This window comes from Collinsella sp. LCP19S3_B7, from assembly GCF_052121795.1.
Taxonomy (GTDB): domain Bacteria; phylum Actinomycetota; class Coriobacteriia; order Coriobacteriales; family Coriobacteriaceae; genus Collinsella.
Map to the genome: position 1 here is coordinate 57,672 of NZ_JBQKDO010000005.1, position 56,853 is coordinate 114,524.

At 59.2% G+C, this 56,853-nt stretch carries 51 protein-coding genes and 1 riboswitch (2 of these 52 running past the window's edge); of the genes, 27 read left to right on the forward strand and 24 right to left on the reverse strand.

Translation table 11 applies throughout. The features are described from left to right. From ACTQW0_RS03435 to ACTQW0_RS03445, 3 genes are all read right to left on the reverse strand, one after another. Positions 1–1,095, reverse strand: partial view of a 5-methyltetrahydropteroyltriglutamate--homocysteine S-methyltransferase gene (locus ACTQW0_RS03435; RefSeq protein WP_441566953.1) — the 5' portion only. It extends 39 nt beyond the left edge of the window; the window shows 1,095 of its 1,134 coding nt (coding positions 1–1,095); it begins with the start codon at positions 1,093–1,095; its stop codon lies off the left edge, out of view. 148 nt (positions 1,096–1,243) lie between these two features. Further along, positions 1,244–2,140, reverse strand: a complete 897-nt coding sequence (locus ACTQW0_RS03440) for a LysR family transcriptional regulator (protein ID WP_427796141.1) — start codon at positions 2,138–2,140, stop codon at positions 1,244–1,246. Between the two features lie 10 nt (positions 2,141–2,150). Continuing rightward, positions 2,151–3,059, reverse strand: coding sequence for an HAD-IIB family hydrolase (locus ACTQW0_RS03445; protein ID WP_441566955.1), 909 nt, complete (start codon positions 3,057–3,059; stop codon positions 2,151–2,153). A 160-nt stretch (positions 3,060–3,219) separates the two neighbouring features. Continuing rightward, a riboswitch (TPP riboswitch) is annotated at positions 3,220–3,330 on the forward strand. Between the two features lie 51 nt (positions 3,331–3,381). Between ACTQW0_RS03445 and thiM the strand changes: the two genes are divergently transcribed. From thiM to ACTQW0_RS03460, 3 genes are read left to right on the forward strand one after another with little or no spacing between them, the layout of a single operon-like run. Further along, positions 3,382–4,221: a hydroxyethylthiazole kinase gene (gene thiM / locus ACTQW0_RS03450; protein WP_441566957.1), complete on the forward strand. Its 840-nt coding sequence runs from the start codon at positions 3,382–3,384 to the stop codon at positions 4,219–4,221. A gap of 3 nt (positions 4,222–4,224) precedes the next feature. Then, entirely contained in the window at positions 4,225–4,566 is a 342-nt protein-coding gene (locus tag ACTQW0_RS03455) for a thiamine-binding protein (RefSeq protein WP_441566959.1), read from the forward strand. Next, positions 4,563–5,258 carry a thiamine phosphate synthase gene (locus ACTQW0_RS03460; protein WP_441566961.1) on the forward strand — a complete coding sequence of 232 codons (696 nt, stop codon included), beginning with the start codon at positions 4,563–4,565 and terminating at the stop codon, positions 5,256–5,258. Before ACTQW0_RS03455 ends, ACTQW0_RS03460 begins: the two co-directional genes overlap by 4 nt. A gap of 174 nt (positions 5,259–5,432) precedes the next feature. On the opposite strand, the gene ACTQW0_RS03465 is transcribed toward ACTQW0_RS03460, so the two are convergent. Next, on the reverse strand, positions 5,433–6,302 hold the full coding sequence (locus ACTQW0_RS03465; RefSeq protein WP_441566963.1) for a patatin-like phospholipase family protein: 870 nt from the start codon (positions 6,300–6,302) through the stop codon (positions 5,433–5,435). Positions 6,303–6,560: 258 nt separating this feature from the next. On the opposite strand from ACTQW0_RS03465, the gene ACTQW0_RS03470 reads away from it, so the two are divergent. The 5 genes from ACTQW0_RS03470 (at position 6,561) to ACTQW0_RS03490 (ending at position 10,166) form a co-directional block, all read left to right on the forward strand. Then, a complete protein-coding gene (locus ACTQW0_RS03470; protein ID WP_427728306.1) occupies positions 6,561–7,184 on the forward strand; it encodes a flavodoxin family protein in 624 nt (207 codons plus the stop codon). 184 nt (positions 7,185–7,368) lie between these two features. Then, positions 7,369–7,710: an arsenate reductase family protein gene (locus ACTQW0_RS03475; protein WP_055252194.1), complete on the forward strand. Its 342-nt coding sequence runs from the start codon at positions 7,369–7,371 to the stop codon at positions 7,708–7,710. Between the two features lie 86 nt (positions 7,711–7,796). Beyond that, positions 7,797–8,927 carry a GTP-binding protein gene (locus ACTQW0_RS03480; protein ID WP_427747510.1) on the forward strand — a complete coding sequence of 377 codons (1,131 nt, stop codon included), beginning with the start codon at positions 7,797–7,799 and terminating at the stop codon, positions 8,925–8,927. 93 nt (positions 8,928–9,020) lie between these two features. Beyond that, complete coding sequence (locus tag ACTQW0_RS03485; protein ID WP_441068575.1) at positions 9,021–9,620, forward strand: tRNA (cytidine(34)-2'-O)-methyltransferase; 600 nt, start codon at positions 9,021–9,023, stop codon at positions 9,618–9,620. Positions 9,621–9,809: 189 nt separating this feature from the next. Beyond that, on the forward strand, positions 9,810–10,166 hold the full coding sequence (locus ACTQW0_RS03490) for a winged helix-turn-helix transcriptional regulator (RefSeq protein WP_441566965.1): 357 nt from the start codon (positions 9,810–9,812) through the stop codon (positions 10,164–10,166). A gap of 40 nt (positions 10,167–10,206) precedes the next feature. On the opposite strand, the gene ACTQW0_RS03495 is transcribed toward ACTQW0_RS03490, so the two are convergent. The 3 genes from ACTQW0_RS03495 to ACTQW0_RS03505 all read right to left on the reverse strand — a co-directional run bounded on the left by ACTQW0_RS03495 (position 10,207) and on the right by ACTQW0_RS03505 (position 15,927). Next, on the reverse strand, positions 10,207–12,720 hold the full coding sequence (locus tag ACTQW0_RS03495) for an excinuclease ABC subunit UvrA (RefSeq protein ID WP_441566967.1): 2,514 nt from the start codon (positions 12,718–12,720) through the stop codon (positions 10,207–10,209). A 93-nt stretch (positions 12,721–12,813) separates the two neighbouring features. Then, complete coding sequence (locus tag ACTQW0_RS03500) at positions 12,814–13,830, reverse strand: AAA family ATPase (RefSeq protein ID WP_441016544.1); 1,017 nt, start codon at positions 13,828–13,830, stop codon at positions 12,814–12,816. 93 nt (positions 13,831–13,923) lie between these two features. Next, positions 13,924–15,927 carry a GTP-binding protein gene (locus ACTQW0_RS03505; protein WP_441566969.1) on the reverse strand — a complete coding sequence of 668 codons (2,004 nt, stop codon included), beginning with the start codon at positions 15,925–15,927 and terminating at the stop codon, positions 13,924–13,926. Positions 15,928–16,172: 245 nt separating this feature from the next. Here ACTQW0_RS03505 and mscL point away from each other — a divergent pair, with 245 nt between their 5' ends. Beyond that, complete coding sequence (mscL, locus tag ACTQW0_RS03510) at positions 16,173–16,598, forward strand: large conductance mechanosensitive channel protein MscL (RefSeq protein ID WP_154517006.1); 426 nt, start codon at positions 16,173–16,175, stop codon at positions 16,596–16,598. Between the two features lie 118 nt (positions 16,599–16,716). Here the strand turns inward: mscL and ACTQW0_RS03515 are convergent, their stop codons facing one another. After that, positions 16,717–17,205 (reverse strand): N-acetyltransferase, encoded by a 489-nt coding sequence (locus ACTQW0_RS03515; protein WP_154517003.1) that lies wholly within the window; start codon positions 17,203–17,205, stop codon positions 16,717–16,719. A gap of 77 nt (positions 17,206–17,282) precedes the next feature. Between ACTQW0_RS03515 and ACTQW0_RS03520 the strand changes: the two genes are divergently transcribed. Continuing rightward, a complete protein-coding gene (locus ACTQW0_RS03520) occupies positions 17,283–17,579 on the forward strand; it encodes a hypothetical protein (RefSeq protein WP_427794960.1) in 297 nt (98 codons plus the stop codon). Positions 17,580–17,627: 48 nt separating this feature from the next. Here ACTQW0_RS03520 and ACTQW0_RS03525 read toward each other — a convergent pair whose 3' ends face one another. After that, positions 17,628–18,332: a class I SAM-dependent methyltransferase gene (locus ACTQW0_RS03525; protein ID WP_441541040.1), complete on the reverse strand. Its 705-nt coding sequence runs from the start codon at positions 18,330–18,332 to the stop codon at positions 17,628–17,630. Positions 18,333–18,772: 440 nt separating this feature from the next. Between ACTQW0_RS03525 and ACTQW0_RS03530 the strand changes: the two genes are divergently transcribed. Continuing rightward, a complete protein-coding gene (locus tag ACTQW0_RS03530) occupies positions 18,773–19,174 on the forward strand; it encodes a hypothetical protein (RefSeq protein ID WP_154516995.1) in 402 nt (133 codons plus the stop codon). A 129-nt stretch (positions 19,175–19,303) separates the two neighbouring features. Here ACTQW0_RS03530 and ACTQW0_RS03535 read toward each other — a convergent pair whose 3' ends face one another. Further along, on the reverse strand, positions 19,304–20,119 hold the full coding sequence (locus tag ACTQW0_RS03535) for a putative RNA methyltransferase (RefSeq protein ID WP_154516992.1): 816 nt from the start codon (positions 20,117–20,119) through the stop codon (positions 19,304–19,306). 178 nt (positions 20,120–20,297) lie between these two features. On the opposite strand from ACTQW0_RS03535, the gene ACTQW0_RS03540 reads away from it, so the two are divergent. Then, positions 20,298–21,680 (forward strand): MATE family efflux transporter, encoded by a 1,383-nt coding sequence (locus tag ACTQW0_RS03540; RefSeq protein ID WP_427794264.1) that lies wholly within the window; start codon positions 20,298–20,300, stop codon positions 21,678–21,680. Between the two features lie 27 nt (positions 21,681–21,707). Here the strand turns inward: ACTQW0_RS03540 and ACTQW0_RS03545 are convergent, their stop codons facing one another. After that, entirely contained in the window at positions 21,708–22,574 is an 867-nt protein-coding gene (locus tag ACTQW0_RS03545; protein WP_441566971.1) for a LysR family transcriptional regulator, read from the reverse strand. A gap of 158 nt (positions 22,575–22,732) precedes the next feature. Between ACTQW0_RS03545 and ACTQW0_RS03550 the strand changes: the two genes are divergently transcribed. Then, positions 22,733–23,635 carry a DMT family transporter gene (locus ACTQW0_RS03550; RefSeq protein ID WP_441566973.1) on the forward strand — a complete coding sequence of 301 codons (903 nt, stop codon included), beginning with the start codon at positions 22,733–22,735 and terminating at the stop codon, positions 23,633–23,635. Between the two features lie 88 nt (positions 23,636–23,723). Continuing rightward, positions 23,724–24,449 carry a uracil-DNA glycosylase gene (locus tag ACTQW0_RS03555; RefSeq protein ID WP_441566975.1) on the forward strand — a complete coding sequence of 242 codons (726 nt, stop codon included), beginning with the start codon at positions 23,724–23,726 and terminating at the stop codon, positions 24,447–24,449. Positions 24,450–24,499: 50 nt separating this feature from the next. Here ACTQW0_RS03555 and ACTQW0_RS03560 read toward each other — a convergent pair whose 3' ends face one another. The 3 genes from ACTQW0_RS03560 to ACTQW0_RS03570 all read right to left on the reverse strand — a co-directional run bounded on the left by ACTQW0_RS03560 (position 24,500) and on the right by ACTQW0_RS03570 (position 27,682). Further along, positions 24,500–25,180 carry an SDR family NAD(P)-dependent oxidoreductase gene (locus tag ACTQW0_RS03560; RefSeq protein ID WP_441547113.1) on the reverse strand — a complete coding sequence of 227 codons (681 nt, stop codon included), beginning with the start codon at positions 25,178–25,180 and terminating at the stop codon, positions 24,500–24,502. Between the two features lie 9 nt (positions 25,181–25,189). Continuing rightward, a complete protein-coding gene (locus tag ACTQW0_RS03565; protein WP_427794268.1) occupies positions 25,190–25,912 on the reverse strand; it encodes a VUT family protein in 723 nt (240 codons plus the stop codon). Positions 25,913–26,068: 156 nt separating this feature from the next. Next, positions 26,069–27,682, reverse strand: coding sequence for a peptide chain release factor 3 (locus ACTQW0_RS03570; protein ID WP_441565403.1), 1,614 nt, complete (start codon positions 27,680–27,682; stop codon positions 26,069–26,071). A gap of 470 nt (positions 27,683–28,152) precedes the next feature. Between ACTQW0_RS03570 and ACTQW0_RS03575 the strand changes: the two genes are divergently transcribed. The 5 genes from ACTQW0_RS03575 (at position 28,153) to ACTQW0_RS03595 (ending at position 32,042) form a co-directional block, all read left to right on the forward strand. Then, entirely contained in the window at positions 28,153–28,533 is a 381-nt protein-coding gene (locus ACTQW0_RS03575; protein WP_441566977.1) for a GntR family transcriptional regulator, read from the forward strand. Positions 28,534–28,556: 23 nt separating this feature from the next. Continuing rightward, positions 28,557–29,438, forward strand: coding sequence for an ABC transporter ATP-binding protein (locus ACTQW0_RS03580; RefSeq protein WP_441547914.1), 882 nt, complete (start codon positions 28,557–28,559; stop codon positions 29,436–29,438). Then, positions 29,435–30,133: an ABC-2 transporter permease gene (locus tag ACTQW0_RS03585; protein WP_441538533.1), complete on the forward strand. Its 699-nt coding sequence runs from the start codon at positions 29,435–29,437 to the stop codon at positions 30,131–30,133. Before ACTQW0_RS03580 ends, ACTQW0_RS03585 begins: the two co-directional genes overlap by 4 nt. Positions 30,134–30,543: 410 nt before the next feature. Continuing rightward, positions 30,544–31,047 carry an EamA family transporter gene (locus tag ACTQW0_RS03590; RefSeq protein WP_441566979.1) on the forward strand — a complete coding sequence of 168 codons (504 nt, stop codon included), beginning with the start codon at positions 30,544–30,546 and terminating at the stop codon, positions 31,045–31,047. 329 nt (positions 31,048–31,376) lie between these two features. Beyond that, a complete protein-coding gene (locus ACTQW0_RS03595; protein WP_441562718.1) occupies positions 31,377–32,042 on the forward strand; it encodes an SAM-dependent methyltransferase in 666 nt (221 codons plus the stop codon). 83 nt (positions 32,043–32,125) lie between these two features. Here the strand turns inward: ACTQW0_RS03595 and ACTQW0_RS03600 are convergent, their stop codons facing one another. The 3 genes from ACTQW0_RS03600 to ACTQW0_RS03610 form a co-directional block, all read right to left on the reverse strand. Beyond that, on the reverse strand, positions 32,126–33,430 hold the full coding sequence (locus tag ACTQW0_RS03600) for a chloride channel protein (RefSeq protein WP_441032546.1): 1,305 nt from the start codon (positions 33,428–33,430) through the stop codon (positions 32,126–32,128). A 125-nt stretch (positions 33,431–33,555) separates the two neighbouring features. Further along, positions 33,556–34,089, reverse strand: a complete 534-nt coding sequence (locus tag ACTQW0_RS03605) for a TIGR00730 family Rossman fold protein (RefSeq protein ID WP_427719368.1) — start codon at positions 34,087–34,089, stop codon at positions 33,556–33,558. A gap of 36 nt (positions 34,090–34,125) precedes the next feature. Continuing rightward, positions 34,126–34,551 carry a potassium channel family protein gene (locus tag ACTQW0_RS03610; protein WP_441566981.1) on the reverse strand — a complete coding sequence of 142 codons (426 nt, stop codon included), beginning with the start codon at positions 34,549–34,551 and terminating at the stop codon, positions 34,126–34,128. Between the two features lie 257 nt (positions 34,552–34,808). Here ACTQW0_RS03610 and ACTQW0_RS03615 point away from each other — a divergent pair, with 257 nt between their 5' ends. Continuing rightward, complete coding sequence (locus ACTQW0_RS03615; protein WP_154516961.1) at positions 34,809–35,288, forward strand: pyridoxamine 5'-phosphate oxidase family protein; 480 nt, start codon at positions 34,809–34,811, stop codon at positions 35,286–35,288. Between the two features lie 96 nt (positions 35,289–35,384). Here the strand turns inward: ACTQW0_RS03615 and ACTQW0_RS03620 are convergent, their stop codons facing one another. Next, on the reverse strand, positions 35,385–36,596 hold the full coding sequence (locus tag ACTQW0_RS03620; protein ID WP_154516958.1) for a MalY/PatB family protein: 1,212 nt from the start codon (positions 36,594–36,596) through the stop codon (positions 35,385–35,387). Between the two features lie 112 nt (positions 36,597–36,708). Continuing rightward, positions 36,709–37,446 carry a tRNA (N6-threonylcarbamoyladenosine(37)-N6)-methyltransferase TrmO gene (gene tsaA, locus ACTQW0_RS03625; RefSeq protein ID WP_441566983.1) on the reverse strand — a complete coding sequence of 246 codons (738 nt, stop codon included), beginning with the start codon at positions 37,444–37,446 and terminating at the stop codon, positions 36,709–36,711. 141 nt (positions 37,447–37,587) lie between these two features. Here tsaA and ACTQW0_RS03630 point away from each other — a divergent pair, with 141 nt between their 5' ends. After that, positions 37,588–38,415: a TipAS antibiotic-recognition domain-containing protein gene (locus ACTQW0_RS03630; protein ID WP_427794277.1), complete on the forward strand. Its 828-nt coding sequence runs from the start codon at positions 37,588–37,590 to the stop codon at positions 38,413–38,415. A gap of 51 nt (positions 38,416–38,466) precedes the next feature. Then, positions 38,467–38,712, forward strand: coding sequence for a glutaredoxin family protein (locus ACTQW0_RS03635; protein ID WP_427794969.1), 246 nt, complete (start codon positions 38,467–38,469; stop codon positions 38,710–38,712). Between the two features lie 258 nt (positions 38,713–38,970). On the opposite strand, the gene ACTQW0_RS03640 is transcribed toward ACTQW0_RS03635, so the two are convergent. Further along, the gene (locus tag ACTQW0_RS03640) at positions 38,971–40,965 is read right to left on the reverse strand and encodes an InlB B-repeat-containing protein (RefSeq protein WP_441566985.1); all 1,995 of its coding nucleotides are present in this window, start codon (positions 40,963–40,965) and stop codon (positions 38,971–38,973) included. Positions 40,966–41,229: 264 nt separating this feature from the next. Next, a complete protein-coding gene (locus tag ACTQW0_RS03645) occupies positions 41,230–42,183 on the reverse strand; it encodes a tRNA dihydrouridine synthase (RefSeq protein WP_441566988.1) in 954 nt (317 codons plus the stop codon). A gap of 673 nt (positions 42,184–42,856) precedes the next feature. Here ACTQW0_RS03645 and ACTQW0_RS03650 point away from each other — a divergent pair. Together ACTQW0_RS03650 and ACTQW0_RS03655 are read left to right on the forward strand one after the other, a co-directional pair. Then, complete coding sequence (locus ACTQW0_RS03650) at positions 42,857–43,138, forward strand: hypothetical protein (RefSeq protein WP_441566990.1); 282 nt, start codon at positions 42,857–42,859, stop codon at positions 43,136–43,138. After that, positions 43,114–43,356 (forward strand): hypothetical protein, encoded by a 243-nt coding sequence (locus ACTQW0_RS03655; protein WP_441566992.1) that lies wholly within the window; start codon positions 43,114–43,116, stop codon positions 43,354–43,356. The genes ACTQW0_RS03650 and ACTQW0_RS03655 overlap by 25 nt, the downstream gene beginning before the upstream one ends. A gap of 273 nt (positions 43,357–43,629) precedes the next feature. On the opposite strand, the gene ACTQW0_RS03660 is transcribed toward ACTQW0_RS03655, so the two are convergent. From ACTQW0_RS03660 to guaA, 3 genes are all read right to left on the reverse strand, one after another. Next, the gene (locus tag ACTQW0_RS03660) at positions 43,630–46,884 is read right to left on the reverse strand and encodes an ABC transporter ATP-binding protein/permease (protein ID WP_441566994.1); all 3,255 of its coding nucleotides are present in this window, start codon (positions 46,882–46,884) and stop codon (positions 43,630–43,632) included. A gap of 242 nt (positions 46,885–47,126) precedes the next feature. Beyond that, positions 47,127–47,711 carry a DUF5714 domain-containing protein gene (locus ACTQW0_RS03665; protein ID WP_441566996.1) on the reverse strand — a complete coding sequence of 195 codons (585 nt, stop codon included), beginning with the start codon at positions 47,709–47,711 and terminating at the stop codon, positions 47,127–47,129. A gap of 279 nt (positions 47,712–47,990) precedes the next feature. Next, positions 47,991–48,971: a glutamine-hydrolyzing GMP synthase gene (guaA, locus tag ACTQW0_RS03670; RefSeq protein ID WP_441566998.1), complete on the reverse strand. Its 981-nt coding sequence runs from the start codon at positions 48,969–48,971 to the stop codon at positions 47,991–47,993. 297 nt (positions 48,972–49,268) lie between these two features. On the opposite strand from guaA, the gene ACTQW0_RS03675 reads away from it, so the two are divergent. The 3 genes from ACTQW0_RS03675 to ACTQW0_RS03685 all read left to right on the forward strand — a co-directional run. Next, complete coding sequence (locus tag ACTQW0_RS03675; protein WP_154516919.1) at positions 49,269–50,273, forward strand: helix-turn-helix transcriptional regulator; 1,005 nt, start codon at positions 49,269–49,271, stop codon at positions 50,271–50,273. A 155-nt stretch (positions 50,274–50,428) separates the two neighbouring features. Then, a complete protein-coding gene (locus ACTQW0_RS03680) occupies positions 50,429–54,796 on the forward strand; it encodes a hypothetical protein (protein ID WP_441567000.1) in 4,368 nt (1,455 codons plus the stop codon). A gap of 254 nt (positions 54,797–55,050) precedes the next feature. Continuing rightward, positions 55,051–56,853: the 5' portion of a DNA gyrase/topoisomerase IV subunit B gene (locus tag ACTQW0_RS03685; protein ID WP_441567002.1), read on the forward strand. The gene runs 195 nt beyond the window's last position; 1,803 of the gene's 1,998 nt are visible here — the first part of the coding sequence; its start codon is at positions 55,051–55,053; its stop codon lies beyond the right edge, outside the window.

The window sequence follows — 56,853 nt, forward strand, 5'->3', positions numbered from 1 at the left end:
GATCTTTGCCCACTGCTCGCCTTCGGTCAGCTTGTTGCCAATCTCGCAGCTGGCAAAGCCACACTGCGGAGACAGATACAGATTCTCAAGCGGCACGCACTTTGCCGCCTCATGAATACGCTCGACGGTCGCGTCCTCGTCCTCGAGCTCGGCTGCCTTGGTGGTCACCAGGCCCAACACGACCTTCTTACCGGGCGCAATGTACTTGAGCGGCTCAAAACCACCGGCGCGCGGAGTGTCGAACTCCAGATAGAACGCGTCAACGTCCTCATGCGCAAACAGGTACGGGGCGATGGGATCATAGCCGCCCTCAAAGGCATAAGTAGAGTGGTAGTTGCCACGGCATACATGCGTATTGATCACCAAGTCGTCAGGCTTGCCCGCGATGGCAGCATTGTTGAGCGCCACGCCCAGCTCGCTCACCTTTTGCAGGTCAACCGGGCTCATGCCGGTCTTGGACACAAAGTCAGTATCGCAATAGATGCCCCAGGTGCAGTCATCAAATTGGATGTTGCGGCAACCCGCGGCATACAGATCGGCAATCACGGTGCGGTATGCTGCGGTGATGGCATCGGCGAGCTCTTCGTCGGTCTTGTAGACGGCGCGCAGGCTCTCCTGCTGGCCATCGCAGCGGTCGAGCGTGACTTCGGAGAACGTCTGGATCGGCGCCGGAATGGTTTGCCGCGCAACCTGGCCCTCGCCCTCAAGCGCCTTGACAAACTTGAAGTGCTCGACGAACGGATGGTTCTCGCCGCTAATAGGCCCGGTCACCACGGCGGTGTCGGCGGTAGTCTCCTCATCGTGGAACATATAGCCCGTACGCGAGGTGCGGCGCTCGATACCGTTGAGACCCCACATAAAATCGAGGTGCCAGTAGCTGCGGCGAAACTCGCCGTCGGTGATGACCTGCAGGCCGGCGGCCTTTTGCTTTGCCACCAAATCGCGAATGGCCTCGTCCTCGACTGCCTTAAGTCCCTCGGCATCAAGCGCGCCTGCCGCATAGGCGGCGCGGGCGTCCTTTACGGCCTGCGGACGAAGAAAACTGCCGACGATATCGGCGCGAAACGGCGCTTTGAGCTGGGTGGAATTGCTCATAGGAATCTCCTTTTGCATGGACTGCTTTGGCGAGAAAGAGTATGAGCGCACTCCTGGTTATCGTAAAATATGCGTTTATATATGTTTGCCATATAGTTTTCCTATAGCCATTTCGACAGCCCAAGACAGCAACATCAAACGCTACCGGTTAGATATGCCTCCGGATGGCCTCGACATAAGCCTGTCCATAGCGCGTGAGCGTCGTATTCTTGCGCGTGATAATGCCGATCTCCATGTATTCATCCACATCGAGCGGAATCGAGATAATACCGGGGCCATTAAGCTCGTGGCTAATCACGCCCGAACACACCGTGTAGCCGTTGAGACCCATGGCTAGGTTGAACAAGGTCGCACGGTCGCGCACGCGGATATTCTTGCGGCGCTCAAACGTCGAGGTCAGTTCCTCGGAATAGTAAAACGAGTTGTAGCTGCCCTGTTCATAGGATAGGAACGGATAGTCTTCCAAGTCCTCGAGCGTCACGCTGGCGTGGTCCGCCAGTGGATGGTCGGCGCATACAAAGACGTGCGGCGTGGCGCAGAAGAGCCCTTCGAATACGAGCTCGTTGGCCGCCAGCATGCGCTCGATAACCTCGCGGTTATGTTCGGATAAGTACAGAATGCCCAGTTCACTCTTCATGTGCGCGACATCTTCGATGATCTCGTGAGTCTGTTCCTCGCGCAGGGTAAAGTCGTAGCGTGCGGCATCGAACTCACGGATCACGTCGACAAACGCATTAACGGCAAAGGAATAATGCTGACAGCTCACACTAAAGTGTGGCACTTGCTCGGATGCGCCCTTGTACTTGCCCTCGAGCAGGTCGGCCTGATCGAGTACCTGGCGCGCGTAGCCCAAGAATGTCTCGCCTTCCTCGGACACAATGACGCCCTTGTTGGTGCGCTCAAAAATGTGCACACCCATCTCGTTTTCGAGATCGCGAATCGACGCGGTAATCGAAGGCTGCGACACAAAGAGCCGGCGCGAGGCCTCGGTAATGCTGCCGCATTCGGCAACCTTAACAACATACCTGAGCTGCTGAAGCTTCATGACTTTCTCCCTAGACGTTCGTGACGCCAAGACCCGTCGCGTCCATCTGGCGCATAAACGACGGCATCTCCCCCGTCGCGGCGCAGGCGGCAATCTGATGCAGAGCCCCGGCAACCGCATCGTCTGCCGCAGCGCCGATATGCCAACGCGCGGCAGCCGTGACGGCCTCATTGGCATTGGCGACTGCAACGGAGTTGGGAACGGCATTAATCATGGGCAGATCGTTATCGGAATCGCCGAACACCGCCACCTCGTCGGGCGTCAGACCCAAAGCGCGCGCCAGCTCCAGCGTGGCACAGCCCTTGTCCCAACCAGCCGGCAAGATATCGAAAAGGCGCACGCGGCTGTTGGGAAACACGAGCGAGAGTTCCGGCACCTCGGCGGCAACGCGCTCGCGTAGCTCCGCGAGCCCCTCACGCGAACGGGCACTCCAGATATTCGCCTTGAACACCGGCGCGTCACCGACAACGGGACGGCACGGGGCCTCTTCGCCTTTGAGCCACGCGTTGCCGCCCGACTCCATAGCGCGACGCACGCGCTCGGGGTCGCTCGTCACGCAATAGGCGTCATTGTCCCAAAAGTCATCACCCAAGCTGTAGACCTTCAGATAGGTATCATCGGTCTCTTGCTCCAAGTAGTCAGCCAAGCGAATAAGGGCGGCGTTATCGGTCGCATGCGAGGCTACCACCTCGCCGTCGACAAACATGACCTGGCCGTTGCAGAACGCACCGGTCGAGAAGCACTCGGAACGATTACGAAACATCCAGCCCATCGCGGAAGGCTGACGGCCCGAAACCGGGCCAAAGTGCAGGCCCGCCGCCTGCATGGCATGAATGCCCTCGATGGCGTATTCGCTGGCGCCGTCATGCCCGGCTGGAATCAACGTATCGTCCATATCGGTCAGCACAAGTTTAATCATAAGGCCCCCAGTCATTTTCACCGTATCCATTGTAGCGACCTGCCAATAAGGGACAGGTTTATTTTGGCAGGTTTTATCTGGGAAAATGCAACGCCCCAGTTGCCACCTACCAAAATAAACCTGTCCCTTTTTGGCAGGTGCGCTAGTATAGGGAACAACAGATTCGATGCGGGAGTGCCGGCGGTGCAAACCACAAGGCTGAGAGGGCATGGGGCCCAATCCTTTGAACCTGTCAGTTAATGCTGGCGTAGGGAGCATGCCGCCTTTACAGGGGCGCTGTCTATGCACAGCGCCCCTTTTCTATGCCAAGGAGGCATGTGCAGTGATTGATTCGAAACAGCTTAAACAAAATGTGGTCAAGGCCGTGGAGGAGATTCGCGCCACCAACCCGATGGCCGGCTCCATCACCAACACGGTGACGATCGACTTTGTCGCCAACGCGCAGCTCGCCGTAGGCGGTTCGGCCGCCATGGTCTATCTGCCCGACGAGGGCGAGGCGCTCGTTGCCGGCGGCGGCGCCATCTATCTCAACATGGGCACGCTCTTCCCCATCTACGAGCAGACGATTCCCCGTGCGGCCAAAGCGGCGCACGACGCCGGCAAACCCTGGGTGCTCGATCCGGTGGGCCTGGGCATCGGTAGCCTGCGCACCCAGCTGGTAAACGAGCTCAAGCAGTACAAGCCCGCCATCGTGCGCGGCAACGCCTCCGAGATCATCGCGCTCGCCGGCCTGTGGGGTCTTGAAGGCGAGGCGGCTGACCTGAGCCGCGTGCGCGGTGTCGATGCCACCGATACGGTCGACGCCGCCCGCGGCGCTGCCGTGGCGCTCGCCCGCTACACCGGCGGCGCCGTAGTGGTCTCGGGCGAAGTCGACCTGATTACCGACGGCACGACCGTGGCCAAGTCCCACGGCGGCAGCCCGCTCATGTCCAAGATTACCGGCTGTGGCTGCTCGCAGGGCGGCGTCCTGGCCGTGTACGCTTGCGCCGCCGATCCGTTTACGGCAGCCATCTGCGGTACCGCTGTCTACAACGTTGCCGGCACGCGTGCCGCCGCTGTCGCTGATGCCCCGGCAAGCTTTAAGGTCGCCTTTATCGACGAACTCTACCGCGCGACCGCTCAGGATATTGCGAATAACCACCTCGAGCTCGAGGAGGCATAAGCCATGTCCGAACCCGCAACCGCTGCCGACATGAACACGCTCGTCGCCGTAGCCATCGCCCCGTGCGGCACAGGCGACGAGCTGTCCGCCGAGGTCGCCGAGGTCGTGCGCGTCATTCGCGAGAGCGGCCTTCCCAACCGCACCACCTCGATGTTCACCGAGATCGAGGGCGACTGGGACGAGGTCATGCAGGTCGTACGCGACGCAACCTTTGTGTTGGCAAGCAAGGGCATCCGCACCGAAGTCGTGCTCAAAGCCGATATTCGACCCGGTTTTACCGACACCATGACCGGAAAACTCGAGCGCTTGGAAGCGCAAATCAAAAAGCAGGAGGAAGCACGATGAGCATCCGCGACAACCTTGATATCTCGGCCTATCTGGTACTCGGCCCCGAAAACACGCTGGGACGTCCCGTGGGCGATGTGGTAGCGCAGGCGCTCGATGCCGGCTTTACCTGCATCCAGGTGCGCTCCAAGGTGGCAAGTGCCCGCGAGATCATCGCGCTGACGGGCGACGCCGCGCAGGCTATCGCTCGCGCCGGCAAGACCGGCAAGGTCGCCCTGCTTATCGACGACCGTCTGGACTGCGTACTCGCCGCACGCGAACAGGGTATCTCCGTCGACGGCGTGCATGTGGGCCAGAGCGATATTCCCGTCGAGGTCTGTCGCAAGCTTCTGGGCCCCGATGCCATCGTGGGCCTTTCGGCCCGTTGCGAGGAAATGCTCGAGTACGTCAAGACCGCCGACATGAGCCTAGTCGACTACCTGGGCATCGGCCCGCTCCACGAGACCGAGACCAAGCGCGACTGTGGACGCGCGGCAGATGGCTCCATCATCACCAAGAGCTTTGAGGACCTGGCCGCGCTCCATGCGGCAAGCCCCGTTCCCATCGTGGTCGGCGGCGGCGTCAAAAAAGCCGATCTGCCGAAGCTCAAGGCCACCGGCGTCGAGGGCTTCTTTGTGGTGAGCGCCGTCTGCAGCGCTGACGACCCCCACGCCGCAGCCAAGGAGCTTGTCGACACCTGGCAGCAGGCATAGGCATAGGCCGAGCAGCTGATTCGCAGCCTCATATCTTCAATAGCGGAAAGCGCATCCCAGTTTGGACCTCCATTCTGGGATGCGTTTTCCGCATGCGACTCCATTGGGAAACTGCATCCCATTCCAGACGCAAATTCTGGGACGCAGTTTCCGCCGAGGGCTCTGCAGTTTGCCCTACTCTGCCAGATATGCTTCCAACGCCGACAAGGTCGCGGCCGCATCACGACGACCGACCTGGTAGATGCGCTCGAGCTCCTCTGGCTCGCGACACAGCGATGGCACCTTCACCGATTCGCTCGGACGCACCACGAAAACCTCGCCGCTGGCCTCGCGACGCGCCAGGTCGTCGAGTGCAGCGTTATATACCTCGTGCCGGCGTTCAAGCGCCTCGACAAACTTCGGATAGTGGCGGAACACACGTCGCAGCATGGGCATCAAACCGTTCGGCTGCTTTACAAAGCCTGCCGGCTGCGTCAGCACCACGATGTTGCGGTCATACCCCTGTTCGAATAACCACGCACTGGGAATGGAATCGGCCACGCCGCCATCCAGATATCGATGTCCGTCAATCCGAACGGGTTTGGTCGCCACGGGAATCGCCGACGATGCCCGAATCCACTCGATATCGCGCTCATCGCCATACGGCAGGTCGTGATAGACGGCCTCACCCGTCTCGATATCGGTGCACACACACGTAAACCGCATAGGACAGGCACGATACGCCTCTAAGTCGATAGGATCGCGCTCAAGCGGCACCTCATGATAGGCAAAATCGGCATTGAACATGTCACCGGTTCGCAACCAGCTTGTCACGCTCGCATAGCGCTTGTCGGCGCAATAGGCCTTGTTATACCGAATGGCGCGACCGATCTGGCGTGACTTAAAATTGTACCCAAACGCCGCACCCGCCGAGACACCCACCATATGGTCACAAGTTAAGCCGTGCTCCATCCAGACATCGAGTACGCCCGCCGTATACATACCGCGGTAGCCGCCTCCCTCGAGCGCAAGCCCCACTGTGTGTGATGTCTCCGGCTGTGCCATACAACCATCTCCGTTCCCATGCTTTTGAACTCAACAAGTATATCTTTCAACGTATGCCGTCAAAAACGTGTTTATAAGCATTTATCGAACGTTTCCCAATGCATTCCCCATGCCGTACCGCAATGCCCCTAGATGGCCTTAGGCATGAACGCCCTTAAGAACGTTGCGGGATAAACATCGCCCGCACCATGCCAACGTCATCGCACGCAACGTGAGATAATTCTCAGCAGAAGTCACCGACAGCAGAGGGAGTTTGTGATGAAGGTTCTTTTGGTCAATGGCAGTCCCAAGGCAAACGGCAACACCGCCCGCGCACTCGCCGAAGTCGCCGAGCAGCTCAATGCCGAAGGCATTGATACCGAGGTGTTTCAGCTGGGCGCCAAGCCCATTCGCGATTGTATCGGTTGCGGCCAGTGCGGCAAGCTTGGCGGTCGCTGCACCTTTGACGACGACGTGGTGAACGAGCTCATCGCTGCCGCTGAGCAGGCAGACGGCTTTGTCTTTGGCTCACCCGTCTACTATGCGCACCCCAGCGGACGCATCCTTTCGGCCCTCGATCGCGCCTTCTATGCGGGCGGGCACGCCTTTGCGCACAAACCCGGCGCCGCGGTCGCTGTCGCCCGTCGCGGTGGCACGTCGACCACCTTCGATGTGCTCAACAAGTACTTCACCATTAACCAGATGCCCGTGGTCGCCTCCACGTACTGGAACAACGTCTTTGGTCGCGTGCCCGGCGACGCCGATGGGGATGCCGAGGGCCTTGCCACCATGCGCAACATCGGCAAGAACATGGCCTGGCTCCTGCAATGTATCGAAGCAGGACAGGCCGCCGGCATCAGCGCGCCCGAAGCCGATCGCGAGCGCACCAACTTCATTCGATAAGTCCAGCGGTGGTCACCTCGATGTTCTATCAATGTCAGCGAAAAGCCAGCTGATGAGGCAAGGTGCCTTGAAAGAGGAGGGCGCTGGGCTGTTGCCCGCGCCCGACGATTGAAAGGCAGATTGCCCATCAGATGGCTTTGCAGCGTCGAGGTGACCGCCGTTCGTTAGAACGGCGGAACATGCTATGAACGTGCAAATCTTCGGCACCAAAAAGTCCTTCGATACCAAGAAGGCCCAGCGCTATTTTAAGGAGCGCCGCATTAAGGTGCAGTTTATTGACCTTAAGGAAAAGGAGATGAGCAAAGGCGAGCTCACGAGCGTGATGCAGGCGGTCGGCGGCATCGACAAGCTGCTCAACCCCAAAGCCAAGGACGAGGAGACACTCGCACTTATCCAGCACCTCACTCCCAGCCAGCGCTTTGATAAGCTGCTCGAGAATCAGCAGGTACTGGCCGAGCCCATCGTGCGCAACGGCAAAAAGGCCACCGTCGGTTATTGCCCCGATGTATGGGGAGCCTGGGAGTAGCCTGTGTTATTTGCCGGCGCGTGGGTATAAGAGCAGGCGTTTGGCATAAGATTCAGCTGTAAGCCATATCTAACAAAGGAGGGCACATGCCCAACAAGCCCGTGAAGATCATCATGCTTACCGGATACCTCGGTGCCGGCAAGACCACGCTGCTCAACCATATCCTCGCCAACGACGGCGGCATCCGCGCCGCCGTGATCGTCAACGATATCGGCGAGATCAACGTCGACGCCAGCCTTATCGCCGACGGTGGCCTTTCCGAGACCGACGACCTCATCCCGCTCACCAACGGCTGCATCTGCTGCACGCTTTCGGACGACCTGGCCAACCAGCTGCAGGGCATTGCCGATTCGGGCAATTTCGACTACATCATCATCGAGGCCTCCGGTATTTGCGAGCCTATCCCCATCGCCTACACCATCTCGAGCTTCTGCGACGAGGCCAAAGTAGGCGGCGAACCCAAGCTCGCGCTCGACAACATCGTTGCCGTGGTCGACTGCGCCCGCATGTACGACGAGTTCAACGGCGGTCGCGACCTGCTGGCCGAGGATATCGACGAGGACGACATCGAGAGCCTGCTCATCCAGCAGATCGAGTTTTGCTCCACGCTGATCCTCAACAAGACCGATACCGTGAGCCCTGAGCAGATCGCCGAGCTCAAGGCCATCGTGCGCAGTCTGCAGAAGGACGCCGTGATTGTCGAGGCTCAAAACGGCGAGGTCCCCATGGAGGAGCTGCTCGATACCGATCGCTTCGACTTTATGCGCGCCTACAACTCCGCCGCCTGGATCGAGGCCATGGAGCATCCCGAGGAGCACGACGACCCCGAGGTGCTCGAGTACGACATCGAGACCTTTGTGTACTCGCGCCGTAAGCCGTTTGACCTGCAGAAGTTCACCGATTTTGTTGAGCAGGAGTGGCCCGACGAGGTCATTCGCGTCAAGGGTCCGCTGTGGCAGACCGGCGATCCGGACATGTGCTACATGTTCGAGCAGGCCGGCCGCCAGATGCGCCTGATGGAGAACGGCCTGTTTGTCGACTCGGCGCCCGAGGGCGAAAAGCAGAAGATCATCGACGAGAACCCCGAGATCATGCAGATTTGGGACGACGAGACGGGCGACCGCATGACGAGCCTGTGCATCATCGGCCGTCACATGGACAAGGATGCGCTCATCGCCGCCCTTGATGCCTGCCTGACCGACTGGCACCGCGCTTAGGTTATCCAAGTGGGCGTTTTCCGCCCACGTAACCATCAAACCACCACGAAGGTACCCTTCGTGGTGGTTTTTCGTTCTATGCCAAGGAGATTCATGTTCAATATCGTGCTGTATGCGCCCGAGATTCCGGCCAATACGGGTAATATCGGCCGTACCTGCGTGGTCACCGGCGCCCGCCTGCATCTGGTGGAGCCACTGGGCTTTTCGCTCGACGATAAAACGGTGCGTCGCGCCGGCCTGGGCTACTGGCAAAACTTGGACGTGACGACCTATGCCAGCTGGGAGGATTTCCTTGCGCGCAATGACCTTTCCCCCGCCGACGACCGCTTGCATCTGCTGACCAAAAAGGCACGCCGAACCTATGCGCAAAGCACTTACCGTGACGGCGACTATTTGGTCTTTGGCAGCGAAAGCTCGGGGATTCCCGAAGGGCTGCTCGCCGCAGCGCCCGAGCGCTGCGAGCGCATCCCCATGCTGCGCGATTGTGACTCACTCGACAACGCCGAGGCCTGGGAAGCCCACGAGGAATCGCTCGGACATACCGAGGACGGCCATGAGGCCATCCTTCGGCAGGATATCTGCGGCAACTTCGTCAATCCGGACGACTACCGCATCAGCGCACTCAACCTCTCCAACAGCGCCGCCATCGTCCTCTACGAAGCCCTGCGCCAGACAGGCTTTCCGGGAATGTGACAAAGGGACCGTCCCTTTGTCACATTCAAGCGCTACGCCGATGGCACACACGCCTAATTGACGCTCTTGATAAAGAGCCCTTACTTTTAATCAGAATTAACTAAAGTAAAATGAAGTTAAACGGCGGTGTGAAAGGATGCTGAGGGAATCGATAGAGCCGTTCGCTCGATCTCTGGTTTTCCCTTCCTATTGCAACTCGTAGGCTACCGTGCCTGGGATCTCACAAGCGATTCGAAGGAAATCTCGTCACGCGACTTTGACCTGGGAATCAAAATCGAGCGCGACGAGATGGACGACCGAATCCTCGCGGCAACCTATCGGGAACTCACGGCAGAGGACAAGCGATTCCTCATCGCCATGCTCGATGACGAGGAAGAATCCACCACCGCTGACCTTGTCGAGCGCCTTAAGCGTTCGCCGCAGCAGGTCTCCCGCTACCGACGCCGCATGATAGATGCCGGCATCATTGGAGAACGCGGGCGCGGAGTCGTCGCTTTTGAATTGCCATTCTTCCGCGACTATCTCGCCGCTCAATGCGTGAAATAGGCATCAATGAGGCAAAGGGACTGTCCCTTTGTCACATTGTCTATAGGTAGCGGCCGGTAATGCTCTTGGAGCAAGCAGCGATTTCCGCCGGAGTGCCGGCGCAGACGACTTGCCCGCCCGCATCGCCACCGCCCGGCCCCATGTCGATCACATAATCGGCATTGCGGATAAGGTCGAGATCGTGCTCGATCACGATAACCGTGGCGCCCTTGGCGACGAGGCCGTCAAACACGTTCAGCAGCACCTGAACATCGAGCGGATGCAGGCCGATCGTGGGCTCGTCGAATACAAATACGGCATCGTCCTGCACGCGGCCCATCTCGCTCGCAAGCTTTAAACGCTGCGCCTCGCCGCCCGAAAGCGCCGGCGTGGGCTCACCGAGTGTAAGATAGCCCAAGCCCAGGTCGTGCAAGGTCAGCAAGCGCGCCTGAACCTTCTTGAGCCCCACCGTGGCGTCGAGAGCCTCGTCCACGCTCATCTCCATGAGCTGCGGCAACGTAAGCTTGCTCCCGTCCTTGCCCTCGCGATGGATATGCGAAGCCGTGTCTGCATAACGCGAGCCTCGACATGCTGGGCAGACGATCTCGACGTCGGGCAAAAATTGCACGTCGAGCGATATCGAGCCCGTGCCATCGCATGTAGGGCAGCGCAAGGCGCCAGTGTTGTAGCTAAAGGCACCCGCCTTGTAGCCGGCTGCCTTGGCCTCGGGCGTACGGGCGAAAGCGCGACGCAGCTCATCATGGATGTCGGCATAGGTCGCTACCGTCGAGCGCACGTTGGCGCCGATAGGTGTAGCGTCAATCAGGTTTGCGCGTGCGATACCCTCAGCGTCGACCCAGCGCACATGGCTTGGCACGCGCTCGCCAGCTGCCTGGGCCTTAAGCGCCGGGATGAGTGTCTCGAGCACCAACGTCGTCTTACCCGAACCCGAAACGCCCGTCACCGCGACAAGGCGACCGCGCGGTATATCGACTTCGAGCGGCTTGACGGTATGGATGGCATCGGTTGCCATGCGGATGTGGCCCTGATCGAACATTTCGTCGTCAGTCACCTGCGGGCGCATACGCTTGGGGTCTGCGCGCAAAAACGGGGCGATGCGGCTGCCCTGTGATTGTTCGACCTCGTCCACCGTGCCAGCGGCAATCACATTGCCGCCGCCAGCTCCGGCAACGGGGCCCATCTCGACCAGATAGTCGGCTTCCGCCAGTACGCGCGTATCGTGGTCGACAACAACCACGGTGTTGCCGTCATCCACCAGATCGCGCATCACGCCCACCAAGCCATCAACATTGGCAGGATGCAAGCCAATCGAAGGCTCGTCCAACACATAGAGCACGCCCGTCGATCGGTTGCGCACCACGCGGGCGAGCTGCACGCGCTGACGCTCGCCCGTGGAGAGCGTGGCACCGGCGCGATCGAGCGAAAGGTAGTCGAGACCCAGATCGACCAGGCGACGGGCCGCGCTCAAAAACGAATCGCAGATATCCATCGCCATGGGCCGCATCTCGGGCGGCAAGGATGCGGGCACCCCGTGCACCCACTCAACCGCATCACCAAGCGTCATGGCCGCGGCCTGCGCCAGATTGATACCGCGCACCTGGGGCTGGCGCGCAGCCTCGGAGAGGCGCGTGCCGCCACAGTCACGACATGGCCCCTCGCGCAAAAAGCGCGCCACACGTTTTAAGCCCTTATCGTCCTTAACCTTGGCGAGCGCGTTCTCGACGGTATAGACGGCATTGTAATAGGTGAAGTCGAGCGGCGTAGCGCCCTCGCCGTTTTTGGGAACGTAGAGAATGTGCTTCTTAACCGCCGGACCGTGAAACACAATGTCGCGCTCTTGAGGCGTGAGCTGGTTAAACGGCACGTCGGTACGCACACCCATCTCGCCTGCCACCTGCTTCATCAGATCCCACATGAGCGTGCCCCAAGGAAGCACCGCGCCTTCGTTGATGGTCTTGGACTCGTCGGGCACCAGGCTCGCCTCGTCCACCTCGCGCATGACACCGGTGCCGCCGCAGGTGGGACACGCGCCGCCGGTGTTAAAGGCAAGGTCCTCGGCACCCGGCGCGTAGAACTCACGGCCGCACTCGGGGCACGTGAGCGACAGGCCCGCGGCCACGTTAAGGCTCGGCTCCACGCGCGCCCCGCAGTGCGGACACACGTGATGGGCGCAACGGCTAAAGAGCAGACGCAGGCTATTGTTGAGCTCGGTCATGGTACCAAAGGTCGAGCGCACACCCGGCACGCTGGGGCGCTGATGCAATGCGAGCGCCGCCGGTACGTGCAGCACCTCGTCCACCTGGGCATGTTCGGCCTGTGTCAGACGGCGGCGGGTATAGGTGCTAAGCGCCTCCAGGTAGCGACGCGAGCCCTCGGCGTAAAGAACGCCCAGTGCCAGCGAACTCTTGCCCGAACCCGATACGCCAGCAATACCCACGAGCTTTCCCAGCGGAATATCGATATCGATGTCCTTGAGGTTGTGCACACGCGCGCCACGTACCTCTATAGCCTGCGGGCTCATCTTCTGCTCCGTCACCTTTATCACCCTACTCATGCCATAAAACGCGGTCGCGGATGCACTCGCCCAGCATGGGCACGGTAAACCGGACGAGACCGTATCCGGCAGCCTCGATGACGCGCTCGCGAATCAGGCTTGCGCGATATTTGCTCGCTCAGCTTTGGGTGGGTCGCAGCGCTCAATGATGGCCGCCATGCGCGTCGGCTTGCCCCCATCAGCCGCCATGACCTCGGTAAAGAGGCGCTGCGGACTGCGCAACCCGTAATACAAGGGAGCGTCCACTGCTTCATAGAACTCGGAGATGGCATCCGCGTAGCCAGCCTCGACATCGCACACTTCAATGACCCGCGAGTCACGCCGGACAGCAGACCTCCACATGTAATATCCCACCAGCTGAACCATATAGGGATGCCCCATGCTCTTGTGCGCCGCAAGGTCCGCCGTCTCCGCATCAACGAAAAGACCAGTGCCTTTGACCGTCTGGATATATGAATCGCGCACTTTGGGCAAAGAAATCGCACCCAGCGTACGCTGCTGGGCGCGGCGCAAAAACGTTACGATCGGCTCTTCGAGCAAGTCATCAACCATGCTGGGCAAGCCGGCAAAAACCAGCGCAAGACCGTGCTGGTCTCTATCGGGCAAGCCCGTAGCATCCTGGTCTCCGAGCACCTGCTGATAGAGAACGGCCAGCGCCGCCAGCTCCTCGATAGATGCCGATTGGGCCTCGTCAATCGCAAACAGTAAGCCCTTTCCCGGCCCGAGTTTCTCGAGGCGTTCGTTGACTAACCCGCGCAACGTCTCGCCTTTTGCCCGCGCCGCCTCGACCGACATCCGGCCAAGTGACGGCCCGAACTCCATTGACGTCGCAACCGACATATTCGAGCGAAGCGCATCGGCCAGGCGGTCGCATAGGCCAAGCGAGGCGGAATCAGAGACAACCGCCCATCCGCGCTCGCTAGCTAAACGCTGCAGCTCCCGCAAGAGAACCGTTTTGCCATAGCCGCGGTTTCCCGTAATGAGCATGAGCCTGCCCGGAGCTCCGGCGCCGTTATCGAGCCCTTCCTCGAAATCTTCGATGACCGACTCGCGGCCGATGAGTATCGGAGGCCGCTTACCAGCCGTGGGCTTAAAGGGATTTGGATTCATGTCGGCCTCCTCGGATTGGCAAACCCTGGTAACAGTTATACCAACTTATACCGAGTTATACCAACAGGATGCGACAAAGAGACTGACCCTCCATCACCTATGGCCGAAAAACTCGACGTCCGCCGCTCGCCAGGGGCGGAAGGTGGCGGGATCGACCTTTACGTGCGCCGCGGCGGGCACGTCGTACCATTTGACCGTGTAGCCGGCGCCGTGAGAGCAAAAGACCGAGTCGGGCGTGTTGGGTAGATCGGCCTCGGGCTCATAGGCGGCCGTCTCGATGACGCGCTCGGCATCATGGCATGCCGCATAACCGGCAAACTCCAGGTACAGATGCCCGCGACCGCTCGTGTAAGCGGCCACCTCCAGCGCATAATCCTGCACCTCAGATGCCGGCACGCGACCCACAAGCTTTGCCCGTTCGCCCGCCATCGTCGGCGGCTCGTAGTCGGCTCCCATACGCGTGGCGTCTGACAACGCCCTGCCCACACACTCCCCCGGCACCTCGAGCTCAAAGCGATACCACGGCTCCAACAGCACCGCCGCGCCGGCCTCACGCGCCTGCATGAGCCCCTGGCGAATCGCGCGGTACGTGGCCTGGCGAAAGTCGCCGCCCTCGGTGTGTTTGGCATGCGCGCGGCCGCCCGTGAGCGTAATGCGCACATCGGTGATGGGCGAGCCGGTCAGCACGCCCAGGTGATCTCGCTCCATGGCGTTTGTAAGCGCCAGGCGTTGCCAGTTAAGATCGAGCTCGTCGGTCGAAGTCACGGTGCCAAACTGCACGCCCGAACCCGCTGGCAACGGCTCCAGGCTCAGATGCACCTCGGCATAGTGGCGCAGTGGCTCAAAGTGGCCCACGCCCTCGACCGGCTGCGAAATAGTCTCCTTATAGAGAATGCCGCCGGGCTCAAACGAAATCGAAAGGCCAAAGCGATCGGCCAACACCCGCTGCACGACCTCGAGTTGCACGGCGCCCATCAGCTGCAGGTGAATCTGCTCCAGATGAGTATTCCAGCTTACGCCGAGCATGGGGTCTTCGTCCGCCAACTCAGTCAGCGCTTTAAACACCGCATGGACATCGTGTTCGCCCGGAAGCACCGTATAGGTGAGGACCGGAGCGATGACGGGCGCATCACACATGGGCTCCGCACCCAAGGCGTCCCCTGGGCGAACGTGCGCAAGACCCGTCACGGCACAAATACCGCCAGCAGCAACTTCTTGGGCAAGCTCATACTTTTCGCCGTTATAGATGCGCACCTGATCGACCTTCTGCTCCCATACCTCGGCACCGGAACGTCCGCTGATCATCTGTTTTGCACACAGCGTGCCGCCGGTCACTTTAACCCATGCCAAGCGCTCGCCGCGATCCCCGCGGCTGACACGATAGACGCGCGCGGCAAACTCCGGAAGCCATATCTGTTCGCGCATCAGCACGCATATGCCATCCAGCAGCTCGCTCACGCCCTGGTCCTTGAGCGCCGAGCCGGCAAAGCAGGGAAAGAGCTTGCGCTCGGCAACCATGCGCGACAGCGTTGCGACGGAAAGCTCGCCTGCCTCAAGAAACTCCTCGAGCGCCGCCTCGTCCAACGCAGCAGCGTCCTCCTGAACGGCGCCGCTCTCCAGCAGTTCGTTGGCATCCAGGCAGCCTTCGGAAAGACGCCGCCCAAGTTGTGCCAGCAAAACATCGCGGCCGGGATTCTCCAAATCGATTTTGTTGATATAGATGAACGTCGGAATGTCATAGCGTGCAAGCAGGCGCCACAGGGTTTCGGTGTGCCCCTGCACGCCGTCGTTGGCGCCCACAACTAAAATCGCGTAGTCGAGTGCGCGCAGCGTGCGCTCCGCCTCGGCAGAAAAATCGACATGCCCCGGTGCATCCACGAGCATGACGCGGGTATCACCGTGGTCGAGCACGGCCTGCGACGAGAAAATCGTAATGCCGCGCTCGCGCTCGATCGCGTTAGTGTCCAGATGCGAATCGCCATCGTCCACACGGCCGCGTTTACGAATGCGACCCGCATTGAACAGCATGGCCTCGGCCAGCGTGGTCTTGCCAGCATCGACATGCGCCAAGATTCCAACGACCGCTTGCTTCGACATGGCTCTCCTCTTATTGCAAGCCCGTCGCACGCGGAAACGGGCGCTCTCGTTCCACACTGGATGATACAATTTACGGGCCGGCGGGCGAAGCGGGCCCTATCCCCCGACCGAGCTCATCGCCCCGCGTTGCCGTGCGGCGATTTTCGTAGGTTCGCGCCTTGCGAAAGCCGGCACCTCCCCTTTTTGCCTGCCCGAGCTCATCCGGGGCGGCAACAACGCGAACCCCACAACAGCGAGGAGTCACCATGAAGACATTGCTCAACGAGTTCAAGGAATTCATCAATCGCGGCAACGTGATGGACATGGCCGTCGGCGTGATTATCGGCGGCGCATTCACCGCCATCGTGACCTCACTTACCGATAACATCATCAACCCGCTTATCTCCGTGATTGCCGGCGGTAGCGCTACCGAGATCTCGGGGCTGGTGGTGCCGGGCACTAATATCGACTTTGGCGCCTTTATCGGCTCGTGCATCAATTTTTTGATTGTGGCGGCAATCGTCTTTGCCATCGTCAAGGCATTCAACAAGGCGCAGGAAATCGGCGACAGGCTCGCCGGTGCCACCGCCGAGGAAGCCGCACCGGCGCCCGTCTGTCCGTATTGCCTGGAAGAGGTGCACGAAGGCGCGACCAAGTGTTGCCACTGCGGAAGCGAGCTGCCCCGAGCGTAGGTGCCTTAGAGCCGACAGCGAGCGACATCTACCACCTTGCAAAACAGCGCAGCGATCAAAAATGGCCCCACCCGGGGCCATTTTCGCTTACATGGAGCGTAGATACGCGCCCCCGCTCTTATGCCTCGCGCAGCCAGTCAAACGCAACACGCGGCGTGCCGTCCGACACATACACGACGCCGGCACGCTCAAACCCCGCTTTAATACTCGCGCCCTGCATGGGCAGGTTGTCCCGATGCGTATCGATACGCAGATGGTCGGCACGCTCTTTGGCAAAGGCGAACATCGCAGCCGCGATACCGTGCACGGTGCCGTCGGACGCCACACGGTGCAGCACGGCGTACGGAGTGTCGCTACGCCATTGCCCGTCCTCAATTACGTCATAGCACTCGTCCGGGCCCGGTAAAAAGGCAAACGTCGCCACCACGCGGCCGTCGACTTCGAACACATAGCTACCACCGGCAGCGATATCGGCAGCCAGCTGCTCGGCAGAAGGCGTGCCCTCGGGCCACTGCGTGGCGTTGCCATGCGCGCGCATAAAGGCACGGGCCGCGTCATAGATAGCCATGACGGCGGGAATGTCGGTATCGAGGGTTTTTCTGATCATCACGCGGCGACCTCACGTTTATTGGTATCACTTTGATTGAGCAATGATACCAGCGTTTGAAGAGGGGCGAGAAGCAGATGGGAAGCAAAAAGCGAGCCGCCTGGTCAAAGGCCAAAAGCGAGTTTTTGGGCGCTGCCACCGGTGGCGCTATGAGCGACCTGTTTGCGCGCGAGGACGAGCGCCGCGACACCCTGAACGCCGAGCGCGATGAAGCCTGGCGCTACAAGTCGTGCGAGCGCAAAAACCGTTACGGCACACGCGCCGAGGCCGAGGCCGTTATGGCCGACTGCGAAAGCCGCGGGCGGCGTGGTTTGGCCTGCTACAAATGCGAATACTGCGGCGGCTGGCACCTGACGTCGCACCCTTGGAAATAGGCCCCGCATCGGCACGGCACTGACGGAGCGCCAACCATCGCCCGCAAGCTACGGGCGCGGCGGCACCAAAACATCGTAACGAACGGCCTTGCCCGCAAGTTGATAGCTCGGCTTAACGCCGGCAAGCAGCGGCCCCTTCACCGGCCGCTTGATAACGACCTTGCGCGGGCGCACCGCAAGCGCAGCTTCGACCAGCGTCTCCTCATCGGCACACGGCTGTTCCAGATGATGCAAGAGTTGAAACTTCTTTTTAACCGCCGCGCTCTTTGTGCGCTCGGGAAACATGGGGTCCAAATACACCACGTCGGGAGCGGTGAGCTCGCCCTGCCCGATCAACTCAGTTATATGGTGAAGGCCGGCAATGCTGTCCTCGCCCGCATGTAAGCGCATGCGGGCCACGGCAGTCGCAAGCGCTGGATCATCTGCCGCGCGATCCAAGGCATCCTTGAGGAGCGCCGCGATCACGCAATCCTGCTCATACAGATCGACGGTAAAGCCCGCAGCCGCCAGCAGCAGCGAATCCTCGCCAAAGCCTGCCGTGGCATCAATCGCCCATGGGCACTCGACGCCTTTTGCGCGCGCAGCCTTTACCAACAGCTCTTGCTGCAGACGGCCCTGTTTGAGCCGTGGCAGCATGCGGACAAAATCGGCACGCAACTCCATCGTGCCGTCGGTGAGCGTGAGGCCCGCGGACTTCCCGGTCAGCTCAAGCCCCGCGGCCCGAGCAACAGAAAAGGGATCGACGACGCCCATGGGTACTCCTTAACAAGCAAAATGAATACGTGAGCGCCGTTTATGCCAGCACCCAACCGTCCGCTATTGTCCCACATGCGACATGGCCCACAGCATCCCAATGCAAAGCACCGCCATCAATCCCGTGCACACGGCAGCGATCACAGAATCGCCCATGCGCCTTCCCAACGACCGCGGCTCATGCACTCGCCCTGCTCCGTACATCATGGCTCCTCCTTAAGAACAGCTCCTTGTTACGGTCTCATCATCGCAGCGCCGCACATGAGCTGCCATCGATTTGGCTTACGTCTAGCTTTCCTTTTTGAAAGGTCGGATTGGGCTGCGCGGGCTCAAAGCGCTTTCAGGCGCACGCATCGCTGCGTTGAACTACAATGTGCTTCACCATATGTGCAACACATGGGCTACGCCAGATCGGCGTACTCGTATCGAAAGGACCAGCCATGAGCTCCGCTCGCAAGACTCTCAAAATCCTTGCCCTCGTCTACTTTGTTTTGGGCATCGCCAGCCTCGTCATCGCCGGCATCGGTATCGCCAGGGGCAGCCTCGATTCCACGTACGGGTCGAACGCCATGCTCGCCGCGGTCGTGCTTGTCGTCAAGGGCATTGTCGATCTTTCCGCAGGTGTTGCGGGCATCAAGGGCGCCAACAAGCCCTCGCAGGTGGATAGCGCGTTTAAGCTCGGCATCGTTGCCGCAATCGCCACGATTGCGCAGGCCGTGCTCACGCTTCCCGCACTCGGCGGCAGCGCCGTCAATATCGGTGCCTTTGTCATCGTGGTCTACGACCTGTTCTTTGTTCAGCAGGCGCACGCCGTTAAGGCCGAGAACAAGGACCGCCTGTAGGCACTCGCTTCTCATAACCCCTGCAGCCAAGCAACTAACATGGGCCGATCGCGCAGTAACGCGGTCGGCCCTTTACATTTGCCCAGATAAAACCTGCCAAAATAAACCTGTCCCTTTTTGGCAGGTTGGTTAGCTGTGGCGGTACTCGGCAATGATGAAGTCGATGTCGGTTTTAAGGGTGTCCAGGTTTGCCAGGCGCTCTTTGTCGGTAGGGCGTGTGCGGTAGTAGTACGGCGTCATCTGGAACACCGCCTCGATGTCGGCCTGGGTCTGGAGCGTAATATTCGCGGACACCCGCTGTGTGCCGACCAGTTTAAGCTCCATCGTCTTCGGAAGCTTTTCGTCGTTGAGGTACGGCGTGTCGTAGAGCACCTCCTTGAGCCCAAAGAGATGACGGGCACCCGGCACCACGGTGTAGAGCGAACCCTCCGGCGCCAACACGCGGGCAAACTCGCGCTCGTTAAAGGGAGCAAAGAGCTCGGTCACCATATCGAAGGCACCATCGGCCACTGGGATGTCTTTCATGTTGGCCACAAAATAGGTCGCATCGCCGCGCTTGGCGGCCAGGCGTACCATTTCTTTGCCCAGGTCAAAGCCATAAGCGTCCACGCCCGGCACCGCGCCCATGGCGCTGGTGTAGTAACCCTCACCGCAGCAAATATCGAGCAGCGTCATGGGACCGCCTGTAGACGCAGCACGCCCAGAAACCCGTTTGCGCACCAGCTCGACCATTGCATCGCGCAGCGGCGCATAGTAGCCACGGTTCAAAAAGTCACGACGGCTGCGTGCCTGCGACTTGGGATCGCCCATGGAGTCGCCGCTCTTGGACGAACGTAGCAGATATAGATAACCCTCGCGCGCACGGTCAAACCGGTGTCCGCCCGCGCATGCAGCACCGCGCTCGTCGTCCACCAACGGCTCATGGCAAACGGGGCACAACAACATGGCAACTCCTTAGCGCGAACAACACAACGTATACCATTGTCGCACGCCTTCCCCACCTAGTCATTGGGGACGTTCTTGAATGACTAGTCGTTTAAGAACGCCCCCAATGACTAGGTGATTAGGAGTATCATCGTCTGCGCAAATAAGCACGAAATAGCACGTTAGAGATTGAGAGCGTATGGCTGATACCGCATCTAAGCACATCGACATGACCACCGGCTCACTGTGGCGCAATATCCCCCTGTTCGCCTTGCCCGTGGCCGCCACGAGCATCTTGGAGCAGCTGTCAAACCTCATCGCCACGGTCATTATCGGTAACTTCTCGGGCGACCAGGGAACCCTCGCCATGGCGGCAGTCGGCTCCAATGTTCCGCTTACCAGCCTTATGCTCAACCTGTTTATTGGCATGTCGCTTGGCTCCAACGTGGTCATCGCCAACGCTATCGGCCGCAACGATCAGAATATGGTCAAACGCGCCGTCCATACCTCGATTTTAATGGCGCTCGTGGGCTTTGTCGTCATCGCTCTGGGCGAGATCTTTGCCGAGCCCATGCTCGCCGCGCTCAACGTTCCCGCCGAGACCATGCCGCTCGCTTCGCTCTATCTACGCGTCTTTTTGCTCAGCATGCCCTCAATCTTGCTCTACAACTTTGAGGCCGCGATCTTCCGCTCCGTCGGCATCACCCGCATGCCGCTGCAAGCGCTTGCCGTGTCCACCGTCCTCAACATTGGCCTGGACCTCATCTTTGTCCCCGTACTCCACTGGGGCGTCGCGGGTGTCGCCATCGCCACCGTCATCGCCTACACCGTCAGCGCCGCTACACTCTTTATCCGCCTGCTCAAGACCGACTCCGTCGTCCGCGTCACCCCGCGCGACCTTGCTATCGACCCCGTCGCCCTCAAGCGCATCGTCAAGATCGGCCTGCCCGCCGGCATCCAAAGCGCCGTCTTTGCCGTCGCCAACATCATCATCCAGTCCGCCATCAACAGCCTGGGCACCGAGGTCATGGCGGCCTCGAGCGCCGCCATGAGCCTGGAGTACGTGTGCTACAACCTACTCAACAGCTTTAGCCAGGCTTGCACCACCTTTGTGGGGCAAAACCACGGTGCCCGCCAGATCGACCGCTGCACCAAGACCCTTAAGGTCTGCCTGGTCGAAGGCGGTATCGTCGCGCTCACCACGATTATTGTTATTGTCGGTCTGGGGCGCGAGATCTTGTCGTTGTTCAACAGCGATCCCAACATCGTCTCGATCGGCTATATCCGCGTGTGCTCGATCTTCCCTGCGTATGCCTTTAGCATGTTCTACGAGAACATGTCCGGCTACCTGCGCGGCTTTGGTATCTCGCTCATACCCGCCCTTATCACCATGATCTGCGTCTGCGGCATCCGCTTCTATTGGGTATTCTGCGTGTTCCCGCACTTCCGCACCTTTGCGAACATCATGATGGTCTACCCCATCAGCCTGGGCACCACGGCGTTCTTTATGGTCGTGGCGGTACTACTCTGCCACCCGACACGCACCTATCGCGCCACCCAAGCCAAAGCGACAGCCTGCTAAACACCGCACTCAACGCCACGCCAGTCATTAATTGACAATATGCGAGCTCATATAGTCGATAAAGCGCCTCGTGGCGATAGGCATGGTGTCCCAGCTGCGCCAGGCCGCCACTACGTCGCGCAAGGGGGCGTGCACGATGGGACGTACGCGAATATCGGCCTGCATGCCCTCAACGGTACGGCGATACAGCATGCTCACGCCCAGGCCCTCCTCCACCATCGCCATAATAGTGTAGTCGTCGGTGACCTCGCTCGTCACGTGCGGCGACAGGCCATGCGCCGCGAATGCATCGAGCACCAGGCTCTGTTCGCCCTCATCCAGCAGCACAAACGGCTCGGAAGCCAGGTCGGCGAGCGTCACTTTTTCCTTTGCCGCCAGCGGATGCGCGACAGGCAACAGTGCCACCAACTCGTCGTGATAGACCACGCGCTTCTCGAGCCCTGCGGTAAACCCACGTGCCGTAAAGCAAAAATCCACTACGCCGTCGTGCACCCATTGGGCGTTGCGCGTGTAGTCGCCCTGCTTGAGGGTAAAGCGTACGCCCGGGTGCAGCGCCCCAAAGTCGCGGATCACGCGCGGTAACACGGTTCGACTCACGTTGGTAAACGTCGCGATGCGAATATCGGACGACGAAAGCCCCAGCAGCTCCTGGCGCTTGCCCTCGAGCTCAGCCTCGGCAGTCACAATCTGGCGCAGATACGGCAGATATTGTTTACCGTCGCGCGTAAGCGAAACGCCCTGCTTACCGCGCTCGATAAGCGTGGTACCCAGCTCGCGCTCGAGTGCCTTGACGGCCTGGCTCACCGCACTTTGCGTATAGCCCAGCTCGTCCGCCGCGCGTTTCAGGCTGCCGCAATCGACCACCATACAAACAATCTGATACCGCGACGCCATCGTGCCTCCACAACAATGCAGCCGTAAAACGTTTTGCCAGTGCTTTTCCTAATGACATTAGCATTTCTTAATCATACTGAAGATACATTCGCTTTACTACATCCAAATCTGGGAGCAGAATCCTTGTTACGAAACCGTTCTGCAACAAAAGGAGTCCCATGGATCGCAAAAAAGCAATCGCGCTCTCATTTTCCGTTCCCGTCGCATGGGGCTTTTCGTATCCCCTCATGAAGATCGGCATGGACAGCATGAACGCCACGAGTATCGTCGCGCTACGCTGCATCATCGCTTTTGTGGCCTGCCTGCTGCTCTTCCACAAGCGCGCGTTGCGCATTAACCGCGACCTTATGGTCCGTGCCGCCATCATCGGCGCCATCATGGCAACCGAGCTCACCTGCATGTGCCTGGGCTCCAGCCTCACCTCTGCCTCCACTGCCGGCTTTTTGCAGAGCCTGACGGTCGTGATCGTGCCGTTTGCCAACGCCGCCCTTCTGCACCGCGCCCCCGAGCGCAAAGTGCTCGTCGGCACCGCCATCGTCACCTGCGGTATGTTGCTGCTCTCGGGCGCCGACTTCACCAGCCTGAACCCGGGCGCGCTCATCATGCTGCTCTCCGCCTTTGTCTATGCCGGCCACATTATCGTGGCCAAGCGCTTTGTCGAAGAAGTCGATCCGCTTGCTCTGGGCGTTTGGCAGCTGGGCTTCGGCGGCTTATTCTCGGGCATCGCCGCATTCACCTTTGGCGGTTTCACACTCCCCGGCACGCCGGGCGAGGTCGTGGTCGTCGTCGCACTCGCACTCATCTGCTCTGCCTACGGCTTTATCACCCAGACGCTCGTGCAGCCCCACGTGCCCGCCGAGACCACCGGCTTTGCCTTCTCGCTCGAGCCAGTCTGCTCCGCCGTCTTTTCGTTCTTCCTAGTCGGCGAGGTCCTGAGCCCCATCGCCTTCCTGGGTGCAGCTCTCATCCTCACCGGCGTCATGGCGGCAACCGTCGAGCTTCCGCACCTCCGCGCACATGGACGCGCTCATATGGCAGGAGTGCCCGAGCACGTCTCGTAGACCCCGCTCTTCATACAGCCGCGGCATAAAGGCAACCGGTGCGCCTTTACAATAGATGCCAACATAGCATCTGCCATAAAGGAGCTCCATGGACACCGCAACTCGCGACCGCAACATAGCAACTTGGTTGGGCGATGCGCCGCAGCCGGTACGTGACACTACGAACCAGCTGCTCGAGCGCATCGCCCTTTTGCGTGCCGAGCAGACCATCTACCCGGCACAAGACGACATCCTCAATGCCCTCGCCTACACGCCGGCCGACCAGGTCAAAGTTGTCATCTTGGGCCAAGATCCTTATCACGGACCCAACCAGGCCATGGGGTTATCGTTCTCGGTCCCCGCGACGCAAATCAAGTTGCCGCCAAGCCTGCGCAACATCTATAAGGAACTCAAAGCCGATCTGAGTTGTCCCATTCCCGCCACGGGAGATCTGACGCCATGGGCACAACAGGGCGTCCTGCTCCTCAACACTACGCTTACCGTGCGCGAGCATGCCGCGAACTCACACGCCAAGCTGGGCTGGAGTACGCTCACCGACTACGTTATCGAACGCTGCTGCCAGCTACCCCAACCGGTAGTCTTTTTGGCATGGGGCCGCTTTGCCCAGCAGATGGTTGAGGGCAAGCTCGCCGCAATCGACGCGGGCAAAACAACCGGCAAGTTCTGCCTTGCCTCCACGCACCCCTCGCCGCTTTCGGCCAACCGTGCCACGGCAGAACTCCCCGCTTTTATGGGGTCGCGACCCTTCTCGGCAGCCAATCGGCTACTCGAACAGCACGGCTCGACCCCCGTCAACTGGACTTGTCTCGGCTAAAAATCGATACATCAAAAATACGCCCGACGGCTTTCCATCGGGCGCGTTTCCTATTCGGGCCAAATAAATTGTGTGCGGCCGGCCTCGCCACCATCAATGAGCAGGCTCTGCCCGGTCATAAACCGGTTGGTCACGCCCACAAAGTAGATCCACTCGGCGATCTCTTGGGCGGTTGCCCAGCGTTTAAGCGGTGTAAGCTCCATAATCTGGTTCCACAGGTGTTCGTCTTCCATCACGCAACGGTTGAGCGGCGTGATAACGCCACCCGGGTCCACACTGTTGGCGATGGCCTGCGGTGCCAGGCGGTTTGCAAGGTTCTTGGTGTAGGCGATAACGCCGCCCTTGCTGGCAGCATAGGCGGGAAACTCCGATCCCGTATGCCCACTCGCCGACCCCACATTGACCACGGATTTGATAGCGGGCGCCGGCTTGGCGACAAGCCCCTCCCCCACAAAAGCGTAGCGCTCGGTCACGTTGATGGTGCCACGCAGGTTGGCGGCGATATCGTCGACCGAATCCTGCGTACCCGCAACGTTCACGATCACTTGGGGTTCAAGGTCGCCTGGAAACGAGTCAGGCTCGCGTACATCAACGACCAGATGGCGGTAGCGTTCGTGTTCGATCGCCGCCGGCAGCAGATCAAAGCCCACTACCTCGTGGCCCTCATCCAAAAAGCGCCGCACGCACGCTGCTCCGATACCGCCCGAAGCGCCCGTAATCAAAACCCGCATACTTGCTCCTTAGGCGGTTGCGTGACGCTCAAGGTACTCGGCGCCCACATTCTCACGCTCCCAGCCGCGCACGACCTTGTAGCCCACGGGGCTCAGGAAGACCTCGCACAGCAGCTCGGCAACAGCGCCGGTCAGCGAGCACATAAGGACCTGCACCCAGGTCCAACCAAAGAACGTGTGGCTCACCACAATGGCAAAGACCAGGTTGTCGATAAACTGGCCAACACCCGTGGACACATAGGAGCGGAAGGCGAAGCTCGCGAAGTTATTCTTTTTGAGCATACGGCCGAGCGACTGGTTGAGCGTGGAGTTAACCACGGCAGAAGCGAGCATTGCCAGCGAAGAGCCCAGCACCACGTACCAGGTGCCGCCGATAGTGGCGTTAAGGGCGGTGTTGACCTCGATCATGCCCGTGTCGTAGTAGGCGCCCCACATACCGGGTGTGAGCGAGCACGCCCAAAAGCACAGGCTCACGGCAAGGTTGACCGCCAGCGCGAGGATAGAGATTTTGATGGATGCCTTGGCGCCAAAGCGCTTGCAGATCATGTCCTGGCACAAAAACGAGACCCAGCTCACCACAAAGCCGCAATCGAGTGCCAGATACGGCAGGCTGATGAGCTCTTTGTTGGCCAGCAGGTTCATCATGATAACGCTCACGAAAAACAGCGAAACCGTTGCCGCGGGAATGCTCCGCAACAGGACCTTGTAGTCCTCCATGACCTTCTTGATCATTATGTACTCCTTTGGTTTTAGGTTTAACGAGCAGGATATCGGACCCGAACTGCTCGGACGCCCCGGTCTTGAGACGACGGTGGGCATGATAGCCGCTCACGCGGCATCAGGCAAGCAGGAAGCGCGACAGCCCCGCAGGGCCACCGCGCCGATGCGTTAAAAGGCTACGTTGCCAAACTCCGACAGGATAAGGTCGGGGTTGTGGTCGGTTGCCCAATCCACGTTCCACGGGCTCGTGAACAGCAACAGCTTGCCACCGCGCATGTCCTCGACGCGCAGCGTGTCGCGCGTGAGCGAAAGGCCCGGGATATCGATGGTGTCGGGGTCGTTCTGGATCCAGCGAATGTCCGTATAGGGCAGCGGCTGGCGACGAACCTCAACACGGTACTCGGCCTTGAGGCGGCGCTCGAGTACCTCAAACTGTAGCACGCCGACCACGCCCACGATGACGCTCTCCATGCCGGCACCAAGCTCGCGGAAGATCTGGATGGCGCCCTCCTGGGCAAGCTCCTCCATGCCCTTGACGAACTGCTTGCGCTTGAGCGTGTCGACCTGCGTAATGCGAGCGAACATCTCGGGGGCGAACGTCGGAATCTGCGGATACTGCACATGGCGCTTGCCGGAGCACACGGTGTCGCCGACGCTAAAGATACCCGGATCGAACAGGCCCACGATATCGCCCGCGTACGCCTCGTCCACGATGGCGCGGTCGTCGGCCATCATCGACGTGCCCGTGGCAAGCTTAAGCTTGCGGTTGCCCTGCACGTGGAAGGCATCCATGCCGCGCTCGAACTTACCCGAGCAAATGCGCACAAAGGCGATGCGGTCGCGGTGGTTCTTGTCCATGTTGGCCTGGATCTTAAACACAAAGCCGCTAAAGTCGTCGCGGCAGGGGTCGACCGGTTCACTGGTAAGCGTATCGGTATAGGCACGCGGCGTCGGGGCCAGACGCAGGAACTCCTTAAGGAAGGGTTCCACGCCAAAGTTGGTAAGCGCCGAGCCAAAGAACGCCGGGCTCAGCTTGCCGCAGGCCACGGCATCCAAGTCGAGCTCGTCGCCGGCACCATCGAGCAACTCGATGTCGTCCATCAGGTTCTTATGGTTCTCCTCGCCGATGAGCTCATCCATGGAAGAATCGCCCAGCTCGGCCTCGACCTCGGCGACCTTCTTGGTGGCGTTGGCGTGACCGTCGCCCTCAAAGGCAATGACGCGACGGGTCTGACGATCGAACACGCCGCGGAAATTGCGGCCGCTGCCGATCGGCCAGTTCATGGGATACGTATTGATGCCCAGGACATTCTCGATCTCTTCCATGAGCTCAAACGGATCGCGAGCCTCGTGGTCGAGCTTGTTCACAAAGGTGAAGATGGGAATGTGGCGCAGCGTACAGACCTTAAAGAGCTTCTTGGTCTGGGCCTCGACGCCCTTGGCGCCGTCGATGACCATGACTGCGGCGTCAGCGGCCATAAGGGTACGGTAGGTATCCTCCGAAAAGTCCTGGTGACCGGGGGTATCGAGGATGTTGACGCAGGCGCCGTTATAAGTGAACTGCAGCACCGAGGAGGTGACGGAAATGCCGCGCTCCTTCTCGATGTCCATCCAGTCCGAGACGGCATGCTTGGCCGAGCTCTTGCCCTTGACCGAACCGGCGGTCTGGATGCTGCCGGTATAGAGCAGCAGCTTCTCGGTAAGCGTGGTCTTACCGGCATCCGGGTGGCTGATGATCGCGAATGTGCGGCGCGACGAGATTTCATCCGACAGGCTTGCCATGCGGATCCTTTCTTGCATTGAGTGCATTACGTCGTTGTAACCGCACTATTGTAGCCGCGAAATTCCGCTCTAGGGCGCCTATCAGGACAAATTCATCAGTTGGGGCCTGTGTAGCAGTCGATGACGGCACTCCGCAGCAGTTTGTCTCGATCTGTAACATCTAGACGGTTTTTGAACCTCTACCTGTTACAGATTTAGACAAACAGGTGGGCGTCCCAGAAAGATCTCGATCTGTAACATCTAGCAGCCAAAAACTTCTCCAGTTGTTACAGATTGAGACAACCAGGTGGGGCCCACCAGCAAAATCTCAATCTGTAACAGGAGCCGTCCAAATCGGTTCCAGATGTTACAGATTGAGATGAATGAACGAGCGGACAATCCCTATTTACCTCTTGCATAACTGTGCATAGTGTATATATACTGTGCTTACCGGTTATATACACGTGTAGCCCAACAGCTAAGGAGCCGCTGTGGACATCATCCTATCCAATTCGAGCGACAAGCCCATCTACGAGCAGATAACCTCGCAAGTCAAAGCTCAGATCTTATCGGGCACGCTCGCTGCGGGAGCCAAACTCCCCAGCATCCGTGCACTCGCGAGCGACCTAGGTGTGAGCGTCATCACCACCAAGCGCGCCTACGCCGACCTAGAGCAACTCGGGTTTATCTGCACCGTGCAGGGCAAGGGCTGTTTTGTCGCCGAGGGCAACCAGGAGCTCTTGCGCGAAAACCAGCTATGCCATATCGAAGACCTGCTTGCGAAAGCGGCGAGCCAAGCCGAAGCCTTGGGCGTCACGCGCGACAAACTGCACGAAATGCTCGACCTGGTAGCCCCCGAAAACATGCAGTAGCCATCTGCAAGAAAGGCTATACCATGCAAAACTTGCTTGAACTCAAAGGCATCTCACGCGCTGTAAGCGACCGCTTTTCACTACGCGATGTCACGCTCGCCGTGGAGCCCGGCCAGATTGTTGGCTTTGTGGGCGCAAACGGCGCCGGCAAGACAACGACCATTCGCGCCGCGCTCGGGCTTATAAAGCTCGATGCCGGCGAGGTGCACCTGTTTGGGCAGCACTGCGGCGCCGACGCGCCCGGTGAAGCGCAGCGTTGTCTGCGCACTCGTGTCGGCCTCGTGCTGGACACATGCCCCTTCCCTTCCACACTCAAGGTGACCGAAGTTGAGGCACTCGTAAGCCCGGCGTACCCCACCTGGAGCCACGACACCTTCGCCAGCCTCATCGACCGATTTGGCTTGGATCCCAAGGCGAAGGTCAAGAACCTCTCCCGCGGCATGGGCATGAAGCTGCAGCTTGCCTGTGCGCTCAGTCACAAGGCCAAGCTGCTCGTTTTGGACGAAGCCACCGCGGGCCTTGATCCCATGGCACGCGAGGAGCTGCTCGATGAGCTGCTTGCCTTTGTCGCCGACGGCCAGCGCAGCGTGCTGCTCTCGAGCCACATTACGTCCGACCTCGATCGCGCTGCCGACCGCATCATTTGCATCGATAACGGCTCGATTGTGTTTGACCTGCCGCGCGAGGACATTACCGACCGCGCCGGCATCGCCCACTGTACCCAAGCGCAGGCCGCCGAGCTTATGGCTTGCGTCGAAGGCGCCCGTGCCGCCCACCACGCTTATAGCGTGGACGTGCTCGTGCCCAACCGTCGCGAAACGCTCGAGGCCTTCCCCGAGATTCCCTGCGATCGGGCAACCATTGACGATTATCTACGCCTCACGCTGAAAGGGGCTTCGAAATGAAACGCGCCTTTATGTCCGAGCTCGCCATCGTTCGCACGCTTGTCCCAAGCATAGCGGGCGTCGGCCTGTTCATATTCGTTGTGCTGACCCTCGCCAACACGTCAGGTGGCGACTCCGGCATGAGTGCCGGCGCCTGCGCGCTCAGCGCCATGTCGCCTATCATGGTCATGAGCTCGCTGGCAGGCTTCGACAATCAAAACGGATGGGAGCGCTATAGGGCAACGCTGCCCCTCACGCGCAAAGACATCATCTGCGCACGCTACCTGAGCATCGTTGTCTTCTCGGCCGTCATGACGTGCGCCGCCACGCTTTTGAGTATCGTCGCCATCCCGCTCTTCAACAGCGCGGGCATTCCTTCGACCGGACAGACGGTCTTTGAAATCGCAATCGCCTCGGCAGCATCGATGCTCATCTCCCTCATGATGGTGTTTTTGGCGCAGCCGCTGTTCTTTCGATTTGGACACATGGAGGCGCTGCGCCTATCCGTTGGCCTGTTTGCCCTGCTCGGATGCCTTGCCATGGCCACGTTGAGTTCCTCCAACCCCATCAGCAACTGGCTTATGTCGATTGCCGGGGCGAATCCCGATCCCGCCGTTCTTGGCTGTCTGTGCGCAGGAACTGCAGTACTGGCGCTCGCACTATGTGTAATCAGCTGCGCTGTCAGCACCAAGGTTTATCGAGTACGCGATCTGTAATCGACGGCTAAAAAAGCTTAGGTGGTACCCCGCATATTTTTTCAATGAAACGAGGCGGCATAGCGTCACCACCGCCCTTCACAGCAGGCCGTCTAGTTCTTGGCAACCAAAAAGACACCGTCAGCATATCGAAGGTGAATACTTTTCCGAGAAGTGAACGAGTAAAAACAGTGCCCTGTAGCATCGACATTTTTAAGGACTCAATTCCTGCGGTTTTTGTCTAAGAATCCTGCAGTTTTGTTCGAAAAAAGTGTGCATGTTCCAGGGGTCCAGATTTACTCGTTCACTTCGCGGAAAACCATTCACCTTCGATTCGAGCCTTAACCAAATGCCCTCTCGAACTATGGCCCCTGTCTCACCACAGCGATATCAAAGCTTCATGGCGGGACGGTATCATCGGACTTAAGCTCGTGGGAACCGCTGTCATCACCCTCGGCACGTTTTTAATGATCGAGAAGAAGCAGTCTGCCGGACCCGAGCGGCAGCAAGACCGGACCTGGCTCGCTTACGCCCTCGGCGCCGCCGTGTTCGCGGCGCTCACGTCCATCCTTGCCAAGGTTGGCATCGAAGGCGTCGAGTCCAACCTGGCCACGGCAATCCGTACCTGCGTGGTACTGGTTATGGCATGGGCAATCGTGGCAGCTAAAGGCAAGATGGGCCAAGCCGTGCACGTAGACCGCTACGAACTCGTATTTCTCGCGGCATCGGGCATTGCGACTGGCGCATCGTGGCTGCTGTGCTACTACGCCATCGCCACAGGCCAGGTGAGCGTCGTGGTGCAGATCGACAAACTATCGATTGTCGTATCGGTACTATTTGCGCACCTGGCATTCAACGAAAAACTCTCACGGCGCAGCGCCATCGGTCTCGTCTTCATCGTCCTGGGCACCGCCGCGCTCGCGATTTGGAAATAGCGCCGATGCCAAGCGAGATCTAGACGCTCGCAAATCCGTGACAAACGGCATATCCCGGCACGCCCGTGACGTTTTACAATATAAACGTCACGGGCCTCGGCTCAGTCTCGATCATCCAAGGGGATGTCTTTTTGGTCATTGTTCTTTAGGGAACGGTCAATCGCATAGAACCACGAAAACGGCCGTCCAACGGCCGTGGTTTGTTGCGCCGTTCCGCCTCCGTCATCTGCCATTTTTGCACCTGATAGGAAAGAACAATGCAAACCCAGGAATCTCAATCCTTCCCAAAAGCAACTAGCTTCGGCGCGACACTCGTACGCTCTAAGATTATGGGCCCTAATCCCCTCAAGCTCTGCGAAGAGCTGCTTCGCGATGTGCATATCCCCTGCGGCGTCCGCGTCTGCGACCTTGGATCGGGCACCGGTATCACCAGCGCCCTACTCGCCCGCGAATACGGGTTTGACACCTACGCTGTCGATCTGTGGAGCGACCCCGTCGAAAACCGTGCGTTCTTCGATTCGCTCGGTATCTCGCGCGACACGATTCACCCTGTTAAGGCAGACGCCTCGCAGGGGCTGCCGTTTGAGCACGACTATTTTGATGCGGTCGTAAGTATCGACTCGTACAACTACTACGGCCGTGACCCACACTATCTGGGTGAGCGCCTACTCCCCTACGTAAAGCAAGGTGGGATGCTCTACTTAAGCATCCCCGGCATGGTTTACGACTGCCACGACAACCTGCCCGTTTGCCTGCTCAAGTCCTGGACACCCGAGCAGCTCGACTATATGCACGACATAGCCTGGTGGCGCGCCATGATCGAGCCGACCCCCGGCGTCGAGATTGTCTCGATGCAGCCTATGCTCTGCACGGATGAAGCATGGAAAGACTGGCTCGCCTGCGACAACGAGCACGCAGCAGGCGACCGCGCTGCCGTTGAAGCCGGTGCGCTCGAATACCTCAACACCATCGCCATTGTGCTGAGGAAGCTCTAAACATTAGCCGCGCGAGGCCGTAAACAAATGGCCTCGCGCGGCTTCTTCAAAACGAGTTCTGAACAAACGCAAAGCGCAATATGCTACTTGCGCAGCGGCTTGGGCAGCGGAATGCCGGCGGCGATGGCTGCGGCGATGATCATGCAGACGATGCCCTTGAGCGGGAAGCACATGAGCAGCAGGCCCACAACCATGACAGGCTGGCGCATGACGGCGCCCATCGTCGATGCCGTGCAGACGGCGACGCAAAAGACCGGATCGGCGCCGGTGAGGATGGCAAGGCCATAGCCCAGGCTTACGCCCGAGAAGATAACCGGGAAGAAGTGACCGCCACGCCAGCCCATATTGATGAGGGCGGGGGTCAGCATAGCCTTGACAAGACCGGTCGCGATAAGCACGCCGGCGGGAATGGTCAGATAGGTTTCCATGAGCACATCGGCCTGGGTCTCGCCGGCAAACATGGTGTAGGGCAGGAGCGTGCCACAGATGGCGAGCGCCAGACCGGCCATCATGGCCTTGACGACAGGACGCTCCCCTATTGCATGGGACAGCGCCTCGCTCGCGTGCTCGGAGACAAAGTACAGCCAACCGCAAACGGTGCCGAGCAACGCCAGCGGAATGAGCCAGGCAAGCTCCAGGTTGCCCACCTCGGCGGACTCGAACCTGGGCATGCCCATGCCGCCGCCCACGAGCTGGCCAAGCAACAGGTAAGTGCCCAGACCGCCGGCAATCGCAATGCCGTAGACCACGGTCTTTTGCGCCTTGGGCAGCTTGATGGTGATCTCGTCGGACGCGGACTCATCGTCGGCATCTTCGCCCTGGCCGTCGGCGCTACCGGCGAGCGGCGCCACAAAGCCAAAGACAGGCGCGGTAAAGAGCGCCGTCAGGGCAGCCTGGGTACCTAGCAGCGTGAGCTCCCTAAACTCGGCGCCAAAGCGACGCATGCGGTCGCCGACCCAGCTGCACAGGCCCGCGATAACGCCGGTCAGGCCGGCCTCCGGTCCAATACTTCCGCCAAACAGCAGCGGCAGCAATGCCGCAAGCGAAAGCTTGCCCAGATTGTCGTACGGGTAGCGCCCATCTTGCTTGACCTTAGCCATCACCTGATTGAGGTTATCGGTCTTGGTGTCTGTCATCTTTTCGTACAGACCGATTAACAGGCCGCCCAGCAGGCAGACAAAAAACGGGTACGGCAGAAAGCCAAACGGGCCGCTGGCGAGCTCGGGCGAAGCGACGCCCAGTGCGTGCGGAATCTCGGTCCATAGATAGTCGATGCCGTGCTCCATCACAAAAAAGAACAGCCAGACCGCGGCACCTGCGAACGCACCGGTCACGGCAACGCTAACTAAAAACAGCGCGCGGTTTGTAGGTTTAGCGAGTTTATCCATCGGGTCCTCCCGCGGTCAAAGTCGACATAGATACGTTTTATTGTAGAGCGAGTGTGGCCCAGACGAGCCAACCGTCTGCGCTGCAAACGGAGCCACCGGGGACCACAGCGGGACAGGCTCAAGGCTTATCCGTTGATAATTGATGCGATTTCGTACAGATCCTCGGCAAAGTAAATGCCTTGCTGGCGCCGTGGGCTTGATAGGCCCTTATCAATCATGTGTCCGAGCAGCGCCTTGAGGTCGTTGTAGTAACCGTCCAGGTTATACAGGATGCATGGAGCACTCAGGTGCCCCAACGACACCGCGGACATAACCTCGGCAATCTCCTCGAGCGTGCCCGTCCCACCGGGAAAGGCAATGAACGCATCGCCGAGCTCGATCATCTTTGCCTTACGCTCCGCCATATCGCTTGTCACGATGAGGTCGTCGATACCGTCATGTTGAAACTCGGCCTCGATAAAAAAGCTCGGCTCCACACCCGTCACGTGCCCGCCGGCATTAAGCACGCTATCGGCGAGCGCGCCCATCAGGCCCGATTTGGATCCGCCGTACACGAGCGCGTGCCCGTTGGCGCCAATCCAGTTGCCCAGCTCCTGCACCGCAGGCAGAAACGCCGGGTCATTGCCGATACTGGCACCCAGATACACGGTGATATTCAAATTCAGTCCCCCTCATCGTGACGCGCGGCGCCCGTTTTAGCGCTGGCGCCGGCGATATTCGCGCACGCGGCGCGACAGATCGGCGAGCTCGTCACGATCGAGCTCTTCCAAATGCTCAAGATCATCCATAAAGCGCGCCATAGTGTCCTTTTGATGCATCTTGATGAGCATATTGCAGTAGCTCACCGCCACGCCCGTGAGCATGGCAATGTAAAAAATGCTGATAACGCTTAGGACGACCGTGATGACACGGGCGACCGGCGTTTCGGCCGGAATGTCGCCAAAGCCGATCGTCGATACGGTCTCAAAGCTAAACCAAAGGCCATCGCCAAACGTAAGAGTTGTTGGCTCAGAGAGCCAAACAGCCATTGAACACAGAAGATAAAAGACGAGAAAAAGGCCCGTGATGCGCACGAAACCGGCTTGACGCAACACATCGGCCAGCGTCTTCAGCTTTTTCATCGAGACCCCCTTTTTTTCAGGACAAGCAATCGCTTTTGGTCGGTATTGTCCCACGCCTCCCCCGCAAACGGAACCAGCCATCGAGAATGCCCCTAGACGACGAGTTGTGAGGGACAATCCTTCCACAACAAAAAAGTGCGTTTCAATCTGCGACAAATAGGATGTTCCCGTCTGCCTCGCAGCCTGAACTAGTATCTTGATATAGACATACCACCCACCGCCGTGCACGCAACACGCGGAAAGAAAGGAAACCCACGATGTTTAGACCTCTTCGTAGAAAGAAGCGTGCTATCACCGATCAAGAGGCACGAGAGCTGCTTGTTAATTGCAAACGCGGCATTTTTGCCGTCAACGGAGACGACGGCTATCCTTACGCCATTCCCGTTAACTACTACTTTGACCCCGAGCACGACAAAATTTACTTTCATGGAGCCAAGGCGGGGCATAAGGTCGATGCACTCAAACGCAGCGACAAAGTCTGCTTTACCGTCTATGGCAACGATTGGTACAAAGACGACGACTGGGCACCCTATGTTCAAAGCACTGTGGTTTTCGGCCGTTGCCGCCTCGTGAACGATGACCCGGCGTTTGTCGAAGACAAAGTCCGACAGTTTGCCCTCAAGTACTATCCTTCTGCCGAAGAGGTCGAAGAGGAGATCAAGCAAAGTATCAGGGGCGTCCAGCTGTATGAAATTACGGTTGAACACCTTTGCGGCAAGCAAATTCAAGAAAAGTAGCAAACGTGGAAAACGCGCTCGCAGCCCTCTGCGCCCTATGCGCCCACGCACGTTGACGACACGGGCGCAAGCCGCAGTACCCGAATCGTGCGACCCCTATACCCCAAAAACGTAACGGTCTAGGCGGTCGCACGCTTCCCTTACGCGCGAAAGCGGCAGCGCCAGATTCACGCGAATGTGGCAGGGCCCATGGAACGGACGTCCATCCTGATACCCCACGCCCACGCGTGCCCCCTCGTCGAGCAACCACTGAATATCACGGCCATGCTCGCGGCACCACTCGGTGCAGTCCAGAAACACCATGTACGTGCCCTGCGGACGCGAATAGGACACGCCCTCAAAATGCTCGTCCACGTAATCGCAGAAGTACTCGATATTGTCGGCAAGCACCTGGTTGAGTTCGTCCACCCACTCGTAGCCCTGCGGTTGGTAGGCACCGATAAGCGCATGCATCGAAAGGACATTCATCTCGTTGTAATGGGTCTTGTTAGACACAGCGCACATGCGGTCGCGCAGCGTCTCGTTGTAGACAATGTGGTAGCTGCCGACCAGACCCGCCAGGTTAAACGTCTTGCTCGGCGCATAGAGGGCAACCGTGCGCATGCGGGCATCCTCGCTCACCGACTGCGTCGGGATGTGCTTGTGTCCCGGCAGAATGATATCGGACCAAATCTCGTCCGAGATCACCACGCAATCGTGCTCGCGATAAATGTCCATGGCGCGCTCGATCTCGTCGCGCTCCCATACGCGGCCGCAGGGATTGTGCGGTGAGCAGAACACTGCGGCATGGATGTGATTTTGGGCGAGTTTGCGCTCCATGTCCTCAAAGTCCATGCGCCACACGCTCTGGTCGTCGAGCTGAAGCGGGCTGTGGACAATGCGATAGCCCGCAGCCTCGATGGACTTGGTGAAGCCGATGTAGGTGGGGCTGTGGACCAACACCGCATCGCCCGGCTGGACATACGCGCGCAGCGTCGACACGACACCGCCCAGCACGCCGTTTTCGTAGCCGATATGCTCAGGCGCCAGGCCCTCGACGCCATTACGGCGGCTCTGCCATTCGATGATGCGGTCGAAGTACTCGGAACGCGGATTGAAGTAACCAAACATGGGGTGCTGGGCGCGCTGAATGATGTGCTCCTGGACCGTAGGCACCGTGGCGAAGTTCATGTCCGCCACCCACATGGGAATGCGGTCGAAGCCCTCGTCGGGTGCGTTCGGAGCCATACCGGGGATCTCACCCCAAGAGTCAACGGCGATGGAGTCCATGCCATGGCGGTCGATGATTGAAGTGAAGTCGTATTTCATGCTGAGCCCCCGTGCAGAGCGGAATGATTCGGTAAGCGTTATTGTCCACCAGCGTAGGCGATTTTGGCATGGGGTTTGGCACTTAATTTGACGGGTGCTGACGAATGGCTGGCTAGTCTCGCACGTCGTTGATGGCGGTTACCGTCAACCTGGCCCCGTCAACCGTAAACGATATGTCGAGTCCGGCGTAAGCCAAGTGGTAAACGCGGTTTGGCTCGTGCTTGCTGCCCGCGCGGCGCGGATCTTGGCGAAGAACCTCGACCAGGCCGGCGAGCTTTGCGGGCGGGACCATGTCTTGAAGCGCTTGCGGGAACTCAACATCGACCTCTTGCCACGGAGCACCCTCAATCCAGCCGCCGGTCGCATCCGGGTGGCAGTCCGCAAACGGGATGTAGGGCTTAATGTCGTAGATGGGCGTGCCGTCACGCAGGTCGGCCCCCAGTACATGGATGATGGGGCCGTCGTCGGTGCGCTCAACGCGGCTGAGCTTGACGCAGGTAAGACCGATGGGATTGGGGCGAAACGGACTCCGCGTCGCAAACACGCCCACGCGCTCGGCTCCGCCCAGACGCGGCGGGCGCACAGTCTTCGACCACTTGACGTTGGTGCCGGACCTGTCCTGCGTCTTGGCATCGGCAGCTATATCCTTAGCCGCGCCGCCGGGCGTTCCGTTTTCGAAGCGCCACAGCAGCCATAGGTGAGAGAAGGAGTCCAGACCCTCAACTGCTGCGTTGGAGGCAAATTCCGGCTCAAAGACGATGCGTCCCTGCAGGTGGGGCGCCAAAAAGCTGTTGCGCGGAATGCCGAACTTCTGCGGCAGGTCGGTATGTATGTGTGCGATAGGTTCCATGCCGGTCATTGTACGGCATGGAGGTGTGGGGTGCGGCGCGCAATTCTTCGCCGCGGTCTCCCTTCGTGCAACCAACGGTTGCTTGGAAGGGCGCCGGCCGCCGCGTATGCTTAAGCCATCAACCAGCAGAAAGGAGTCGCTATGGCCTTTGCAGAAAAGCTCATTGCCATTCGCCGCGCCCATCACCTTACCCAAGAGCAGCTCGCCGCCAAGCTCTTCGTCACACGCCAAGCCGTCAGCCGTTGGGAACGCGGCGAAGTCACCCCGGGCATCGACATGATGAAGCTCATTGCCGCCGTAACCGGAGAACCGCTGTCCCACCTGCTCGAAATGCCCGAGCACTATTGCCAGAGCTGCGGCATGATACTCACACCCGACGACTGCGGCACCGATGCTGTGGGCGCCACGACCGACCATTACTGCAAGTGGTGCTACGACCACGGCCAGTACACCTACGACACCACCATGGAAGCGATGATCGAGGATTGTGCCCCGCGGCTGGCGCAAAACACCGGCATGTCGCTCGACGAAGCCGTCTCGCTCATGGGCGCCGTCCTGCCGCAACTGGAGCGCTGGCGCTCCGTGCAAGAAAACGAGGAGCGCTACGGTGCCGAGGCGCGGGCGCGCTATGGCGACGAGGCGATCGACGCAGCAAACGAAGCACTGCTGGACATGGACCCCGAGACATGGAACGACATGAAGGAACTTGAACGCGCTATTCTGGGCCAGCTTTCGATTGCCATGGGCGACGGCGATGCGGATGGAAGCGAGGCCCGCAAACTTGTCGCGATGCACCGTCGATGGATTGGCCTTAACTGGGGGCACAAGCCCCAAGACGAAGCATACCTGGGCCTCGCCCACGGCTATCTTGCTGACCAGCGCTTTATCGACTACTACGACAAGCCCTGCGGCACCGGAGCCACGGCGTTTCTGGTACAGGCCATCGAGTCGTCGTCAGCTCATGCATAGACCGCGGCGGCTTTGGGTATTTCAATCAAAACCTCAACCGATTGGAGACCTATGGCTACTAAACATGAGCTCACGCTGTACGTTATGACCGGCTGCCCGTATTGCATGAAGGTCAGGCGTTTCCTTGCCGATAACGGTGTGACCATCCCTGAGCGCAACATCTCGACCGACCCCGATGCCGAGCAGACGCTCATCGCCGTCGGCGGAAAACGCCAGGTTCCCTGTCTGTTCATCGACGGCAAGCCGCTCTACGAATCGAGCGACATCATCGCATGGGTACAGGAGAACCTGCTCTAGCACGTGCATTGCAACCGGCCCACCCCAACCCATACGGCACAAACATGTACGTCAGCATCCAAAGTCGACATTTTTCGACATCTTTGGATGCTGGCGTACAGCTTTTTTGCATGGGCCCGGCACAGGTGATTCGTTTTTCTCCGTCCCGAGGGGTCAAACGAAAGGGCGTGGGTGACTCGCTCTAGCCACCCACGCCCTAAATTGAACAAATGCGCTTAGCGATGTAGCTCACCGTAAGCGTGACCTGCCAACCATCAACTACCTATTGGAATTGGCCCTGCGACGAATCGCCTCACCAAAGCCGAGCACCGCAGTGCCAACACCGGCGAGGGCGGCAGTCATCACGGCGCTGCTTTTATCACCGGTCGAAGGGAGTGACTTGGTGCTCTTGGTGCTCTTGGTCTTCTTGGCAATCTCCGTCTTGGGTTTTTCACTCGGCTGAACGGGCTTCTTCGTCCACTTGCCGTAGAGCGTCATCGAACCCGTCAGCGAATCGCCGTCGTTCCACAGGACCGTGCAGCCCTCGTCGGTATACCAACCATCGAACGTCCAACCATCGACAGCCTTCTGCTCCTTGGCGGCATACGCAGAGCCAACCTCAAGGCCCTCATCGGCATCGGGCAACTTTGCCTTCTCGGGGGCTTCGCCGACATACTGGTAGCTGACGCTTACGAGGCCGTGGGCAGCCTTGAAAGCAACCTCGCCCTCGTACTTGCCGGGCTGAGCGAGCGCCGTAAACTTCGGCTCTTTGTGGGCGGACCAGCGAGAGTCCTTCCCGTCAACATACCAGCCGTCAATCGTGTGGTCGCAGTCATCAAGGATCCAGCCAGTGCCAACATTGCCAAAATCAGTGTCGCCAGCACTGGTGCTGTAGATGTCATCGCCGGCGTTCGCGGCGTGGTTGTTGTAGATAACAACCGACGGATCGAGCCTCATAGTGCCCACGTTATAGACGCCGCCGCCCATGTCGGCACCAATGCCGTCCTTGTTGCAGGCGCCAGTGCCGTTATTGGTAATGGTCGCAGAGCCAATGGTCAGGTTGCAAACATCTTGCTCAGTGTAGATACCAGAGCCCGCATTATTTTTGATGGTGACGTTTGCGCCCTTCTCAATCACGCTTGTGTATTGTTTGTTGCCCTGGAAGAAAATGCCGCCGTTCTTCGCGGCGGGTCCCTTTGTACCGTTGCCCTCGACGTCAACCAGGCAAGAAGAATCAACGTTAAGCACGCGAGTCCAGATGCCACTGTACCCGTTGTCATTCGCATAGAGCTTCGAGCCCTTGCTCATGTCGATGCGCCAAGCGGAAATACCCCAGGTGCCGCTGTTATCGAACGTGACTTCGGAGCCGTTCTTGATGGTGTAGTACGTGCCGTTCGAGCCGTTGCCCTTGCTGTTAAGAACCTTGACCGTCGACGAATCGATAGTGGCATAGAACGTGCCCGTAAAGCCAGAGCGGTTGTGGTCGGAGATATAGGTGGAACCACCTTCAATATTCACGTTGTAGCCACCGTCACCACCATCCCACTCAAGAGCGTCCTGGCTGTAGTTCGCAATGGTTAGGTTGGAGCCATTCTTCAGGTTAAGCTTGTTGTTGCTGCCGAAATAAATGGCATGCGTGTTGTCAGCGGTTCCCGCACCGTCCATGGTGAGCGTAGCGCCGTCGAGCGTAAGGGAAGCGCCCTTGCTTGCGCTCACAGACATCCAATTCCACTCGGTGGTATACGGGGTGGAGCGGATGCCGTTCATAGTCACGGTAACGTTCTTGAACGTCAGCGCCTTACCCCAAAGGGCAATGCCCTTGTCGGTGAAGTTCAGCGCGTGGCCATTGCCGTCGATGGTGAGGTCCTTTCTCAGCTCGAGACCAGCGGTCTTGGCATCGGCAAGGAGCTTGATGGTCGCGCCGTCAGTTTTCTTGGCGTCATCAAGCGCTTCATCAAAGGTCTCGTACTGGTGCCCGTTAAACTCTGCGACAGAAGCACCGTTCCTTGCGCCCGCAGAAGCACTTGCGGCAACAGGAGCCGAGGAGGGAGTGGTCGCAGCAGATTCGGCAGAAGAGGCGACAGGCGTGCCAGATTCGTTCGCAGACGCGGCATCGACTTGGGGCTTGGCAACCGTGCTCACCGAAGACGCCTCAACGGCAGGCTCGGAAACAGAAGCAAAACCGTCATCCGCAAAAGCCTGAGGTGCAAGAAAGCAGAGGGATGTCATAAGCCCTGCTGTTACCGCAAGAACGGCATGGGAGCGTTTTTTCATGGAATGCCTTTCCTTTCGTATCGAGCCCGACAGAACGCCGGCACAGCTTTCTTACGCCACTATTCTTATGGCATAAGCGAAATGTTCTTTATGGTATAGCTCAATCTTGTATAGCTCAAGCGTTATCGCATTGCAAACATTTTAAATAGTCATAGCATCATCACATTTTGGCAAGTTTCTTGCACAACTTTTGGTGCCAGTCCCAAGCCTCTGGGAGTTGGCACCAACAAGACGATTTGCTTCCCTCGTCCCCCTACAGATCAGTTATCCGTGGAAACGAGCGGTAGGCGCGAGCGGCTGCTCGCGGAAAACGCGGTCGACGGCGGCGCGGTATTCGTCGACCTTTTTAGTCTTGCGTACGAGTTTGTGAACGGTAGCAGAATCGGCGAAGGCGCATTTAGCGTAGAACCACCACTCCTTCATGCGAAAGACCGCGTTGCCGCCAATCTCTTCTGCATATGCCGCAAACAGCGTGTCGTGGAAGCGCTGCAGTTCGGCTGCCGTGGCAGCAGGGCCGCCCTTGACCATGCGAGCCAGCGCGGGGTTCGCAAGCAGGCCACGCCCCAGCATCACATGGCGTGTACCGGGATAGGCCTCCACCAGCGCATCCATGTCCTCAAGATCAAAAATATCGCCGTTGTATGCCACCGGAAACGGTGCCCGCTCCAACGTCTCGCCATAAAACTCTTTGCGTGGCGAGCCCGTATAGCGATCCTTCTGTACGCGCGGATGCACGATCAGTTCTGCCAGCGGCATGCGACAGTACAGATCGAGCACGCGCTCGTATTCGTCGTCGCTCTCCAGCCCCAGCCTGGTTTTTACCGATACCGGCAACGGCGAGCGCTCGCACACATCACGCAAGAACACCTCGAGCTCATCGAGGTTGCGCAAGAAGCCCGATCCTTTACCCTTGGCAACAACCGTACCCGAGGGGCAGCCAAGGTTGAGATTAACCTCGCGGTAGCCCATGTCGGCGAGCACGCGCGCCGCCCACACAAACTCATCCGCGTTCTTGGACATCAGCTGAGGCACCACGTTAAGCCCTTGGTTGTTAGCCGGATTGATTTCCTTAAACGCCTTGCCGCCAAAGCGGTTGCCCACCCGCGGCGGCGGCAAAAACGGCGTGTAATAGCAGTCGAGCGCACCGAAGCACTCCGCATGCACGCGACGGAACACATGCCCGGTAATCCCCTCCATGGGGGCCAACGATAGAATCATCAACATCTACTCTCAAATCAATGCGGCAAAGGAACCGCCCCTTTGTCACATGCATTATGCCTTGTCCCCGAGGCGGCCCACAAGGCGGAGGCGGTTGCTTGACACCAACCAGCCCTCCGACCGTCCCTGTGCAACGAAGGTGAATGGCGCCCACAAACAGCAAGCAGGGCCGCCCCACAGCAGCTCCCTCACTCGCCACTTTTTCCTTGTCCAAAAGAGGACGTTCGCGATCAAGCGATCACCAACAGCACGCTGCTGACCGCCATGTCTGAACAACAGACACCCTCCACTCACATACTCAAGAGCGTATGCGCATCGCCCTCGAAAAACGATGAGAGTCGAGGCCCCATGCAGCTGCTCACCGAGCAAGAAAAGAAACGCATCCAGCGGTACTGCACATACCCCAAAATCGCAGCGACCGCACTCGTCATGTCGTTCGCAGCATGCCTGTTGATGTTGCCGCTCCAAATGATCAACGATATCGCGTTCCACCAAAAGGAATTCCAACCCGCGGATATATACCGCCATTGCACTCACCGCAATCGAACTCGTCATCTTTTGCTATTGCGCTCTTGCGCCGCGCTTTGGAATGCAGGGCAAACAGTGGAAGGAGCTACAGAGCAGGCTTGCGGTAGCCCAAACCAACAAAGACCGCTCCGCGGAGGTCGCCGGCGTGCTCGCCGCGCAAGATGCCTTGGAACCCGTGTGCAAACGCGTCGCGGCAGACGACCCATATGAGTCGTATCACGACTACGGCTACCGCATTATCGGCTATCTGCGTGATAATGACCTCGGCGCTCAAGCAGCCTATGTCTACCTTTCTTTCGATGCAGATGGCATGCTCACGGACGTCGATTACACCAGTCAGATCGACCCCAAGGCAAGCCTTGCATACAACCTCGCCTGCAGCGAGCAGGATATCGCGACACTATGCGCCCCCCGCTCAACGGGTTAGGCATTTCCGTTGCCACACCGGGCCTCCTCACGCCATGCAGCCTGTCGGATGAATTTAAACAGGCATTTTTAGCCGGATCCCTATATGAAGAAATCAGCATCAAGACGGAGGACGAATCTATCAAGTCGTACTACACCTTTGACACCGAGCCCAAAGAAGAGTTCGACAAGTACACCCATCCGGAAATTAGCCTCATGCTCTCCGCAAAGGAGGACTAGCAACTTACACTCTAATTGACGCTCGCAAACGCCGTCTATATCTCAAGGTCTAATACTTTTCCCGAGAAGTGAACGGCTATATTTGGACCCCCGAAGCATCGACATTTTTAGACGCCAAACCCGCAGGATTTGGCTGGCAAAACCGCAGGAAACCGCCTTCAATAAGTGTCGATGCTTCGGGGGTCCAATTTGACTCGTTCACTTCTCGGGAAAAGTATTAGACCTCGATTTACATGTCACTCAATGTGACAAAGGGACAGTCCCTTTGTCACATTATTCGGAGCGCAGGGCTTCCACGGGGTCTTTCTTGGATGCACTGCGGGCCGGCAGCAGGCCGGCAACGACCGTCAGCAGCACCGAAATTGCAATGAGCGCCAGCGCATCCTGCACGGGCAAGCTCATCAGATTGGGTACCTGTTTAGCAGCAAGCGCCCAGGCATTAACCGGAAAACTCACGAGCACCACAACGACAATGGCAAAGACACCGGCGATGAGGCCCTCGATAAAGGTCTCGGCGTTGAACACGTTTGCCACGTTGCGCTTCGACGCACCGATCGCGCGCAGGATGCCAATCTCCTTTTTGCGCTCCAGCACGCTGATGTAGGTGATGATGCCGATCATGATGGAGCTCACGACCAGGCTGATGCTCACGAACGCGATGAGCACCAAGCTGATGGTATTCACGATATCAGTCACCGAGCCCATGATGATGCCCATGTAGTCGGTGTACGAGATTGCCTGCTCGTCGTGGCCGGCGGCTTTGACCTGCTTGTTGTACGCATCGATATGGTCGAGTACGCGCTCCTTGGCCTCAAAGTCACGCGGGAAAATCTTGACCGAGATGGGATCCGCTTCATCCGCGTAGCCCAACGTGGTCAGATTGTTGTCGTAGGTGAGCTTCGACGCCTTGGCATAGCTCATCATGAGCGAGCTCAGGTCCTCGGCGTCCATGTTGAAGTGGATGGCACGAGCAAAGGCGCTCGCATCCACGCGCATGGCGCTCGCCAGGTTGGCAAAACTCGAAGACATCTGCGTCACCATCTGGTCCATGAGCCCTGCCGCGCCGGCCTTGAGCTGGGTCGACATGGTCGTTGCCACCTGCTCGCTGATCGCCTTCATCACTTGATCCATAGCCTGCTGCAGATACGGAGCCAACTGATTTTGGACATAGTCGGTCATCGCCCGTTGCAGGCGCTCGGCCAGGGCATCGCCGCCGAGCGCCTTGAGCTGCGCCAGGCACTGCTGCGCCACAACATCGTTCTCGAGATACGCCGAGAATGCGGCAGCAAGCTTTGACGCGTCTTTGAGATCTTCGGGTGACAGCGCCCTAAACTGATCAGACTGCAAAAAGCCCTCAAATAGTTGGTTGGCAAGCGTTCCCACCTGTTGCATTTGCTCGGGCGTGAGCTCCAGACCGTCAAAGATGCCCGAGAAATCGGGGGTCGGCGCTTTGGCCATGATGTCGCTTAAGTCGATGTCTTTGCCAACGCCCGAAAGGTCAATATCCAGGCCTGACAAATCAATGCCCGAAAAATCCATGCCACCGGCAGCACCCGAGAGTGCAGACGCATCGAACGAGAACGCGCTCTTGAGCGCCGCCTCGTCCACACTGAACATACTGCCCAGATCCACGCCTTGCTTGGCCTCGCCTTGCAGTTCGTCGAAAGATTTGCCCGTAAAGACATCCGTCTCGGGGTGGGCAAGTTGTTCTTGCACGATCTGCGAATCGGCGGCGCGCTCCATAAGCTGGCGAGTCAACGCATGCGTATAGGCAATGCCCGGAGACAACGCGCTCGCATTGGCCGTCTCGTTAGGTCGCACCACGCCCACAATGTGCACGTCAATACCGTCGGCAACCTTGGCCGTCATAAAGTCGGCGTCGCCAGACATGTCAGTCCACATGCCGGTCTCTTCGTTTTTGCGATAAGCATCGGCCGGCGACAACACCTTAAACGTCGTGGACAGCGCATCGTCGTAAGTAAAGTCGGCGCCGCTCTCAGGCGTCTCAATCTTACCGTCGGCGGCCATGGCACTGTTCACCAGGTCGTTGAGCTCATCGATATCCAGCGCACCGATGCTGTAAAGCGTATAGTCGCCCACCGTTCCACGGCTCGAAAGCACCATTACGGCTTCGTGAGCAGACGTAGGCCAATGGCCGGCGACGACATCGTACTGGCTGTCGAGCAGACTCTGATCGTCGATCATCTCGTTAAAGACCGAGGTCCCCATGGAGTCCATGCTCACCGTTGCCGCCGAGCTCGCACCACCGCTCATGGCCTCGGTCATAGCGTTGGGCACCAGCCGGACAGGCTTCTCATCGCCCTTGCCGGCACGATAGACAACCGGCGTCACGCCGTAACCGTACTGGATGGCGTTGACCTCTTTGTCGATACCGTCGCCGCCGCCGTCAAGCCATGCCTTAAAGCTCGTCATATCGTTGGACTTAACACTTGCGAACATATCCTTTACGGCCGTGACCACGGGAATCTTTTTGGTTCCCTGAGCCTTGCCGTCGGTGCCGTCGTCGGACGAACCCTCGTTCTTGGACGTATCGTCATCCGTGGCCCCCTGTTCGCCCATCATGGACGACAGGTCGTAATCCTGCTTGGAAATGGTAAGCGGGTAGCTCGAAAGCGTGTCCTCCTCGACCTTTTTGATGTAGCCGTTTACGCCATTGGACAGCGCCAAAATCGCCGCGATGCCAATAATGCCAATCGAGCCCGCAAAGGCCGTCATGGCCGTACGGCCCTTCTTGGTCATAAGGTTTCGGGCAGAAAGCCCCAGCGCCGTCACAAAGCTCATCGAGGTTTTGCGCGTAGGCTTGGCCTCGCGGCGCGTGGCGTCAGCGACATCGAAAGGATCAGAATCGTCGGTAATCTTGCCGTCCGCCAGGTTGACGATGCGCGTGGCGTACTCGTACGCCAGATCGGGATTATGCGTGACCATGATAACCAGACGGTCGCGCGCGACGTCCTTGAGCAAGTCCATGACCTGCACGGACGTTGTGGAATCCAAAGCGCCGGTCGGCTCGTCTGCCAACACAATCTCGGGATCATTAATCAGGGCGCGGGCGATGGCCACGCGCTGCATCTGTCCACCCGAAAGCTGACTCGGGCGCTTGTTCACGTGCTCGCCCAGACCAACGGCCTCGAGCGCCTTGCGCGCACGCTGGCGGCGCTCGGCGTGCCCCACGCCCGTAAGCGCAAGCGCCAGCTCCACGTTTTCCAAAATGGTCTGATGCGGAATGAGGTTATAGCTTTGGAACACAAAGCCGATGCGGTTGTTGCGATAGGCATCCCAATCGCGATCGTGAAAGTCCTTGGTCGAAATACCGTCGATCAGCAGGTCACCCGAGTCAAAGTGGTCGAGTCCGCCGATAACGTTGAGCATCGTGGTCTTACCCGAACCCGAGGGCCCCAGAATGGCCACGAACTCGTTATCCCGAAAAGACAGGCTCACGCTGTCGAGCGCCACCTGCGTAAACGACTGCGTAACGTACCTTTTGCAAATTCCTTTGAGCTCCAGCATGGACGGCAACCTCTCCTGCGCAGGCACCTTGCCCGCTCTCCCCCGCCGTTCGTATTCGACGCGTTTGTCCTACTCTATCCCCATTTTTTACCGGCGCCAGTGAGGAATGTAACGAAGCGCTCCAAAAAACGAGCAGGACGGCACATCGCGTGACGTACCATCCCGCGCATACCGCCGATAATGTGACAAAGGAACTGTCACTTTGTCACATCTGCCCAACCCTTATTGGGGCACCCGATTCCCTATTGGATGATAAAGGACGGATGATACGGACACTTTTCGCCCATGCACACTGTATTGGCCGCATAGCTATCGCAGGCCGGCGTCTTCTCCCATGCTTTAAGCTGTGGTCCGCCGAGCGCGTTAAAAAACGAAACGGCCTCACGAATCGCCACGCGCGCGTCTCGCTTGCAGCACCGTGGGCTTCCCGAGCGCGCGATGGCGGCAAGCAGCTCCGAAACCATAAGCTGCCCCTCCTGCCAGCCTTCACTGCGCAGCGGCGCATTGCCGCGCACGATTGCATATGCCATGCCCGCAGACGCAGCTGCCCCGCACACGCCCCAACGGGCACACGTCGCCCCCGGCACGCAATCCGACCGAGACATCAAATCGGCAAGATCGTCTTTGAGCATCGCATCTCGCTCCCCAGATGCTTCGGCGTTGCGCCAGCACGCAAGCAGCACCGCGCCCACAATAAAATGGTGGATGGGGCCAAAAGCCACGCAGCGCTCATCTGCCATAACCTCTTCCAAAAGAGCCGCGGGCGCCACCGACGTACTGGCCATGAGCATCTCAACAATCCAGCTTGTTTGTTCGTCTTTTGCCATGCGGCATCCTCCTCTAAAACAAATTGTGCGCGCACTCCATTATGGCCTTCTTCTGCCCGGAGCGCTCAATGCGAAACAACCTGCTTCGCTCGTGCCACCAACAAGCCCTGCTAGTTCTCGTCGCAAACCAGCCCTGCTCAGGAGCAACACCAGAGGCGATGGCAAGCGCGATGGACAGTGGCAACACCACGACGGCAGCTCTTTTCGAAAAAGAAGGCCCCGCGCAATCGCTCGAGGCCTCCCCATTCATGGAACTATGATCAAAGCAGCCAAAAAAGCTTACTCCCACTCAACGGTGCCGACGGGCTTGGGCGTGAGGTCGTAGCACACGCGGCAGATGCCGGGGACCTCGGCTGTGACGCGAGCGGTAATACGCTTGAGCAGTGCCCAGTCGAGCTCAGGCACCTCGGCGGTCATCACGTCGACGGTGTTGATGCAGCGGATGATGCAGGGCCAGTCGTAGGCGCGCTTGCCCTCGCGCACGCCGGTGGCACGGAAGTCGGGCACCACGGCGAAGTACTGCCAGATGGTCAGACCTGCCTTGTCGATCTCCTCGCGCACGATGGCGTCGGCTTCGCGCAGCGCCTCAAGACGGTCGCGGGTAATGGCACCAAGGCAGCGGACGCCCAGGCCGGGACCGGGGAACGGCTGACGCTCGACCATGTTCTCGGGCAGACCGAGCTCCCGGCCCACGACGCGGACCTCGTCCTTGTACAGCAGCTTGACGGGCTCGCAAAGCTCAAACTGCAGGCCCTCGGGCAGGCCACCCACGTTGTGGTGGGCCTTCACGCCATCCTGGGACTCCAGGATGTCGGGGTAGATGGTTCCCTGGGCGAGGAAGCTGACCTCGTCGCCAACCTTGCGGGCCTCCTCCTCGAACACGCGAATGAACTCGGCGCCGATGATTTTGCGCTTGGCCTCGGGCTCCTCGACGTCCACGAGCTTATCCAAGAAGCGATCGGTCGCGTCCACATAGACCAGGTTGGCGTCCATCTGGTTCTTGAAGACGTCGACGACTTGCTCGCTCTCGCCCTTACGCATCAGGCCGTGGTTCACGTGCACGCAGATAAGCTGCTTGCCGATGGCCTTGATGAGCAGGGCCGCGACAACCGAACTGTCGACACCACCGGAAAGGGCCAGCAGGACCTTCTTGTCGCCGATCTGCTCGCGGATTGCAGCGACCTGCTCATCGATGAACACCTGGGCAAGTTCGGAAGTGGTGATACGCACCATGTCGTCGGGACGCTTGTTGGAATCCATGCAAAGCTCCTTTTCGGTTCGATGGGAATGCGTCACACGTATGCAGACGCACCGTCATATGCCCTCATTATATGCAGAACGAGATGCGTTTCCCATCGCTGCGACAAAGCTTTTTGCAGGGGTGGCAATTTTTCCTACTGTCGAGGTCAGCTAGGCTTCGGTAGCCACCTTGGCAGCATCGCCAATAGACTCTTCCTTTATACGTTCTGCGTAATCGTATGCCATACCCGCAAATTCCAGTCCCGAGTAACAGGAGTACAATTGCTGCTATTGTTGCCAGCTGTTGGGAGATGGAAGATGGACTGCGATGGCTACCCTTGCGTTCCCATGCCGTTGATGTGCACCGCCTTTGTGCCGGGGCAGATTGACGCTGCGGTTGCAGGCATTTCCGACCCCGATTCGCGCGCCATTGCCACGGCAGAAGCGCTGTACTTTCGCGGACAGGCCACCCTCGCTGCCAAGACGGCGCGCCCCTATCTTGACGCCACCGACCCCGCACTGCGCTATTCCGCATGCTTTATCTGCGGATACGCCAGTCTTTCGCTCAACCGTATCGCCGATGCCCGCCGGTGCCTTACTGGCATCCTCGATACGCCGGCCGACGAGGAATCGCCTGCCGTCCACGCCATGCACATCCTGTTCGCCTCGGCCGCGAGCGTCCTGCTGCACTTGCCTTCCCCGTATTCCGCCGAAGAGTTTTATCCGCTTGCGGCGCATTTGCCCGAAGGCCTGCGCCTGTTCGCCAGCTACGTGATGGCGCACGCCTTGTATCTGCGCGGCGAATACGGCCGCAGCCTGGGCATGGTGGAAAATGCCCTGATCATGAAACAGGGAAGCTATCCCATCTCGGAACTGTTCCTGCACCTGGCGGCTTCCATGGCATGCATGAGCCTCAAGGACATCGACGCCGCAAAGGCACATTTCGGAGCCGCTTGGGACATTGCGCGCCCCGACGGCCTTATCGAGCTCATTGGCGCGCACCACGGCCTTTTACAGGGGCTCATCGAGGCGTGCCTAAAAGCGCAATACCCTGACGATTTCGCACGCATCATCGAGATTACGTATCGATTCAGCTACGGCTGGCGGCGCATCCACAACCCCGATTCGGGCGAGGACGTGGCCGACGATTTAACGACCACGGAGTTCACCATGGCCATGCTCGCCTGCCGCGGATGGACCAACGCCGAAATCGCACGCCACATGGAAGTATCGCCGGGCACTGTTAAAAACCGCCTATCAGGAGTGTATGCCAAGCTTGGTATCGGAACTCGCGCCGAGCTGGTCGCGCATATGTTGCGTTAGCGACCGGGCTGCCAAGCGCATCGAACGCGTTCCGGAACCCGGCGCTTCGCTCGATCAATTTGGACATTTTGACCCTTGAACGGCACTACCGCCACGGGGCACCTTCTCGCAAAATAGGATTATTTCCTCCGTTATTTGCGGGATGGGAGCCCAAAATGCTTGATCGTCGTTCGCTACTTATCGCCGGAGCATCCTCGCTGGCAGGCATCATGCTGCCTCGCGTGCCGAGCAGCGCAAACGCCTTCATACTGCCATTCGCCCCCACCGAGGCCTATGCCGACGAAGAAGACCCCTTCAAGGCGCTCGTTCTCTCGCGCACCATGTTTGGTGTGGTCGTGGTCGACGTCGCCAACAAGAATATGCCCATCAAGGGAGCCCAGGTCACGCTCGCGTCGCGTTATGCCGCGGGCAAGCAGATCTCCGCCACTACCGACGACGAGGGCACGGCCATCTTTGAGGTCGCGCCGCTTTCGGAAGGCTACGTGGACCAGGCAACGCTTCTCGACGCGTACGACTTTAACGGTGGCATCTCCATCAGCATGGCGGGCTACCGTGATGTCGAGATCCCCCTCACGCGCATCCAGGGCGGCACCGCCATTACCGCGCCCACACGTCCGCTTTCCGACGGTGAGCCGTACTTTCGCCAGCTTACGTTCGACGAGTGGGACATCCAGTACGCCGACGCCACGTTCATGGCACTGCCGAAGGACGACGCCGGAAACGACCAACCCGACACGCACGCCTTTACCGTGCAGGCACATCTGCCACAGGGTGGACAGGCAACGCTGTGCATCAACAAGGTAATGCCCGCCACGAGCAGCTCATCCGAAACCGTCACGCAAATTGGCCAAGTCAAGGCCAGTGCATCGGGTTCGGATAATCTGGCAACGTTCACACTCGAAGACACGTTCCTCGATGCAGCTTCGGGCCTTCTGGAGGAAGGATGCAAGCTGCGCTTTGTCCTCGACTATCAGGGCAAGACCTATACACTCTCCTCCCCCATGGCCGTTGTCACCGCGCCGGCCGCAAAGGCAGAATCGGGCTCGACCACTATCGTCCCCACCACCATGGACCAAGAGATTACTCCGTTTGATTTCCCGGCGGCGTTTCCCGGCATCGGCGGAAATAAGTTCACGTGCTGGATGCCCTCGTTCCCCATTTTGTTTAATTTCTCTTTTGCCGGATACGTGCTGTTTGGCGGAGGATACAAACCGGTCGGCTACATAAACGATTCGGGCAATCCGGATCCGGAATACTGGAAGAAGTCACCGCGAGAGTCGGGCGCCAAGCAGGCAAACCGCTACCTCGACGAGATGGAGGGGAAGTGGAATCAGTACAAAAGTATGAGTGCCGGTTCGGGCACCGATCCAAGGAACACTAAGCTGCTTCGTCACCACTGCACGCCGCGTTTTACGATGAATATCGCCACACAGCTGTACGGATCGCTCGCCTACGACTGGGTGGGCAAAACCTGGGGTGACAACAACGACCCCGCATTTGGCAATATTAAGGCCCTCTTCCAGGTAAGAACCGACCTCAATTGGACCGAGCAGTTTACCCTAGGACCGGTGCCGTTTTTCCTAAACGTCAACCCCTGGGTGCTGGCGAAGCTGGCGCTCGCCGTGGGTGCCCACACGCACGGCAGCGGCGCGGCGTTTTTTAAAAACATTTCGCTCGACTATTCAAACACCTCGGGCTCGTTCACCATCCAGATCGGGCTTGCCGTCACCTTTGGCGCCGGCGTTGCAGGCGTCGCTTCGTCTGCCGTTCGCGGCGCCGCATCCCTCACGCTGTTCATTGGGTACGAGAAGGCAGATGGACACCAGCTTCCGCGACTGCGCGTAGGTGCAGACGTCGATGTCGATGTGATACTCCAGTTCGTAATGTTCAAGTGGACCACCAAGGCTTGGTCGGGGTCGTGGCCCACACTCCTCGATTCGTGGAATATGTCGGTGAACAATGGCAACCAGTATGTGCTCCAGCGCTCTGAGCTCGCATTGGGTGGAGATACGCCTTACACGTTGGATGCCCGCTTCGGCACGGCCGGCAACGCCGAGGCAGGCGGCGTGCCGCAATTTATCGCATCGGCCACCATCGTCACCAACGCCGAGCTGCTCGCACGCGCCGAGGTTAAGGCCACTGCCGTAAACGTCGCGCCTGTCGTGCGCGATTGGAATCAAGCGGTCACGCGCATTGAGCTCGAGGCGGATGCAGAAAGCGACGACACGGGACAGATCGAGCATTTCGTCCATACACTGATAGAGAACGACGAAAACGCCGCGCCGATGTATGACTACACCTATATCGGGCAGACGACGAACGCCGTTGCGGACCCCAACGCCAATTCTGCTGGTGTATCGGAGGACGAGCGTGGCGGCATCAAGCCCTCGAGCGACAACGTGCTGTTTGCTGGCGTGCTCAGCGAAGCCCACATGAAGCTGGCAATGATTGCCGGCGTAGAATGTCTGTTCCGTATCGCCTCGGTGCGCTACGGCGACAATGGCCGCTCGCGCCTGGTGGTGCACACAAAGGCAAACGGCACGTGGTCCGCTCCCACTCCCGTGGACTTTCCCCTTGGGTTTGGCGAGGGCGACGTGGAGCGCGACGGCATATTCGATTACGACTTCGACGTGGTGGAATATACGGACGGAAGAGGAAACCAGGACGCCTACGTGCTGCTGATCTCGGGCGAGCGCCCCGCCGGTGACAACACCCTTTTCGATACGGCAAGCACAGCCGGCATACTGTCCGTCGTGCGCCTGCGCATAAGTAATAGCAAAGTTCGCGTGGTGTCGTATACGTCGTGGCGCAGCATCTCGCGCGGCCGCCTTCAGGAGGATGGCTACCATTGTCTGCAGTGCCCGCGTATCACGGTGGGCAAGACGCTCGTCGACGGGCGCCTGTCGGGTGCCTACCTCCACCGCCGCGGAACCACCGCAGAAAAGGCGCTCGGCAGCGAGGCCGAGGTTGCGCTGGAATGCTTTACCTTGTGGTCGGATGATTTGGGCGACAGTCTCACGTTCCGTCAGCTCCTCCGCTTTCCGCAAGCACCGTCGAGTATCGAGCTGGGCAAGCCCGAGAATATCAACGGCAAAATGGTGGTGTCCGTTGCGTACGAGACCGCAGACGGTTGCGGCTGCGCATCGTACGCCGTGATCGGCCAGTCCATTGCGTGCTGGGACGTTATGTCACCAGACGCCACGGTACCTCATGCGGTGCCATGGCCACAACATTCGGGCTTTTTGGCAACCGTCAACGAGCAACTGCAGCATATTACTTGGACGCGAGGCGCATCGGCATTTGCAACGCAGCCCGTGGGTGCCGCAGGCTGTGGCCCGGCATCGTTTAGCGTAAGCAACAACGGCAGGTGCGTGCTCTATGTAGAGAACACCGATGGCAAGGTGGGACAAACCTACGACGAAGAAGGCAACCCGGTAGCAGTGATGGGCAAGCACTTCCGCATCTTCGCCAGCACCTTGGCAGGCGATCTGTTCACGGAGCCGTTCGTGATGTGCGAGCTGGACCATCCCGTCGATCAGATAACGACATTTTTGACGTCGGGAGGCATGCTCTCCGCACTCGCCACGCACATTGTGAGCGCGGAGAAGAGTGAGGCAGAGCTGCACGGCATCGAAGTGCCCTTGGTGGCGTGTGCCACTCCGACGGGCGCGGTCGCTACCTCGGGCGCGGTGGTACCCGGAGCAGCAGGCGAATCCTTCATGGTCACGGTGCGAAACGACGGCAACACCTTGCTGACCGCCGGCACGATCGATCTGTACCGAGAGGGCTCCAGCCAGCCGTTCTCCAGCGCATCCATCGGATTCGGACTGAACGCACGCATGGTTTCGATCAACGATCCAGAGCTTGCCGAGGATGCTTCGGCCAAAGACATGGCACACGTGAAGTACGCGCTCGAGACGCTGGGCGCACGTTTTGCAACGCACCCGCTGGTAGCCGACAACGGCAACGCCGTGCTGGCACCGGGTTGCACGGCACAGTTCCGCATGAGCTTCGCCATCCCCGAGAGCTGGAGCGACGATGTGGGCAAACGCGTAACGCTGTATGCGAAGGCGCATAATCTGGTGGCGCTCGATCCCGTAACGCTCGAGGAAATTCGGCCGGGTGCAAACTCGGCGCTGGGTGCCGTACTGCACGAGCTTCATGTGCCCGACGCGGCATGCGAACGCTCAGAAGTTCAGGTCGGCGTATGCGACAGCGCGGATACGACGGGGCTTCACGATGCACCGATGACGGCGGACGACGGTGGCGGCTCGAGTGGCGGCGGTACTGACAAGGGCGGCGGCTCCGGCGGAAGCAGCTCCAGCAGCGGCAAGGACCACAACAATAGCAAGCGCCCCGGAAAAGCGGGCGCGCTTGCGGGCACGGGCGATACATGCGCTCCCCTTACGGCAGCCGCTGCAGCACTCGCCGCGGCAGGCGCCGGCCTCGTCGCCTACAGCGCCCGCCGCACGGCGCTCGAAGCCGATACCGCCAATGAGGTCAATTCGGATAGGCCCCGCTAGCTCCTAGTTACTTTTGTGAGAGACGCCGACTCGGCTCATTCGTCATCGTTATGCGGACATTACAACTTCGGTTCGCTATTCAAACTTACTCACACAAAACCGACTCGGTTTTGTGCGAGTAAACGAATCCCCATCGAACTCCGAACGATTGTTCGATGGATTTCGTGTTGGTTGGAATCGCCCAAGGGCTGGGCTATGCTACCTTGACTATCTATATGACTAAAACGCGGCAAAGGAGCATCGAGAGAGCGAGCATGGCAAAGAACACCGCAAACTATGGTAACGACAGTATTCGTCAGCTCAAGGACGAGGAGCGCGTACGCCTGCGCCCCGCCGTCATCTTTGGCTCGGACGGGCTCGACGGCTGCGCGCATGCCGCCTTCGAGATCCTGTCCAACGCCGTTGACGAGGCGCGCCAGGGCTACGGCAAGCTCATCACCCTTACCGCCTTTCGCGATGGCTCCATTCAGGTAGAGGACAACGGCCGCGGCTGCCCGCTTGACTGGAACCCCTCCGAGAAGCGCTTTAACTGGGAACTCGTCTTTTGCGAGCTTTACGCCGGCGGTAAGTACAACAACAACCAGGGCGGCGACTACGACTTCTCGCTCGGCACCAACGGCCTGGGCTCGTGCGCAACCCAGTACGCCTCCGAATACATGGACGTCACGGTTTGGCGCGACGGCAACAAGTACTCTCTGCACTTTAAGAAGGGCAAGGTCGTCGGCGCCAAGAAGAAGGCACTCGAGGTTGAGCCCAGCGACGAGGACCGCACCGGTACCACTATCAAGTGGCGCCCCGATCTTGAGGTCTTTACCTCCATCAGCATCCCCCACGATTGGTATCGCGAGACCATGCGCCGCCAGGCCGTGGTCAACGCCAACGTGACCTTCCGGCTGCGCATCGAGGGCGACGACGGCGAGTTTTCCGAAGAGGACTTCTGCTATCCCAAGGGCATCGAGGACTACGTGCTCGAGAAGGTCGGTACCGACTACCTTACCGAGCCCTTCTTTATCGAGGCCGACCGTCGCGGTCGCGATCGCGAGGATCTGCCCGATTACAACGTAAAAATCACTGCTTGCATGTGCTTCTCGCGCACTTTCACGATGCAGGAGTACTACCACAACTCCTCCTGGCTCGAGAACGGCGGCTCACCCGAAAAGGCGGCCCGCAGCGCCCTGACCAGCGCCATCGATGCCTACATGAAGCAACAGGGCAAATACAACAAAAACGAGAGCGGCATTAAGTGGCAAGATGTCCAGGACTGTCTGGTGCTGGTGACCAACTGCTTCTCCACCCAGACGTCCTACGAAAACCAGACTAAGAAGGCCATCAACAACCGCTTTATCCAGCAGGCCATGACGGCATTCTTTAAGGAGCGCCTCTCGACCTATTTGATCGAGAACAAAGATGCCGCCAACAAGATCATGGAGCAGGTGCTCATCAACAAGCGCTCGCGCGAGAATGCCGAGAAGACGCGCCAGAGCATCAAGACCAACCTGCAGCAGAAGACCGACATGGCCAACCGCGTGCAGAAATTCATCGACTGCCGCTCCAAGGACAAGAGCCGCCGCGAGATCTACATCGTAGAGGGCGACTCGGCAGCAGGCGCCATTCGCACCTCGCGCGATGCCGAGTTCCAAGGCGTTATGCCCGTCCGAGGCAAAATCCTCAACTGCCTAAAGGAGGACTATCCGCGCATCTTTAAGTCCGACATCATCATGGACCTCATGCGCGTGCTGGGCTGCGGCGTGGAGATCAAGGACAAGCGCATCAAGAACCTCGGTGCCTTTGACCTGGACAACCTCAACTGGAACAAGGTCATCATCTGTACGGACGCCGACGTCGACGGTTATCACATCCGTACGCTCGTGCTCACCATGCTCTATCGCCTGGTGCCCACGCTTATCGACGAAGGCTACGTGTATATCGCCGAGTCGCCGCTCTACGAGATCAACTGCAAAGAAAAGACCTACTTTGCCTACACCGAGCTCGAGAAGAACGGCATTCTTAAGGAGATCGGCGACCAGAAGTGCTCCATCAACCGCTCCAAGGGTCTT

What these genes read in the sequence shown, in the direction of transcription:
- ACTQW0_RS03440 (WP_427796141.1), bottom strand. Translation starts at nt 2,140, where the DNA reads ATGAAGCTTCAGCAGCTCAGGTATGTTGTTAAGGTTGCCGAATGCGGC.
- ACTQW0_RS03445 (WP_441566955.1), bottom strand. Translation starts at nt 3,059, where the DNA reads ATGATTAAACTTGTGCTGACCGATATGGACGATACGTTGATTCCAGCC.
- ACTQW0_RS03455 (WP_441566959.1), top strand. Translation starts at nt 4,225, where the DNA reads ATGTCCGAACCCGCAACCGCTGCCGACATGAACACGCTCGTCGCCGTA.
- ACTQW0_RS03460 (WP_441566961.1), top strand. Translation starts at nt 4,563, where the DNA reads ATGAGCATCCGCGACAACCTTGATATCTCGGCCTATCTGGTACTCGGC.
- ACTQW0_RS03465 (WP_441566963.1), bottom strand. Translation starts at nt 6,302, where the DNA reads ATGGCACAGCCGGAGACATCACACACAGTGGGGCTTGCGCTCGAGGGA.
- ACTQW0_RS03470 (WP_427728306.1), top strand. Translation starts at nt 6,561, where the DNA reads ATGAAGGTTCTTTTGGTCAATGGCAGTCCCAAGGCAAACGGCAACACC.
- ACTQW0_RS03475 (WP_055252194.1), top strand. Translation starts at nt 7,369, where the DNA reads ATGAACGTGCAAATCTTCGGCACCAAAAAGTCCTTCGATACCAAGAAG.
- ACTQW0_RS03480 (WP_427747510.1), top strand. Translation starts at nt 7,797, where the DNA reads ATGCCCAACAAGCCCGTGAAGATCATCATGCTTACCGGATACCTCGGT.
- ACTQW0_RS03485 (WP_441068575.1), top strand. Translation starts at nt 9,021, where the DNA reads ATGTTCAATATCGTGCTGTATGCGCCCGAGATTCCGGCCAATACGGGT.
- ACTQW0_RS03495 (WP_441566967.1), bottom strand. Translation starts at nt 12,720, where the DNA reads ATGAGTAGGGTGATAAAGGTGACGGAGCAGAAGATGAGCCCGCAGGCT.
- ACTQW0_RS03500 (WP_441016544.1), bottom strand. Translation starts at nt 13,830, where the DNA reads ATGAATCCAAATCCCTTTAAGCCCACGGCTGGTAAGCGGCCTCCGATA.
- ACTQW0_RS03505 (WP_441566969.1), bottom strand. Translation starts at nt 15,927, where the DNA reads ATGTCGAAGCAAGCGGTCGTTGGAATCTTGGCGCATGTCGATGCTGGC.
- mscL (WP_154517006.1), top strand. Translation starts at nt 16,173, where the DNA reads ATGAAGACATTGCTCAACGAGTTCAAGGAATTCATCAATCGCGGCAAC.
- ACTQW0_RS03515 (WP_154517003.1), bottom strand. Translation starts at nt 17,205, where the DNA reads ATGATCAGAAAAACCCTCGATACCGACATTCCCGCCGTCATGGCTATC.
- ACTQW0_RS03520 (WP_427794960.1), top strand. Translation starts at nt 17,283, where the DNA reads ATGGGAAGCAAAAAGCGAGCCGCCTGGTCAAAGGCCAAAAGCGAGTTT.
- ACTQW0_RS03525 (WP_441541040.1), bottom strand. Translation starts at nt 18,332, where the DNA reads ATGGGCGTCGTCGATCCCTTTTCTGTTGCTCGGGCCGCGGGGCTTGAG.
- ACTQW0_RS03530 (WP_154516995.1), top strand. Translation starts at nt 18,773, where the DNA reads ATGAGCTCCGCTCGCAAGACTCTCAAAATCCTTGCCCTCGTCTACTTT.
- ACTQW0_RS03535 (WP_154516992.1), bottom strand. Translation starts at nt 20,119, where the DNA reads ATGTTGTTGTGCCCCGTTTGCCATGAGCCGTTGGTGGACGACGAGCGC.
- ACTQW0_RS03540 (WP_427794264.1), top strand. Translation starts at nt 20,298, where the DNA reads ATGGCTGATACCGCATCTAAGCACATCGACATGACCACCGGCTCACTG.
- ACTQW0_RS03545 (WP_441566971.1), bottom strand. Translation starts at nt 22,574, where the DNA reads ATGGCGTCGCGGTATCAGATTGTTTGTATGGTGGTCGATTGCGGCAGC.
- ACTQW0_RS03550 (WP_441566973.1), top strand. Translation starts at nt 22,733, where the DNA reads ATGGATCGCAAAAAAGCAATCGCGCTCTCATTTTCCGTTCCCGTCGCA.
- ACTQW0_RS03555 (WP_441566975.1), top strand. Translation starts at nt 23,724, where the DNA reads ATGGACACCGCAACTCGCGACCGCAACATAGCAACTTGGTTGGGCGAT.
- ACTQW0_RS03560 (WP_441547113.1), bottom strand. Translation starts at nt 25,180, where the DNA reads ATGCGGGTTTTGATTACGGGCGCTTCGGGCGGTATCGGAGCAGCGTGC.
- ACTQW0_RS03565 (WP_427794268.1), bottom strand. Translation starts at nt 25,912, where the DNA reads ATGATCAAGAAGGTCATGGAGGACTACAAGGTCCTGTTGCGGAGCATT.
- ACTQW0_RS03570 (WP_441565403.1), bottom strand. Translation starts at nt 27,682, where the DNA reads ATGGCAAGCCTGTCGGATGAAATCTCGTCGCGCCGCACATTCGCGATC.
- ACTQW0_RS03580 (WP_441547914.1), top strand. Translation starts at nt 28,557, where the DNA reads ATGCAAAACTTGCTTGAACTCAAAGGCATCTCACGCGCTGTAAGCGAC.
- ACTQW0_RS03585 (WP_441538533.1), top strand. Translation starts at nt 29,435, where the DNA reads ATGAAACGCGCCTTTATGTCCGAGCTCGCCATCGTTCGCACGCTTGTC.
- ACTQW0_RS03595 (WP_441562718.1), top strand. Translation starts at nt 31,377, where the DNA reads ATGGGCCCTAATCCCCTCAAGCTCTGCGAAGAGCTGCTTCGCGATGTG.
- ACTQW0_RS03600 (WP_441032546.1), bottom strand. Translation starts at nt 33,430, where the DNA reads ATGGATAAACTCGCTAAACCTACAAACCGCGCGCTGTTTTTAGTTAGC.
- ACTQW0_RS03610 (WP_441566981.1), bottom strand. Translation starts at nt 34,551, where the DNA reads ATGAAAAAGCTGAAGACGCTGGCCGATGTGTTGCGTCAAGCCGGTTTC.
- ACTQW0_RS03615 (WP_154516961.1), top strand. Translation starts at nt 34,809, where the DNA reads ATGTTTAGACCTCTTCGTAGAAAGAAGCGTGCTATCACCGATCAAGAG.
- ACTQW0_RS03620 (WP_154516958.1), bottom strand. Translation starts at nt 36,596, where the DNA reads ATGAAATACGACTTCACTTCAATCATCGACCGCCATGGCATGGACTCC.
- tsaA (WP_441566983.1), bottom strand. Translation starts at nt 37,446, where the DNA reads ATGGAACCTATCGCACACATACATACCGACCTGCCGCAGAAGTTCGGC.
- ACTQW0_RS03630 (WP_427794277.1), top strand. Translation starts at nt 37,588, where the DNA reads ATGGCCTTTGCAGAAAAGCTCATTGCCATTCGCCGCGCCCATCACCTT.
- ACTQW0_RS03635 (WP_427794969.1), top strand. Translation starts at nt 38,467, where the DNA reads ATGGCTACTAAACATGAGCTCACGCTGTACGTTATGACCGGCTGCCCG.
- ACTQW0_RS03640 (WP_441566985.1), bottom strand. Translation starts at nt 40,965, where the DNA reads ATGAAAAAACGCTCCCATGCCGTTCTTGCGGTAACAGCAGGGCTTATG.
- ACTQW0_RS03645 (WP_441566988.1), bottom strand. Translation starts at nt 42,183, where the DNA reads ATGATTCTATCGTTGGCCCCCATGGAGGGGATTACCGGGCATGTGTTC.
- ACTQW0_RS03655 (WP_441566992.1), top strand. Translation starts at nt 43,114, where the DNA reads ATGCGCCCCCCGCTCAACGGGTTAGGCATTTCCGTTGCCACACCGGGC.
- ACTQW0_RS03660 (WP_441566994.1), bottom strand. Translation starts at nt 46,884, where the DNA reads ATGCTGGAGCTCAAAGGAATTTGCAAAAGGTACGTTACGCAGTCGTTT.
- ACTQW0_RS03665 (WP_441566996.1), bottom strand. Translation starts at nt 47,711, where the DNA reads ATGGCAAAAGACGAACAAACAAGCTGGATTGTTGAGATGCTCATGGCC.
- guaA (WP_441566998.1), bottom strand. Translation starts at nt 48,971, where the DNA reads ATGGATTCCAACAAGCGTCCCGACGACATGGTGCGTATCACCACTTCC.
- ACTQW0_RS03675 (WP_154516919.1), top strand. Translation starts at nt 49,269, where the DNA reads ATGGACTGCGATGGCTACCCTTGCGTTCCCATGCCGTTGATGTGCACC.
- ACTQW0_RS03680 (WP_441567000.1), top strand. Translation starts at nt 50,429, where the DNA reads ATGCTTGATCGTCGTTCGCTACTTATCGCCGGAGCATCCTCGCTGGCA.